The following is a 55,846-nucleotide window of genomic DNA, read 5'->3' as shown; positions in this document are numbered from 1 at the left end:
CAGCTTGGGCGCCTCGCCGCGGACGGCGGTGGCGGAGGTACGCAGGAAGTTGGAGACCGAGACACCGGGGATCTCGACCGGGTACTGCATCGCGAGGAACAGACCGGCGCGGGCGCGCTCGTCGACGGTCATCTCCAGGACGTCCTCACCGTCCAGGGTCACCGAACCACGGGTGATCGTGTACTTGGGGTGACCTGCGAGGGAGTACGCAAGGGTGGACTTGCCGGACCCGTTGGGGCCCATGATGGCGTGGGTCTCGCCCTGCTTCACGATCAGGTCGACGCCCTTGAGGATCTCCTTCGTGGCGTGGTCGGCCTCGACGGAGACGTGCAGGTCGCGGATTTCAAGCGTTGCCATGGGTGACTCAGGACTCCTGGGTGACGGAGACGAGCACATCGTCCCCTTCGATCTTGACGGGGTATACGGGGACGGGGCGCGTCGCGGGAAGGCCGGACGGCTTGCCGGTGCGGAGGTCGAAGCTGGAGCCGTGCAGCCAGCACTCGATCATGCAGTCCTCGACCTCACCCTCGGACAGTGAGACGTTCGCGTGCGAGCAGATGTCGTTGATCGCGAACACCTCGCCCTCGGTACGGACGACGGACACCGGGATGCCGTCGAGCTCCACCCGCTTCGGGGTGTCGTCCTCCAGCTCACTCAGCGCACAGGCTTTGACGAAGGCCATCAGACGGAAGCCTTCAGCTCGGTCTCGATCTTGTCGAGCAGCCGCGCCTCGACGTCCGGCAGACCGATCTGCTGGACGAGCTCGGCGAAGAAGCCGCGCACGACGAGCCGACGGGCCTCCTCGGCCGGGATGCCGCGGGACATCAGGTAGAAGAGCTGCTCGTCGTCGAAGCGGCCGGTCGCGGAGGCGTGACCGGCGCCGACGATCTCGCCGGTCTCGATCTCCAGGTTCGGCACCGAGTCGACCCGCGCGCCGTCCGTGAGGACGAGGTTGCGGTTCATCTCGTAGGTGTCGGTGCCCTCGGCCCTGGCCTGGATGAGTACGTCACCGATCCACACCGCGTGTGCGCCGTCGCCCTGGAGCGCGCCCTTGTAGGCGGCGTTGGACTTGCAGTGCGGGGTGTTGTGGTCGACCAGGAGGCGGTGCTCCTGGTGCTGGCCCTTGTCGGTGAAGTACAGGCCGAAGAGCTCGGCCTCGCCGCCGGTGCCCGCGTAGCTGACGCGCGGGTGGAGACGGACGAGGTCACCGCCGAAGGTGACGACGATCGACTTGAACGAGGCGTCCCGGCCGACCAGCGCATTGTGCTGGCCGACGTGGACGGCGGTCTCGTCCCAGTCCTGCACGGAGACGACGGTGAGCTTCGCGCCGTCACCGAGGACGTAGTCCACGTTGGCGGCGAGCACCGCGTCACCGGTGTGGTCGATGACGACGACGGCCTCGGCGAAGGCACCCAGCTCGACGACCTGGTGGCCGTAGGCCACGCCGCCCTCGCCGTGCACCGCGATGCGGATCGGCTCGGTGAGCACGGCCTCCTTGGCGACCGTGACGACGGAAGCCTGCTCGAAGGACGTGTACGCCTGGGCGGCGACGCGGTCCACCGGGGTGCCGGCCTTCCCGAGCCGGGCGTCGTCGCGGCCGACGGTCTCGACCGTGACGCCCTCGGGGGCCTCCACGGCGACCTTGACGGCGCCACCGGTGGCAACGGCCGTGCCGTCGTGCAGCCCGCGCAGCCGCTCCAGCGGCGTGAACCGCCACTCCTCCTCACGGCCGTGCGGGACCGGGAAGTCCGCGACGTCGAAGGACGGGGGCGCGCTCATGCGCGTGGCGACGGTCGACTCGGCGGCCACCGCGATGGACCCGGTGGTGGTGGACCCCGCCGGAATGTTCTGAGCCTCAGCCATGGCTGTCGTAGTGCTCGCTTTCTCTGTCAAAAGTCGGGGGATTCGGTCGTCAGGCTGTGCTAGGCCCTGTTAGCCGACCGAGCCCTCCATCTGCAGCTCGATCAACCGGTTGAGCTCGAGGGCGTACTCCATCGGCAGCTCCTTCGCGATCGGCTCGACGAAGCCGCGCACGATCATCGCCATCGCCTCGAACTCCGTCAGACCGCGGCTCATCAGGTAGAAGAGCTGGTCCTCGGAGACCTTGGAGACGGTCGCCTCGTGCCCCATCGACACGTCGTCCTCGCGGACGTCGACGTACGGGTAGGTGTCGGAGCGCGAGATCGTGTCGACCAGCAGTGCGTCACAGAGGACGTTGGACTTCGCACCCGGCGCGCCCTCACCGATCTCGATCAGGCCGCGGTAGGAGGTACGGCCGCCGCCTCGCGCCACCGACTTGGAGACGATGTTGGAGGAGGTGTTCGGCGCCATGTGGACCATCTTGGCGCCGGCGTCCTGGTGCTGGCCCTCGCCCGCGAAGGCGATGGACAGGGTCTCGCCCTTGGCGTGCTCGCCCATCAGGTAGACGGCCGGGTACTTCATGGTGACCTTGGAGCCGATGTTGCCGTCGACCCACTCCATGGTCGCGCCCTCGTAGGCCACAGCGCGCTTGGTGACCAGGTTGTAGACGTTGTTCGACCAGTTCTGGATCGTCGTGTAGCGGCAGCGGCCGCCCTTCTTCACGATGATCTCGACGACCGCGGAGTGCAGCGAGTCGGAGGAGTAGATCGGCGCGGTGCAGCCCTCGACGTAGTGGACGTAGGCGTCCTCGTCGACGATGATCAGCGTCCGCTCGAACTGGCCCATGTTCTCCGTGTTGATACGGAAGTAGGCCTGCAGCGGGATGTCGACGCGGACGCCCTTGGGCACGTAGATGAACGAGCCACCGGACCACACGGCCGAGTTCAGCGAGGCGAACTTGTTGTCGCCGACCGGGATGACGGTGCCGAAGTACTCCTTGAAGAGCTCCGGGTGCTCCTTCAGCGCGGTGTCGGTGTCGAGGAAGATGACGCCCTGCTCCTCCAGGTCCTCACGGATCTGGTGGTAGACGACCTCGGACTCGTACTGCGCGGCGACACCGGCGACCAGGCGCTGCTTCTCCGCCTCCGGGATGCCGAGCTTGTCGTAGGTGTTCTTGATGTCCTCGGGCAGGTCCTCCCAGGACTCCGCCTGCTTCTCCGTGGACCGCACGAAGTACTTGATGTTGTCGAAGTCGATGCCCGACAGGTCGGAGCCCCAGTTCGGCATGGGCTTCTTGTCGAACAGCCTGAGGCCCTTGAGGCGCAGCTTCAGCATCCACTCGGGCTCGTTCTTCTTCGCCGAGATGTCGCGGACGACATCCTCGGAGAGCCCGCGCTTGGCTGCGGCGCCTGCCGCGTCGGAGTCGGCCCAGCCGAATTCGTACGTACCCAGACCCTCGAGCTCAGGGTGGGCAGTCTCCGTAGGGAGCGTCATGCGGGGTTCCTCCCGGCCGTGCTTGCAGATGCTGAATTGGTGGTCTGTGGTGCTGAGTGGCCGCTGCGCGGAATGTACGTCGTACACACACCGTCGCCGTGGGCGATGGTGGCCAGACGCTGCACATGCGTCCCGAGGAGGCTGGAGAAGAACTCCGTCTCCGCCTCGCACAGCTGCGGATACTGCTCGGCGACATGAGCGACCGGGCAGTGGTGCTGGCACAGCTGCTCGCCCCGCTGCGGGCCGGGCGCGCTTCGCGCCGTAGCAGCGTACCCGTCGGCCGACAAGGCCTTGGCCAGCGCCTCGGTGCGCGCCGCGGGATCCGCGGCCTCGATCGCCGTGCGGTACGCCTCGGACTGGGCCGCGATCCTGGCCCGGGCGAAAGCGACGACCGCTTCGTCGCCCGAGGTCTCGGCGATCCAGCGCAGCGCGTCCGCGGCGAGCTTGTCGTAGGACTGGTCGAAGGCGTCCCGTCCGCAGTCGGTGAGGGCGAACGCCTTGGCCGGGCGGCCACGGGTCCGCGCCCCGTACACCCGCTGTTCGCGGGCTTCGACGACGCCGTCGGAGACGAGGGCGTCGAGATGGCGGCGGACCGCGGCCTGGGTGAGGCCCAAGCGCTTCGCGAGCTCGGCAACGGTGGACGGGCCGTGGTCCAGGATGGAGCGCGCGACCCGGTTGCGCGTCGAGCGCTCGCCGGTCGCGAGTTCCTCCTGCGGTGACTCCCGCTTGGCCTCGCCGTATTTCACAACGCCATTGTTGCGTAATTCATCGGGCCCTGACAACCGCGGTCCGAAACGATCTACGGTGCCGTCCATCACTTAGGGTTACCTAATTCGGCCCCGGGAGACGGGCCCTTCCCGCCCCTGCCTAGACTTACCGGCCATGAAGAGCGAGCCCGTCGTACAGGTCAGGAACCTGGTGAAGCGGTACGGCCCCAAGACCGCTGTGGACGGCCTCGACCTGTGTGTACGCACCGGTGCGGTCACCGCCGTCCTCGGCCCCAACGGCGCCGGCAAGACCACCACCATAGAAACCTGCGAGGGCTACCGCCGCCCGGATGACGGGACGGTACGGGTCCTCGGCCTCGACCCGGTCGCCGACGCCGCGAAGCTCCGCCCCCGGATCGGCGTGATGCTCCAGTCGGGCGGCGTCTACTCCGGTGCACGCGCCGACGAGATGCTCCGCCACATGGCGAAACTCCACGCCGATCCGCTGAATGTCGACGCCCTGATCGAACGCCTCGGCCTCGGCAGCTGCGGCCGTACTACCTACCGCCGGCTCTCCGGCGGCCAGCAGCAGCGGCTCGCCCTGGCGATGGCCGTCGTCGGCCGCCCCGAACTGGTCTTCCTGGACGAGCCGACCGCCGGCCTGGACCCACAGGCCCGCCGCTCCACCTGGGATCTCGTACGGGAGCTGCGGGCCGACGGCGTGTCGGTCATCCTCACCACGCACTTCATGGACGAGGCCGAAGAGCTCGCCGACGACGTCGCCGTCATCGACGCGGGCAAGGTCATCGCCCAGGGCAGCCCCGAGACGCTCTGCCGCGGCGGCGCCGAGAACACCCTGCGCTTCACCGGCCGCCCCGGTCTCGACCTCGGCTCCCTCCTGAAGGCACTGCCCGACGGCACGGAAGCGGCCGAGCTCACTTCCGGCACGTACCGCATCACCGGCGACGTCGGCCCGCAGCTGCTGGCCACCGTCACCTCCTGGTGCGCGCAGCACGGAGTGATGCCGTCCGGCATCTCCGTGGAGCGTCGCACCCTGGAGGACGTCTTCCTGGAACTGACCGGCAAGGAGCTGCGCGCATGAGCGCCGGTACGTACATCCCGCAGGCGGGCGCCGCTCCGCTGTCCCGCATGATCACCGCGCAGACCGCGCTGGAGACACGGATGCTGCTGCGCAACGGCGAGCAGCTGCTGCTGACCGTGATCATCCCGACGCTGCTGCTGGTGCTGTTCAGTGCGGTCGACATCGTGGACACGGGGGCGGGCAGGTCCGTCGATTTCCTGACGCCTGGCATTCTCGCGCTCGCCGTGATGTCCACGGCCTTCACGGGCCAGGCCATCGCCACCGGTTTCGAGCGGCGGTACGGGGTGCTCAAGCGGCTCGGTGCCTCGCCGCTGCCCCGCTGGGCGCTGATGACCGCCAAGACGCTTGCGGTACTGGTCACCGAGGTGCTGCAGGTGGTCCTGCTCACGGTGATCGCGTTCGCGCTCGGCTGGTCGCCGCACGGCAACCCCTTCGCCGTCCTGATGCTGCTCGTGCTCGGCACCGCGGCCTTCTCCGGGCTCGGGCTGCTGATGGCCGGGACGCTGAAGGCGGAGGCGACGCTCGCCGCGGCCAATCTGGTCTTTCTGCTGCTGCTGGTCGGCGGCGGGGTGATCGTGCCGCTGGACAAGTTCCCGGACGCGGTGCAGTCGGTGCTGGGGCTGCTGCCGATCGCGGCGCTGTCGGACGGACTGCGGGATGTGCTCCAGCACGGCGCGTCGATGCCGTGGAGCGACCTCGGCGTCCTCGTGGTGTGGGCGGTGCTCGGGCTGGGCGCGGCGGCGAAGTTCTTCCGCTGGGAGTGAGCCGTCGGACGCGCTCCGTCGACGATTCGAGGTAACTCGTCCCCCTCGTGAAAGCTTGCACAAGCCGCCGCCTACGATGGTGCGCGTGCCCAAGCTGACCCGAGCCGAAGTCGCTCAAGCCGCGCGGAACCCGCTCCTCTACATCGCCGAGCGATGGACTCCGTCCCCCCGCACGGTGCGCCGTGCCGCCATGTCGGCCGTCGTGATGGCCGTGGTGATCGTCATGACCGGCGGCGCGGTACGCCTGACCGGTTCCGGCCTCGGCTGCCCGACCTGGCCCAAATGCACCGACGAGAGCCTGACGGCGACGAGCGAGATGGGCTTGCACGGCGCCATCGAGTTCGGCAACCGGATGCTGACGTACGTCCTGTGCGCGGCGGTCGGGTGGGCGATCATCGCCGCCCGGTCCGCGAAACCCTGGCGGCACAGCCTCACCCGGCTCGGCTGGGTGCAGTTCTGGGTCGTTATGGGCAACGCGGTGCTCGGCGGCATCGTGGTGCTGGTCGGCCTCAACCCGTACACCGTCGCGGCGCACTTCCTGCTCACCACGGCGCTGCTCACCGTCGCGCTGGTGACCTGGCAGCGGGTCCGTGAGGGCGACGCGGCGCCCCGTCCGCTGGTGGGCAAGGCGGTGTCCCAGCTGACCTGGCTGCTCGTGGTCGTGGCGGGGCTACTGATCGCGGTCGGCACGGTCGTCACGGGCGCCGGACGGCACGCGGGTGACTCCAGCGACGTCCACCGCATTCCGATCGACTGGAAGATGATCACGCAGCTGCACGCCGATCTGGCCTGGGCCGTGGTGGCGCTGACCGTCGCTCTCTGGTTCGTGCTGAAGGCCGTGGACGCGCCGGTCGGTCCGCTCCACCGCGCCCGTGATCTCTTCCTGGTGCTGCTGGGGCAGGGCGTGATCGGTTACGTCCAGTACTTCACGGACACCCCGGAGATCCTCGTCGGCCTGCACATGTTCGGCTCGTGCCTGGTGTGGATCGCGGTCGTGCGGGTGCTGCTGTCGCTGCGTGAGCGCCCGATGGCCGGCGCCGCGGTGCCCGGTCCTGCTGCCGAGCAGCCGGAGCCCGCCGCGGCTCGCTGAGCGCGGGAGAGCCCCGGGCGCCCGATGGCCGCCCTCATACGTCGATCGCCGGACGGGCCTGAATTCCCAGGCCCGTCCGGCGATCGACGTATGAGGGTCCGTTCGGTCAGGCCTTGTTGGAGGGGCCGCCCAGCTGAATGCCGGCCATCCGCGTCCACTCGTACGGGCCGGTGTGGACCTTCGCGGCGAACTCCCCGTCGAAGGACTCGTGCATCGTGATGCCGGCCTTCTGAGTGGCGCTCTCGGCGATCGCGTACGACGGGGCGACCAGATCGCCCCAGCCGCCGTCCTCGCCCACGAGAACGATGCGAGTGCCCATCTGCCCGATGTAGGCGAGCTGTCCCTCCGCACCGCCGTGTGCCTTGGAGAAGGCGCCGATCTGCTTGGCGAGCTTCGCCGCCCTGCGCTCCGCGCGGGCCGCCTGCTTGCCGCTCTCAACCTGGGTCTCTGCCATGCTCAGGATGCTACCGATGGGTAGATCGACTGGCGACGGGCGGGGCACGTGGCATGGACCACGTACCCCGCCCGTCGGCAGGAATCGATGAAGCGGGACTACCTCAGAAAGGGGTCGACCGCCACGGCGACGAAGAGCAGCGAGACATAGGTGATCGACCAGTGGAACAGCCGCATCTCCTTGAGCTTCCCGCCGGTCACCCCGGCCTTGGCCCGGTTGAGCAGACCGTGCGCCTCCCAGAGCCAGAATCCGCCGGTCAGCAGCGCCACCGCCGTGTAGAACCAGCCGGTGTAGCCGAGCGGGGTCAGCAGCAGTGAGACGGCGACCATCACCCAGCTGTAGATGACGATCTGGCGGGCCACCACCCGGTTGGAGGCGATGACCGGGAGCATCGGGACGCCCACCCGGGCGTAGTCGTCCTTCACCTTCATGGACAGCGGCCAGTAGTGCGGCGGCGTCCAGAAGAACATCACGGCAAAGAGGATGACCGCTGCCCAGGACATCGAGTTGGTCACGGCGGACCAGCCGATGAGGACCGGCATGCAGCCCGCGATGCCACCCCAGACGATGTTCTGCGAGGTGCGGCGCTTCAGCAGCAGCGTGTATCCGACGACGTAGAACAGCAGCGCACCGAGTGCGAGCGCGGCCGACAGCCAGTTGACGAGCAGTCCGAACCAGAGCGTGGAGATCACCGCGAGGGCGAACCCGAAGGCCAGGCACTCACGCGGGCTCACCATGCCGGTGACCAGCGGACGCTGCGACGTACGGTCCATCAACGCGTCGATGTCGCGGTCGATGTACATGTTCAGTGCATTGGCACCGCCCGCGGAGAGATATCCCCCGATGGTGGTGGTGAGAACGAGCCACAGATCGGGTACACCCTGAGCGGCCAGGAACATCACCGGAACAGTGGTGATCAGCAACAGCTCGATGATCCGAGGCTTGGTCAACGCCACGAATGCCTTGACACGGGCCCCGAACGGGCGATGGCCCCCTGGGCTGGGAGTCAAGGCGACCCCTGCGGGTCGGGACTCGACGGCCGTCACGCACACCCCTGACAGAGAAATCCCAGCAAGCTCCGGGCGTGAAGGCCCGGTAAAGACTTGCGCGAACCAGACCACTGTAGACGTTGGGGACAGGCCGCCCTTCGCGGGGGTGGGTCGTGTTGAAGCGGCGCAGAAGTAAGGGGACACGCTCATTGGAGTGGCGTATGAGGGGCCTCGCTCACCGGGGTGGCACAGAGGTGGGGGGATGCGCTCGCCGGAGGGCCCGGGCGCAGCCGGAAGCGCTCATCGAAGGGCCCATAGGTGGGGGCACGCGCTCATCGGAGTAGCGCATAAGTGAGCCGTTGCGCTCATACGGGAGGCGAACTCCGCGGGCCGCCTGCACCCTGGAAAGCAGCCGGAAAATGCTCGTTCCGACGGGGGTAGGCTCGACAACGCCCGGTGCGGTCACAGTCACCGGTTTACAACAGTGGAGAGGAGCCCTGACTCAGGGTGAGCACCAAGCCGACCACCACAGACCTCCAGTGGACCGAATTGGACCAGCGGGCCGTGGACACTGTCCGCGTCCTTGCCGCCGACGCCGTACAGAAGGTCGGAAACGGCCACCCGGGCACGGCGATGAGCCTGGCTCCCGCCGCGTACACCCTCTTCCAGAAGGTGATGCGGCACGACCCCGCCGACGCGGAGTGGACCGGTCGCGACCGGTTCGTGCTCTCTGCGGGTCACAGCAGCCTGACCCTCTACATCCAGCTCTACCTGGCCGGCTACGGCCTGGAGCTCGATGACCTCAAGGCTTTCCGCACCTGGGGCTCGAAGACCCCCGGTCACCCGGAGTACGGCCACACCACCGGCGTCGAGACGACCACGGGGCCGCTGGGCCAGGGCGTCGCCAACGCGGTGGGCATGGCAATGGCCGCCCGCTACGAGCGTGGCCTGTTCGACCCGGAGGCGGCCCCCGGCACCTCCCCGTTCGACCACATGGTCTGGGTCATCGCCGGCGACGGCTGCCTCCAGGAGGGCATCTCCGCGGAGGCGTCCTCGCTGGCCGGGCACCAGAAGCTCGGCAACCTGGTCCTGCTGTGGGACGACAACCACATCTCCATCGAGGGCGACACGGAGACCGCGGTCTCCGAGGACACCCTGAAGCGGTACGAGGCGTACGGCTGGCACGTCCAGCGCGTCGACCAGCTGCCCAGCGGCGACCTGGACCCGGCGGGTCTGTACAAGGCGCTGCAGGCCGCCAAGGCCGAGACCGAGCGCCCGTCGTTCATCGCGGCCCGCTCGATCATCGCCTGGCCCGCCCCGAACGCCCAGAACACCGAGGCCTCGCACGGATCTGCGCTCGGTGACGAAGAGGTCGCCGCGACGAAGAAGGTCCTCGGCTTCGACCCGGAGAAGTCCTTCGAGGTTTCCGACGAGGTCATCTCCCACACCCGTGAGGCGCTGGACCGCGGCCGCGAGGCCAAGGCCGAATGGGAGAAGGCGTTCGCCGCCTGGCGCACCGCCAACCCTGAGCGCGCCGCCGAGTTCGACCGGATCTCCGCGGGCGAGCTGCCCACGGGCTGGGAGGACAAGCTTCCGGTCTTCGAGCCGGGCAAGAGCGTCGCCACCCGCGCCGCCTCCGGCAAGGTGCTCCAGCAGCTCGGCGAGGTCATCCCCGAGCTCTGGGGCGGCTCCGCCGACCTCGCGGGCTCGAACAACACCACGATCGACAAGACGTCGTCGTTCCTCCCGACGGGCAACCCGCTGCCCGGCGCGGACCCGTACGGCCGCACGATCCACTTCGGTATCCGCGAGCACGCCATGGCCGCGGCCATGAACGGCATCGCGCTGCACGGCAACACGCGCATCTACGGCGGCACTTTCCTGGTCTTCTCCGACTACATGCGCAACGCCGTGCGCCTGTCCGCGCTGATGCACCTGCCGGTGACCCACGTGTGGACGCACGACTCGATCGGTCTCGGCGAGGACGGCCCGACCCACCAGCCGGTGGAGCACCTGGCCTCGCTGCGCGCCATCCCGGGTCTGAACATCGTCCGCCCGGCCGACGCCAACGAGACCTCTATCGCCTGGCGCGAGATCCTGCGCCGCCACACCAAGGTGTTCGGCAAGGGAGCCCCGCACGGTCTGGCGCTGACCCGCCAGGGCGTGCCGACCTACGAGGCGAACGAGGACGCGGCCAAGGGCGGCTACGTGCTCTTCGAGGCCGAAGGGCCCGAAGGGCAGAACACGCCGCCCCAGGTCCTCCTGATCGGTACGGGCTCCGAGGTGCACCTCGCCGTCGAGGCGCGCGAGGAGCTGCAGGCCGCCGGTATCCCGACCCGTGTGGTCTCGATGCCGTCGGTCGAGTGGTTCGAGGAGCAGGACCAGGCTTACAAGGACAGTGTTCTGCCGCCGTCCGTGAAGGCCCGGGTCGCGGTCGAGGCCGGTATCGGTCTGACCTGGCACCGGTACGTCGGAGACGCCGGCCGGATCGTCTCGCTGGAGCACTTCGGTGCTTCCGCCGACGCCAAGGTCCTCTTCCGCGAGTTCGGCTTCACGGGCGAGCGCGTCGCCGCCGCCGCGCGGGAATCTCTCGCCGCCGCCACACGCTGACGCCGTTATACGACTAGTAGGAGATGCAATTCTCATGACAGACGCACTCAAGCGCCTCTCCGACGAGGGCGTGGCGATCTGGCTCGATGACCTGTCGCGCAAGCGGATCACCTCGGGCAACCTTGCCGAGCTGATCGACGAGCAGCACATCGTGGGCGTCACCACCAACCCGTCGATCTTCCAGAAGGCGATCTCGCACGGCGACGGTTACGAGCAGCAGCTCACCGACCTCGCCACCCGCAAGGTCACCGTCGACGAGGCCATCCGCATGATCACGACGGCCGATGTACGGGACGCCGCGGACATCCTGCGTCCTGTCTTCGACGCCACGGACGGCCAGGACGGCCGGGTCTCCATCGAGGTCGACCCGCGCCTGGCCCACCACACCGATGCCACGGTCGCCGAGGCCAAGCAGCTGGCCTGGCTGGTGGACCGGCCCAACACGCTCATCAAGATCCCGGCGACGAAGGCCGGTCTCCCGGCGATCACCGAGGTCATCGGCAAGGGCATCAGCGTCAATGTCACGCTGATCTTCTCGCTGGAGCGCTACCGCGAGGTCATGGACGCCTACCTGGCGGGCCTGGAGAAGGCGAAGGCCGCGGGCCTGGACCTCTCCAAGATCCACTCGGTGGCTTCGTTCTTCGTGTCCCGCGTGGACTCCGAGATCGACAAGCGGCTCGACGCGGTCGGCACCCCGGAGGCCAAGGCGCTCAAGGGCAAGGCAGCTCTCGCCAACGCCCGGCTCGCCTACCAGGCTTTCGAGGAGGTCTTCTCGTCGGACCGCTGGGCCGCCCTGGACAAGGCGCACGCCAACAAGCAGCGTCCGCTGTGGGCCTCGACCGGTGTCAAGGACCCCGCGTACAAGGACACCCTGTACGTCGACGACCTGGTCGCCCCCGGCACGGTGAACACCATGCCCGAGGCCACCCTGGACGCCACGGCGGACCACGGGCAGATCACGGGCAACACCATCGCCGGCACCTACGAGCAGGCACGTGCCGAGCTCGACGCCGTCGCGAAGCTCGGGATCTCCTACGACGATGTCGTCCAGCTTCTCGAGGACGAGGGCGTCGAGAAGTTCGAGGCGTCCTGGATCGACCTGCTCAACTCGACCGAGGCGGAGCTCAAGCGCCTCGCCCCTTCGGAGGGCTGACCACCTTGTCTGGTGTTCCCGGAGCCAACCCGCTTCGTGACCCCCAGGACCGACGGCTCCCGCGCATCGCGGGACCGTCGGGCCTGGTGATCTTTGGCGTCACGGGCGATTTGTCCCGTAAAAAGCTGATGCCCGCCGTCTACGACCTGGCCAATCGCGGCCTGCTGCCGCCGGGCTTCTCCCTCATCGGTTTCGCGCGCCGCGAGTGGCACGACGAGGACTTCGCACAGGAGGTCCACGACGCCGTCAAGCAGCACGCCCGTACGCCGTTCCGCGAAGAGGTCTGGCAGCAGCTCATCCAGGGGATGCGCTTCGTCCAGGGCAACTTCGACGACGACGAGGCCTTCGAGACACTGAAGGCCACGATCCAGGAACTCGACAAGGAACAGGGCACGGGAGGCAACTTCGCCTTCTACCTGTCCGTGCCGCCGAAGTTCTTCCCCAAGGTCGTCCAGCAGCTCAAGAAGCACGGGCTCGCCGACCAGAAGGAGGGCTCCTGGCGGCGTGCCGTCATCGAGAAGCCCTTCGGCCACGACCTGAAGAGCGCGCAGGAGCTCAACCAGATCGTGCACGACGTCTTCCCGCCCAACGAGGTCTTCCGGATCGACCACTACCTGGGCAAGGAGACGGTCCAGAACATCCTGGCGCTGCGGTTCGCCAACACGATGTTCGAACCGATCTGGAACCGGAGTTACGTCGACCACGTCCAGATCACGATGGCCGAGGACATCGGCATCGGCGGCCGGGCCGGCTACTACGACGGCATCGGCGCCGCTCGTGACGTCATCCAGAACCACCTGCTCCAGCTGCTGGCGCTGACCGCGATGGAGGAGCCCGGCTCCTTCCACCCGAAGGCCCTGGTCGCCGAGAAGCTCAAGGTGCTCACGGCGGTGGAGCTGCCGGAGGACCTCGGCAAGCACACCGTGCGCGGTCAGTACGCGCACGCCTGGCAGGGCGGCGAGGAAGTCCCCGGCTACCTCGAAGAGGACGGCATCGACCCCAAGTCGAAGACCGACACCTACGCCGCGATCAAGCTGACGATCAACAACCGCCGCTGGGCGGGCGTACCGTTCTACCTCCGTACCGGCAAGCGGCTCGGCCGCCGGGTCACGGAGATCGCGGTCGTGTTCAAGCGCGCCCCGTATCTCCCCTTCGAATCCGGCGCCACCAAGGAGCTGGGCGGCAACGCCCTGGTCATCCGGGTCCAGCCGGACGAGGGAGTGACCGTGCGGTTCGGCTCCAAGGTGCCGGGCACCTCGATGGAGGTCCGGGACGTCACGATGGACTTCGCGTACGGCGAGTCCTTCACGGAGTCCAGCCCGGAGGCGTACGAGCGGCTCATCCTCGATGTGCTGCTCGGTGACGCCAACCTCTTCCCGCGGCACCAGGAGGTCGAACTCTCCTGGAACATCCTCGACCCGATCGAGGAGTACTGGGACAAGCACGGCAAGCCCGCGCAGTACCAGGCGGGCACCTGGGGCCCGGCCGAGGCGGACGAGATGCTTGCACGAGACGGACGGAGCTGGCGCCGGCCATGAAGATCGATCTCACGGAAACCACTTCCAGCAAGATCAACCAGGCGCTGGTGTCGGCCCGCCGTGCCCTCGGCACCCCGGCCATCGGCATGGTGCTGACCCTGGTCATCGTCACCGACGAGGAGAACGCGTACGACGCCCTCAAGTCGGCCGGCGACGCCTCGCGCGAACACCCCTCTCGGATCATCGCGGTGATCAAGCGGGTCAGCCGCTCGCCGCGCAGCCGCCGGGACGCCCGGCTCGACGCCGAGGTGCGGGTCGGCTCCGACGCGGGCACCGGCGAGACCGTCGTCCTGCGTCTCCACGGCGAGCTGGCCAACCACGCCCAGTCGGTGGTCCTGCCGCTGCTGCTGCCGGACGCCCCGGTCGTGGTCTGGTGGCCCGAGGGCGCCCCCGACGATCCGGCGAAGGACCCGCTGGGCGCGCTCGCCCAGCGCCGGATCACGGATGCGTACTCGGCGGAGAACCCGGGTGACGAACTCGCGGTGCGCGCCCGGTCGTACTCCCCGGGCGACACCGATCTGTCCTGGACCCGCATCACGCCGTGGCGCTCGATGCTGGCGGCCGCGCTCGACCAGCAGCAGGTCGAGGTCGTCTCGGCGACGGTCGAGGGCGAGTCGGAGAACCCGAGCTGCGAGCTGCTCGCCATGTGGCTCGCTGACCGGCTCAAGGTTCCGGTGGAGCGCACCCAGTCCGCCGGCCCCGGTCTGACGGCCGTGCGGATGCAGACCAAGAACGGCGTCATCGTCCTGGACCGGCCGGACGGTTCGCTGGCCACGCTCTCGATGCAGGGCCAGCCGGACCGTGCGGTGGCGCTCAAGCGGCGGGACACCGCCGAGCTCCTCGCCGAGGAGCTGCGGCGCCTGGACCCGGACAACACCTACGAGGCGACGGTGAAGTTCGGCGTGGAGAAGCTCGGCGGACCGGCGGAGCCGAAGCCGGCCGCGCCCGCCCCCGCTGCCGCCCCTGCCACCGCGAAGAAGACCGCGGCCAGGAAGGCGGCGACGAAGTGAGTGCTCCTCAGCTTGTCGTGCACCGCGACAAGGAGCTGATGGCGCAGGCCGCCGCGGCCCGGCTGATCACGAAGATCGTGGACGCCCAGGCCGCGCGCGGTCACGCCTCGGTGGTGCTCACCGGCGGGCGCAACGGCAACGGCCTGCTGGCCGCACTCGCCGACGCGCCCGCCAGGGACGCGATCGACTGGTCGCGGCTCGACCTGTGGTGGGGCGACGAGCGGTTCCTGCCGGAGGGTGATCCGGAGCGCAATGTCACGCAGGCCCGCGAGGCCCTGCTGGCCTCGGTGCCGCTGACCCCGTCCCGGGTGCACGCGATGCCCGCTTCGGACGGCCCCTGCGGCAACGACGCCGACGCGGCAGCGGCCGCGTACGCCGGTGAACTGGCCGCGGCGGCCGGTCCGGAGGACCACGGTCCGGTGCCGACGTTCGATGTGCTGATGCTGGGCGTCGGCCCGGACACGCATGTCGCGTCGCTCTTCCCGGAGCTGCCCGCGGTACGGGAGACCGAGCGCACCGTCGTCGGCGTGCACGGCGCTCCCAAGCCGCCGCCCACCCGCATCTCGCTCACGCTGCCCGCGATCCGGGCGGCGCGCGAGGTGTGGCTGCTCGCCGCGGGCGAGGACAAGGCGGAGGCCGCGGAGATCGCGCTCTCGGGCGCCGGGGAGATCCAGGCCCCGGCAGCCGGTGCGTACGGACGCAGCCGCACCCTGTGGCTGCTGGACGCGGCGGCGGCCTCGCGGCTGCCGCGCACGCTGTATCCGCCGGCCTCTCCCTGAGTGGTCGTCAGTACCGTTGCACGCAGGCCCGGTTCGCTCCTCGGAGCGGCCGGGCCTGCGGTGTGAAAGGCTCGGCCCATGGTGCGTATCGGAACCGTGGTGATGGGTGCGTCGGACGTACGGCGCGCGGCGGCCTTCTGGAAGGCGGCGCTCGGCCATGTGGAGCGCGAGCCCTTGCAGGACGACTGGGTGGTGCTGGTCCCGGCCGATGGACACGGCGTCGGGCTGTCCCTGGGGCGGAGCGATACGCCGGTGCAGGAGATCCCCCGGGTCCATCTCGACCTGTACACCGAGGAGCAGGACGCCGAGGTGGACCGGCTGGTCGCACTCGGCGCGGCGCGGGTCGACCGGGAACTGTACCCGGACGACCCGGATTTCGTGGTGCTCGCCGGCACCGAGGGCAACAGGTTCTGCGTCATCGACACCACACACGGCTGACCGTCGCGGTCACCGGGCCGGCTGGGTGCGCTCCAGGAAGGGCTCCAGCAGGCCGGGGACGGCCTCGGACGCGAAGTCGAGGCCCTCGCTCGCATCCACGTCGTACGCCGTGTACGCGCCCGCTCCGGCGGCCGTCGTCGCGGTCAGGCTCAGCACCCCGGACCGCCGCTGGAAGTACGTCTGCCTGACCGTCCAGCCGATGACACCGGCCCGTTCCAGCGCGGCGGTCGAGCGCCGGACCGTGCCGGACCGGACCACCAGGTAGTCGCCGCTGATGGCGTGTCCCAGGCCGCGGTACGCGTCCCGGGCGAGGAACACCCCGACGGGCAGCCCCACGACGGCACAGGCGAACGCGATCCGGAGCAGGACGGGTGTCAGCAGCACACCCAGGAGGGCCAGGACGAGTACGGGCGCGGCGGTGGCCCAGAACGCCCGGCGCAGCCGGCGGCCGCGGGCCGCGAGGGGGTGCCCGGTCAGCGGGGCGCCGGTCGGGGACGTGGTCTCGCGCAGGACGTCGGCGGCGACCGTGTCGGCGACGGGCCGGGGCGCGGCGGGCAGCAGGGTGTTGTGGTCGCCGTGCTGCTCCTCGTCGTCCTTGGCCAGTCCGGTGGTGATCGCGTCGACCCGGGCTGCGCCGAACAGCCGGATGCCGAGCGGTTCGACGAGGTCGACGCCGCGCAGCCGCCGCTCCTCGATGGAGACGGACCGGGAGGTCAGCAGGCCGCGCCGGATGCGCAGCGTGCCGCCGGGTTCGCGCTCCAGCCGGTAGCTCCACCACATCTCGACCCACAGGCCGAGCGCGCCGACGACACCGGCGGCCACCGCGGCGACGGCGAGGATCACGATCATGGCGAGCAGTGAGGTGTCCCGGAACCGGTCGCCGATCCAGTCGATCACCTGTCCCTGGGCCCCGAACCAGTCGCTGACCTGCATCACCGCACCGGCCGCCGCACCGCCGAGCGCGGGGGCGACGAAGGAGACCGGTGCGTAGCGGATCCAGCGCGGGTCGAGGGCGGCGAGCTCGCCCTCGCGGTGAGTGCCCGGGGTGCCGGTGGCTGCACGTTCCAACAGCTCGAGGCGGAGCCGTTCGCCCTCGGACCTGGGGACCGGGTCGAGCTCCAGGGTGGATTCGTTGCCGGCGTGCTCGCCGGTTCCGATGCGGACGGTGACCAGGCCGAGGACCCGTTGCAGCAGATGGGCGGTGAGGTCGACGCTGCGGATGCGTGTCCGGGCCAGTGAGCGCTTCTTGACCAGCAGCAGTCCGGTGTGGAGCTCGACCCGTTCGGCGCCGATGCGGTAGCGGGTGCGGCGCCACCGTACGTAGTCGCCGGCCGCGGCACAGCCGATCAGCACGATCGCACCGGCCAGCACCCAGGCGACCGCGTGCCCGAACCCGAACCGTCCCGAGAGGCCGAGCGTGGTGGGCACGGCCGCACCGGCCGCCACCCCGGCCGTGACGAGTGCGCTGACGAGGACCGTACGCCGGTCCAGCCGCCGCCAGTCGGCAGCGTTGGCCGCCTCGGGACCGGTGACGCCGCCCTCGCCCTCGGCGCCCGGGGCAACGGCCGCCTCGGAGCTCATGTGGCGTCCCCGGGGGTTTCCTGGGTGATCCGAGTCAGCCGCTCGGCCAGCTCGGCCGCCAGTTCGTGGCCCAGTCCCTCGATCCGCACCGCGCCCTTGGACGATGCCGTGGTCACGGTGACCGTGGCGAGCCGGTAGAGCTGTTCGAGCGGGCCGCGCACGGTGTCCACGGTCTGGATCCGGGACATCGGGGCGATCCGCCACTCCTGCCTCAGGACGCCGGTTCTGACGTACACCGCTTCGTCGGTGACCTCCCAGCGATGGGTACGGAACCACCAGAGGGGGAAGAGGACGGCGCAGCCGATGCCGAGGACCGCGAGGATCGCGGCGGGCAGCAGCAGCCAGAACCGGGCGGGCTCGATGAACGCGCCCAGCACGGCCAGCACGACCACCGGCACCGCGGTCAGCAGCAGCCACTGGGCCCGCCACCAGCCGACGGCCCTCGGGTCCAGTGTGTTGTTCGGCGGCCTCAGCCGCACCGTCCGCTCCCCCGTGGTCATCGGCTCAGCGCCCCCTGCGGGCACGGTACGCCTGGACGAGCGCGGCGGTCGAGCTGTCCAGTTGCTCGCCCCCCTTCGCCGCGGCAGCGGCCGATGCCGACGTCTCGGTCAGCACCGGCTCGATCTTCTTGGCGAGGACCTTGCCGAGTTCGACGCCCCACTGGTCGAAGGAGTCGATGTTCCAGATGGCTCCCTGGACGAAGACCTTGTGCTCGTACAGCGCGATCAGCTGGCCGAGGACGGACGGCGTCAGCCTGTCGGCCAGGATCGTCGTCGTGGGGTGGTTGCCCCGGAAGGTCTTGTGCGGCACCAGCTCCTCCGCGACGCCCTCGGCGCGGACCTCGTCCGGCGTCTTGCCGAAGGCCAGCGCCTGGGTCTGGGCGAAGAAGTTGGCCATCAGCAGATCGTGCTGGGCGACCAGACCGGGCAGCAGGTCGGCAACCGGCTCGGCGAAGCCGATGAAGTCGGCCGGGATGACCTTGGTGCCCTGGTGGATCAGCTGGTAATAGGCGTGCTGCCCATTGGTGCCGGGGGTGCCCCAGACGACCGGTCCGGTCTGCCAGTCGACTGGATTGCCGTCTCGGTCCACGGACTTGCCGTTGGACTCCATGTCCAGCTGCTGCAAGTACGCGGTGAACTTGGACAGATAGTGGCTGTAGGGCAGTACGGCATGCGACTGCGCGTCGAAGAAAGCGCCGTACCAGACGCCCAACAGGCCCAGCAGCAGCGGGGCGTTGTCCTCGGCGGGGGCGGTGCGGAAGTGCTCGTCGACGAGGTGGAAGCCGTCGAGCATCTCGCGGAACCGGTCCGGGCCGATGGCGATCATCAGCGAGAGTCCGATGGCGGAGTCGTACGAGTATCGGCCGCCGACCCAGTCCCAGAACTCGAACATGTTGGTGGTGTCGATGCCGAAGTCCGCGACCTTCTCGGCGTTCGTGGACAGCGCCACGAAGTGCTTGGCGACGGCGTCCTGATCGGCCTTCAGACCGGTCAGCAGCCAGTTGCGGGCCGAGGTGGCGTTGGTGATGGTCTCGATCGTGGTGAAGGTCTTCGACGCGATGATGAAGAGCGTCTCGGCCGGGTCGAGATCGCGCACGGCCTCGTGGAGGTCGGCGCCGTCGACGTTCGACACGAAGCGGACGGTGATCGAGCGGTCCGTGAAGGAGCGCAGCACCTCGTACGCCATGGCGGGGCCGAGGTCGGAGCCGCCGATGCCGATGTTGACGATGTTCTTGATGCGCTTGCCGGTGTGACCGGTCCACTCCCCCGACCTGATGCGGTCGGAGAAGGCCGCCATCTTGTCGAGTACGGCGTGCACGGCGGGCACCACGTTCTCGCCGTCGACCTCGATGACCGCATCGCGCGGGGCACGCAGCGCAGTGTGCAGGACGGCGCGGTCCTCGGTGGTGTTGATCTTCTCGCCGCGGAACATCGCGTCCCGCAGCTCAGCCACGCCGGTGGCCGCGGCGAGCTCGCGCAGCAGCCGGAGCGTCTCGTCGGTGACCAGGTGCTTGGAGTAGTCGACATACAGATCGCCGACCCGGAGGGTGTATCCGGTGCCGCGCTCCGGGTCGGCAGCGAAGAGCTGCCGCAGATGTGTCGCCCCGAGCTGCTCGCGGTGCTTGCCCAGAGCCGTCCACTCGGGCGTCTGGTTGAGCCTGGTTCGGCTTGGTGTATTCATCCCGGATATCAGCCCACTTCTTCTCGTGCCTGCAGATGCCCCGCTGCCCTTCCAACTTAATTGATCAGAGGGGTTGACGAGGCAATGGCGAGCTGCGGCACGGCAAAAGCAGTCCGGCCGGACACCCCGTGAGGTGTCCGGCCGGTGAACAACAACTAGATCTCACCCCGGAGTTTTGCCAGGGCCTCGGCGAGGATGGCCTCGCCGTCCGCATCGCTGCGCCGCTCACGTACGTACGCGAGGTGCGTCTTGTACGGCTCGGTGCGCGGCGGGTCCGGCGGGCTGTCCCGGTCCTGGCCGGCCGGGAAACCACAGCGCGGGCAGTCCCAAGTCTCCGGTACCTGCGCGTCACTGGCGAAGCTCGGCTGCGTCTCGTGCCCGTTCGAGCACCAGAAGGAGATGCGGAGGCGCGGCGCGGACTCGCCCCGCTCGGCCTCCCCCATCGGCCCCGCTCCGACCCGGCTTCCCCGGATCGCGTTGCCACTTGCCACGGTCGTAACTCCCTGCGTGATGGTGCTCGAAGATGCCCCAGTCTACGTAAGGCCCAACGCGCGTCCAGTGAAAGGAGTTACACCCTCACCGGGAATCGCGTACGACGGGTCAGTTGTCCAGCTTGATCAGCAGACCAAGCACAACAATGCACGCGAACCAGGCCAGGCCGATGAAGACGGTGATCCGGTCGAGGTTCCGCTCGGCGACCGAGGAGCCGCCCACGGACGACTGCATACCGCCACCGAACATGTCGGAGAGGCCGCCGCCCTTGCCCTTGTGCATCAGCACCAGCAGCATCAGCAGCAGGCTGAAGACGATCAGGGCGATCTCGAACGCCAAAATCACGGCTGGTCCCTACTTTCCGGAATTCTCTGGACTGCATGTGCGAACAGCGGGGGCCGGGAGGCTACACCCTCCTCGGCCCCCGCAAGGGTACGACGGATCCGCGCTACCGCATACTCACTGGTCGCGGAAGCGGACGATCTTGACGAACTCGTCGGCGTCCAGTGCGGCCCCGCCGATCAGCGCGCCGTCCACATCGGGCTTCGACATGATCTCGGCGACGTTCCCGGACTTCACCGAGCCGCCGTACTGGATACGGACCGTGTCGGCCAGTTCCTGCGAGTACAGCTCGGCGAGGCGGCTGCGGATCGCCCCGCAGACCTCCTGGGCGTCGTCGGCGCCGCAGACCTTGCCGGTCCCGATGGCCCAGACCGGCTCGTACGCGATCACGATCGACTCGGCCTGCTCGGCGGGGATGTCCTTGAGACCACCGTCGACCTGCGCGAGCGTGTGCGCGACGTGGTTGCCCGCCTCACGGACCTCCAGTTCCTCGCCGACGCAGAGGATCGGGGTCAGGCCGTGCTTGAAAGCGGCCTTCACCTTGGTGTTGCAGATCTCGTCGGTCTCGCCGTGGTACTGGCGGCGCTCGCTGTGGCCGACGGCGACATAGGTGCACTTCAGCTTGGCGAGCATCGGGCCGGAGATCTCACCGGTGTATGCGCCGGAGTCGTGCGCCGAGATGTCCTGCGCGCCGTACTTGATCTTCAGCTTGTCGCCGTCCACCAGGGTCTGCACGGAGCGCAGGTCGGTGAAGGGCGGCAGGACGGCGACCTCGACGGCGTCGTAGTCCTTGTTGGCCAGGGCGAAGGCGAGCTTCTGGACGTGTGCGATGGCCTCGAGGTGGTTGAGGTTCATCTTCCAGTTGCCCGCCATCAGCGGGGTACGGGTGGTCATGAAAGGTCAGTCCTCCAGTGCGGCGAGGCCGGGAAGCGTCTTGCCCTCGAGGTATTCGAGGCTGGCACCGCCACCGGTCGAGATGTGTCCGAATGCGTTCTCGTCGAAGCCCAGGATGCGGACGGCCGCGGCGGAGTCGCCACCGCCGACGACACTGAAGCCCTCGGAGTCGACGAGGGCCTGGGCGACGGCCCGGGTGCCCTCGGCGTAATCAGGGTGCTCGAAGACGCCCATCGGGCCGTTCCAGAAGACGGTGACGGCGTCGGCGAGCTTCGAGGCGTACAGCTTGTTGGTCTCGGGGCCGTTGTCCAGGCCCATGAATCCGGCCGGGATGGCGTCCGCGGGCACGGTGCGGTGCTCGGTCGGAGCCTTGGCCTTGAGGTCCGGGAACTGCTCGGAGACCACGACGTCGACGGGAAGCACGAACTCCACGCCCTTGTCCTCGGCGCGCTTGAGATACTCCAGCACCGCCGGGATCTGGTCCTCCTGGAGGAGGGAGCTGCCGACCTCGTGGCCCTGGGCCTTGAGGAAGGTGTACGCCATGCCGCCGCCGATGAGGATGCGGTCGGCGCGCTCCAGCAGGTGGTCGATGACGCCGAGCTTGTCGGAGACCTTGGAGCCGCCGAGCACGACGGCGTACGGGCGCTCGACGTTCTCGGTGAGCTTCTTCAGGACGCCGACCTCGGTGGCGATCAGGTCGCCGGCGGCGTGCGGCAGCCGGGCCGGGAGGTCGAAGACCGAGGCGTGCTTGCGGTGGACGGCGCCGAAGCCGTCGCCCACGTACACATCGGCGAGCTCGGCGAGCTGGTCGGCGAACGCGCCGCGCTCGGCGTCGTCCTTCGACGTCTCACCGGGGTTGAAGCGGAGGTTCTCGATGACGGCGACCCGGCCGTCGGTGAGCGCGGCGACCATGGCGCGGGCGGACTCGCCGACCGTGTCGGTCGCGAAGGCCACGTCGGCGCCGATCAGCTCACCGAGACGGGCCGCGGCGGGCGCCAGGGAGAAGGCGGGGTCCGGGGCGCCCTTGGGGCGGCCCAGGTGCGAGGCGACGATGACCCGCGCTCCGGCCGCGGCGAGCTTCTCCACGGTCGGCTGGACGGCTCGGATGCGGCCGTCGTCGGTGATGGTGGTACCGCTCAGCGGCACGTTGAGGTCGGCGCGGACGAATACGCGCTTGCCGGTGACCCCTTCGGCGAGAAGTTCGTCGATGGTCTTCATCTTGCTGGACTCCTTGGAGGACGAGGAAGCATGCAACGGGGCTCGAACGGCGCTGCGTTGCGCTGTTCGAGCCCCGTGCTCACATCGAGGTGCCTGCCGATTCGACGGTCAGAGCTGGCTGCCGACGAACACGGTCAGGTCGACGAGACGGTTGGAGTAGCCCCACTCGTTGTCGTACCAGCCGATGACCTTGACCTGCGAGCCCTCTGCCATGGTCAGCAGGGAGTCGAAGGTGCAGGAGGCCGGGTCCGAGACGATGTCCGAGGACACGATCGGGTCCTCGGTGTAGAACAGCTTGCCCTTGAGCGGGCCTTCCTCGGCGGCCTTCTGGAAGGCGGCGTTGACCTCGTCGCGGGTGACCTCGCGCTCCAGCGTGATGACCAGGTCGGTGACCGAACCGGTCGGGACCGGAACGCGCATGGCCATGCCGTCGAGCTTGCCCTTGAGCTGCGGGAGCACCAGAGCAGTGGCCTTGGCGGCACCGGTCGTGGTCGGGATGATGTTCTCCGCGGCGGCGCGGGCGCGACGCAGGTCGGAGTGCGGGAAGTCCAGGATGCGCTGGTCGTTCGTGTACGCGTGGACCGTCGTCATGAGGCCCTTGACGATGCCGAAGTTCTCGTCCAGCACCTTGGCCATCGGCGCGACACAGTTGGTGGTGCAGGAGGCGTTGGAGATGACGTGGTGGTTGGCCGCGTCGTACTTCTCCTCGTTGACACCCATCACGATGGTGATGTCCTCGTTCTTGGCCGGGGCCGAGATGAGGACCTTCTTGGCGCCACCCGCGATGTGCTTCTCGGCGTCGGCCTTCTTGGTGAAGATGCCGGTCGACTCGATGACGATGTCGACGCCCAGCTCACCCCAGGGGATGTCGGCCGGGTTGCGCTCGGAGAGCACCTTGATGGTGTGGCCATCGACGGTGATGCTGTCGGCGGTGTGGCTGACCTCGGCCTTGAGACGGCCCAGGATCGTGTCGTACTTCAGCAGGTGCGCCGTGGTTGCGGTGTCACCCAGGTCGTTGACAGCCACGATCTCGATGTCCGCACCCTGCTCCAGCAGCGCGCGGAAGTAGTTACGACCGATGCGGCCAAAGCCGTTGATGCCTACGCGGATCGTCACGAACCGATCTCCTCGTTAGGTACGCGGGGTTTCCACCCCGGCGAGTTGTATGAGATGTCCCCGACCGCCTCCGACCCTACCTCTCCGACAGCCCCGGGGTGACATCGAGCGGGGCCGCAAGAACCGCCGAAGCCCGTACTCCACGGTTGGAGTACGGGCCTCCGGACACTCGGCCGTACTTGCAGCGATGGTTACGGAGTGTCAACTCCTGGGAATGCCGCGCGTTCTGTTTTCGGCCGACTTCATGGCCGTCGCGGGTCAGCCCACCAGGCCGTCGGCGAGCTCCTCGCTGAGGGTGGATTCCGTGCCCGGGATCCCCAGATCCTGGGCCCGCTTGTCGGCCATCGCCAGCAACCGGCGGATCCGTCCGGCGACCGCGTCCTTGGTCAGCGGCGGGTCGGCGAGCGCACCCAGCTCCTCCAGGGATGCCTGCTTGTGCTCCATGCGCAGCCGTCCGGCCGCCGCGAGGTGCTCGGGCACCTCCTCGCCCAGAATCTCCAGCGCGCGCCCCACCCGGGCCCCCGCGGCGACCGCGGCCCGCGCGGAACGGCGCAGGTTGGCATCGTCGAAGTTGGCGAGCCGGTTGGCGGTGGCGCGAACCTCGCGGCGCATCCGCCGCTCCTCCCAGGCCAGCACCGCCTCATGGGCGCCGAGCCGGGTGAGCAGGGCGCCGATCGCGTCGCCGTCACGGACGACGACCCGGTCCACCCCGCGCACCTCACGGGCCTTCGCCGCGATGGAGAGCCTGCGGGCCGCGCCGACCAGAGCGAGCGCCGCCTCCGGGCCCGGGCAGGTCACCTCCAGCGAGGAGGAGCGGCCCGGCTCGGTGAGCGAGCCATGTGCCAGGAAGGCCCCGCGCCAGGCGGCCTCGGCATCGCAGGTGGCCCCCGAGACCACCTGCGGGGGCAGGCCGCGGATGGGACGGCCGCGGCCGTCCACCAGGCCGGTCTGGCGGGCCAGCTGGTCGCCGCCCGCCACCACCCGTACGACAAAGCGGGAGCCGCGCCGCAGCCCGCCGGGGGCCATCACGATCAGCTCCGAGCTGTGCCCGAAGATTTCGAGAATGTCCCGCTTCAGCCGGCGCGCCGCCATTGCGGTGTCCAGCTCCGCCTCGATCACAATCCGACCGCTCACCAGGTGCAGCCCACCCGCGAACCGAAGAATCGCCGAGACTTCTGCCTTCCTGCAGCAGGTCCGGGTCACGGGAAGCCGAGAGATTTCGTCCTTCACCGCCGGCGTCATCGCCATGGGCCGATCCTTCCATGCATCCGAAAAATACGGTCGTACGCGGCGGCCAACAGCTCCGGATCATGGATCGGAACGCCGTCGGGTGAGGCCACCGGCGCCAGCTCGACCGCGGCGCCGAGCCGCTTGGCGGCGTCGGCGAGGGACTCGCGATCGGGCACGGCGGCTTCGTCGGCCAGCACCACGTCCATGGCGAGTTTAGGGGCGTGTCGTCCCAAAACCTCCAAATGACGCTGCGGAGAGAAGCCATCAGTTTCGCCGGGTTGCGGTGCGAGGTTGAGCGAGAGGACCTTGCGGGCCTTGGTCTCGATGAGCGCGTCGAGCAGTTCCGGCACGAGCAGATGCGGGATCACGGAGGAGAACCAGGACCCCGGGCCGAGCACCACCCAGTCCGCGTCGAGAACCGCCGCGACGGCCTCGGGAACGGCCGGCGGGTCGTTCGGGACGAGGTGGACGGACTGCACCTCGCCCGGGGTGAGCGCCACGGTGGCCTGGCCGCGCACCGTGTCCACGTCGTCCGGGCGGGCCGGGTCGTGTCCCCGTACGAGCGCCTGGAGCTCCAGTGGCACGGCGGACATGGGCAGCACCCGGCCGTGCGCCCCGAGGAGCTTGCCGACCAGGTCCAGGGCCTGGACATGGTCGCCGAGCTGCTCCCACAGGGCGACGATCAGCAGATTGCCGACCGCGTGCTCGTGCAGATCGCCCTTGGACTGGAAGCGGTGCTGGATGACCTGGGCCCAGGTCTGGCCCCAGTCGTCGTCACCGCACAGGGCGGCAAGCGCCTTGCGCAGGTCGCCGGGCGGCAGGACGCCGAGCTCCTCGCGGAGCCGGCCGCTGGAGCCGCCGTCGTCAGCGACGGTGACCACGGCCGTGAGATCGCCGGTGATCCGGCGGAGCGCCGCGAGCGACGCGGACAGGCCCATGCCGCCGCCGAGGGCGACGACCTTGGGCTGCGCGCCGCGCTTGCGGCCGGAGATCGCAGAGGTGGCTCTGCGCAGCCGCCGCAGGCGCAGATTACGGCTGGTCACTCGCGCCCCATGTCCCGGTGGACGAGCACGGTCTCGATGCCTTCGGTCGCGAGCCTGGCCGCGAGCTTCTCTGACATGGCGACCGAGCGGTGCTTGCCGCCCGTGCAGCCGACGGCGATCGTCACATAGCGCTTGCCCTCGCGGCGGTACCCGGCGGCGATGAGCTGGAGCAGCTCCGTGTACTGGTTGAGGAATTCCTTGGCGCCTGGTTGGTCGAAGACGTAGGCGGAGACCTCTTCGTTGAGCCCGGTGAACGGGCGCAGCTCGGGGACCCAGTGCGGGTTGGGCAGGAAGCGGCAGTCGACCACCAGGTCGGCGTCGACCGGCAGGCCGTACTTGAAGCCGAACGACATCACCGTGGCGCGCAGCTCCGGCTCCTCGTCGCCGGCGAACTGGGCATCCATCTTGGCGCGCAGTTCGTGCACATTGAGGCTGGACGTGTCGATCACCAGGTCGGCGTCGCCGCGCAGCTCACGCAGCAGGTCGCGCTCGGCGGCGATGCCGTCGACGATCCGGCCGTCGCCCTGGAGGGGGTGCGGGCGGCGGACCGACTCGAAGCGCCGGACCAGTGCGTCGTCGGAGGACTCCAGGAAGACGATGCGCCGGGTGACGTGCTTTGCCTCGAGGTCCGCGAGGGACTCGCGGAGGTTGTCGAAGAAGCGGCGGCCCCGCACGTCGACGACGACGGCGATCCGGGCCACGTTGCCCTGCGAGCGGGCGCCGAGCTCGACCATGGTGGGGATCAGTGCGGGCGGCAGGTTGTCGACGACGAACCAGCCGAGGTCCTCCAGGCACTTGGCCGCGGTGCTGCGCCCGGCGCCCGACATCCCCGAGATGATCACCAGCTCGGGGATGGCCGCATTCCCGTCACCCGTCTCGATCGTGGTGCCCGTACTCACGTGTCCTGCTCCGTCTGCTCGGTCGGTGCTGTTGTGCTCGACTTCGTGTTCGTGCTCAGTCATGTCGTGCTGCCCCCGTCGTCATCTTCAATGATCTCTCCTGTCGCCGTGTTCACGGCGGGCGTGGCCGGGGCAGCCGAGGCCAGGGCGACAGCCACCGATTCCGCAGTCCTGCGGCCTATCCCCGGAACCTCGCAGATCTCGTCGATTGTCGCCTGCTTCAGCTTCTTCACGGAGCCGAAATGCTTGATCAACGCCTGTTTCCGGGTCTCGCCGAGGCCGGCGACGGCATCCAGGGGGCTGGAACGGATGCGCTTGGCCCGCTTGGCGCGCTGATAGGTGATCGCGAAGCGGTGGGCCTCGTCACGGACACGCTGGAGGAGATAGAGGCCCTCGCTGGAGCGGGGCAGGACGACGGGGTCGTCGTCCTCGGGCAGCCAGACCTCTTCGAGGCGCTTGGCGAGGCCGCAGACAGCGATGTCGTCGATCCCGAGCTCGTCGAGGGCCCGCTTGGCGGCGGCGACCTGCGGCTGGCCGCCGTCGACCACGACGAGTTGCGGCGGATAGGCGAACCGCTTGGGACGGCCGTCGTCCTCGCGGGGCTCGGCGTCCGGATCGGGGGTGGTGTCGGGGTCGGGGGTGGTGCCTGCGCCGGGGATGGTGTCCATGCCGACGACCGGGGCGGCCGGGCCGGTCAGGGCTGCCGGGGCGGTTTCCGGGGCCGGGACGGGGCCGGTCGGCGCGGGGGTCTCCTCCCACTCCCCCGTCCGCTCCTTCTCCTGGAGATACCGCTTGAAGCGACGGCCGATCACCTCGTGCATCGAACGGACGTCGTCCTGGCCCTCGAAGCCCTTGATCTGGAAGCGGCGGTACTCGCTCTTGCGGGCGAGACCGTCCTCGAAGACGACCATGGAGGCGACCACGTCGTCGCCCTGGAGATGCGAGATGTCGAAGCACTCGATGCGCAGCGGAGCCGTGTCGAGGCCGAGCGCCCCGGCGATCTCCTCCAGGGCGCGGGAGCGGGTCGTCAGGTCGGAGGCGCGCTTGGTCTTGTGCAGCCCCAGGGCCTGCTGGGCGTTGCGCTGAACCGTCGCCATCAGGTCCTTCTTGTCGCCGCGCTGCGGGATACGCAGGCTGACGTGGGAGCCCCTGCGGTCGGCGAGCCACTGGGAGACCGCGTCGGGGTCCTCGGGGAGGGCCGGGACGAGGACCTCCTTGGGGACGGAGTCGCCCGTCTCCTCGCCGTACAGCTGCTGCAGGGCGTGCTCGACCAGGCCCGAGGTGTCGACGTTCTCGACCTTGTCGGTGACCCAGCCGCGCTGGCCGCGCACCCGGCCGCCGCGCACATGGAAGATCTGGACGGCGGCTTCGAGCTCGTCCTCGGCGACCGCGATCAGGTCGGCGTCGGTGGCGTCGGCAAGGACGACGGCGCTCTTCTCCATGGCCCGCTTGAGGGCCTCCACATCGTCGCGGAGCCGGGCCGCCCGCTCGTACTCCATCTCTTCGGCCGCCGCCATCATGTCCTTCTCCAGGCGGCGGATGTACGTGCCGGTGCGGCCGGCCATGAAGTCGCAGAAGTCGCCCGCCAGTTCGCGGTGTTCCTCGGGGGTGACCCGGCCGACGCAGGGGGCCGAGCACTTGCCGATGTACCCGAGGAGGCACGGGCGGCCGGTCCTGGCGGCGTTCTTGAAGACTCCGGCGGAGCACGTACGCACCGGAAAGACCCGGAGCATCAGGTCGACCGTCTCGCGGATCGCCCAGGCGTGCCCGTACGGACCGAAGTAGCGCACGCCCTTCTTCTTGGCTCCGCGCATGACCTGGACGCGCGGGAATTCCTCGTTGAGCGTGACCGCGAGATACGGATAGCTCTTGTCGTCGCGGTACTTGACGTTGAACCGGGGGTCGAACTCCTTGATCCAGGAGTACTCCAGCTGGAGCGCCTCGACCTCCGTGGAGACGACGGTCCACTCCACCGAGGCGGCCGTGGTGACCATCGTGCGCGTACGCGGGTGGAGCGCGGCCAGGTCCTGGAAGTAATTGGCCAGGCGCTGGCGCAGGTTCTTGGCCTTTCCGACGTAGATCACCCGGCGGTGTTCGTCGCGGAATTTGTAGACCCCCGGGGAGTCGGGGATCTGTCCCGGCTTGGGGCGGTAGCTGGAGGGGTCTGCCATGCGTCCCACCCTACTTGCGGGCAGTGACAGTGCGGTCTGCTCGGCAGTGGTGCCGTGCTCCGGGGCGCGGGTTGAGGGAGCGCGCCCCGGAGCACGGGGTCAGCGGCTGCCGTTGCCGGTCACGGGGTTTCCCGGTGGCGGCGGCGGTTGCGCAGTGCCGTGATGCCACCGAGGGCGAGCACGGCGAGGGCACCCGCTCCGGCGGCGGCCGACGTGGCGGTCGGGGCCGGGTCGGAAGCCGTGCTCGCGGCAGCCGCCCGGTGGGTTGCGCCGGCGCCTTCCCTGGGGCCGGAAGCGGTGGCGGACGGTGCGTAGCCCCCCGCCTTGCCGGAGCGGTCGTAACCGGAGCCGGGGAGCTTGTTGCCGTAGGCCTCCCGTACCCGGGCGCGGTAGGCGGCGAGTGTGGTTCCGCGGGCGCCGACCGCGCGGACCGCGTCCTGGTCCAGCGGGAGCACCTCGGCCCCCCTCCGGACGTACCAGGCGTCGATCTGCGGCTCGCGGAAGACCGTCCCGCCGGGGAGCTTGTGCGCGCCCGCGGCGGCGTACCGCGTCTCGTCGTCGCCGGTGGCGATGTTCACCACCTGCCAGCCGCCGTCCTTCCCTTCCTTCGGAAGGGTCCACAGGGACGCCTTCTGGCCGTCCGAGGAGACGGCCGTGGTGGCGAGGTAGTCCAGTCTGGCGACGGGCGCCCCCGGTTTCCCGGCGACGAAGTCCGGATCGAGGGTGCGTACGGGGACGGCGGCACCCTCGATCCGCGGCGCGGCCGCCGACCTTGTGATCTTGCCTTCGCGGGCGAAGAACCTGGACAGGGTGTCCAGGGTCGCGGGGTCGGTGGCCGCTCGACGGGCGGCGGTCAGGGCGGCCGGATCGGCTGCGGGGCCGGTGGCGGCGGCCGCCTGCGGGGCCGTGACGGTGAGCAGGGCGGCGCCTGCAAGAACGCCCGTGGCGGCCAGGGCGGCAGCTGCGGACTGTGCGGTGCGTGCGGTCCTGGAGATCATCCCGTCACGCTCCGATCCGGTACAGCGAGTGGGTCCAGGAGAACTCGTTGTTGCTCACGTACCAGGCGTGCGAGGCCCAGTTGTAACGGTTGCTGGAGGGCCATGGATCGCCCCAGTAGACCCAGCTGTTCGCGTCGTCGTACCCGTACAGGACATGCATGTGGCCACCGCCGGCCGACCACTGGATGCGGGTCTCGACGGGGCGTCCTGTGGCGATCTCGGCCTGGACCGTGGCGTAGCGCAGCCAGCCGGTGACGTACGAACCGGGGTTGATGCCGGCCCAGTCGAGACCGTCCTGGACATTGCCGAGCGAGGCCTGCGAGTTGGGGCACTCGTAGCCCTGGGAGCGGCCGAAAGCGGCGTTGCAGAACTGGTTCTGCGAGTAGTTGCGGCCGAACCAGGTGGCGATGGTGTTGCCGGCTGCCGCCCAGCACCAGTTGGTCTTCTGCTGGGCCTGCATGGTGATGTCCAGGCGCTGGGTGGCGGCGATGCCGCCGTCGGCGGCAGCGGTGCCTTGTACTGCCGTGGCAGTCGTGGTGGGGGTCTGCGCTGCTGAGGCGGTCGCCGTCGGTACGGCGAGCAGGACGGCGGCGAGGACGGCCGTGATCGGGAGTCGTCCCGGTCGGATACTTCGGTTGCGCATCGCGTTCCTCCCAATGCAGGGGGTGTGGTGTGTGATCGGAGGAGCGCGTCCGGACGCTGTCCGAGGAGCATCAACCGTTGTCGGGGACGGGTCAACACGCTTCAATGCGGGGGAACATCGCGGTGTGAACGACGTGGCGGATACGTGAACGGACCTCCCCCGGCCACCTGCGGCACCGCCCCCGCAGATGCGGTCTCCCCGCCCCGCGTCGTGAACGTTCACCTGGAGGACCTCATGCAGCACACCGAGGCCGAGCTGGCGCAGGTGCTGCACACCGGCCCGTTCCATCTGGCGTTGCGCACCGCACTCTCGGTGCGCGGGCTGCCGCTCCAGCGGGTGCAGCACCATCTCGCACACCGCGGGGTCAAGGTCGGTGTGACCAGCCTGAGTTACTGGCAGCAGGGGGCCAGGCGCCCGCAGCGCACCGAGTCCCTGCGGGCCGTGAAGGCTCTGGAGGAGGTCCTGGAGCTGCCGGGGAACTCGCTGCTCCGCCTGCTGGAGACCAGGAACGGCCGTGTGGACGCCGACCGTCCGGCCGCGCGCTCGTACCGTTCCCTGATGGAGGCGTCCGGCGCGGTGGAGCGGTTGCTCGCCACGATGGGGTCACCGATGGACGGTGGGCTGCACACCGTGGGGCATCACGAGCGGATACGGATCGGGCCCGGCCGGGAACTGCGGCAACGGGAGTCGCAGCATGTGGTGCGCGCGCACCAGGACGACGTCGACCGCTATCTCGCCGTCTACCGGGGCGATCCGGGTTGCGATCCGGCGCGGGTGGAGGTGGCGGCCCGGGAGCACTGCCGGACGGGGCGGGTCCGCTGGGACCGGGAGACGGGAGTGCTCGTCGCGGAGCTGCTCTTCGACACCCGGCTGAGGGCGGGTGACACGTACCTCTTCGGCTACGGCTTCGACGACGCCACGGGAGGGCCGTGCGGCGAGTACGTGCGCGGATTCAGCTTCGGCGGCGGACAGTACGTGCTGCAGGTGGGCTTCGACGAGGCCGCGCTGCCGGTACGGTGCCGGAGCTTCGCCCAGGTCTCGGCGGAGGCGCCGCGCGGCGCCCGTGCCGACCTCACACTCACCGGCCGGCACCGGACCGTTCACCTGGTGGAGCAGGGGGTACGGCCCGGCCTGGTCGGCATCGACTGGGACTGGGAGTGAGTCCGTCCCCGGCAGCGCGTCAGGCGTCGGGGCCCGCGACGAGCTTTCCGCCCTCGATCCGGACCGGGACCGAGGGCAGCGGCGCGGTCGCCGGGCCGCGCATCGCCTTACCGGTCGTCGTATCGAAGCGGCTGCCGTGGCAGGGGCAGTTCCCCACGTTGTCCTCGACCTTGTCCAGCAGGCAGCCCGCGTGGGTGCACTGGGCGCTGAACGCCTTGTACTGGCCCTTGGCCGGGCACGTGACGATGACCCGCTGGTCGCGGTAGAGCTTGGATCCGCCGACCGGAACCTCTTCCGCCGCGCCGAGCTGAACGGGGGCGGTCGGCGTCGGCGTCTCGGCATGACCGAGCTTCGATTCGGTCGAGCAGGCGGCCACTCCCAGCCCGGCAGCGCCGGCGAGAGCGGCACCCTTCAGCACGGTACGGCGGGCGGCGGGCTGGCCGGGCATGCGGACTCCACTGGTCAGGGGGGCAGGGTGCAGAGGGGTTACCAGGGGCAGCTGAGCACAAGGAGCACCAGGGGTACCCGCGGGCATCAGTGCCGTCGGTGACAGAACCGACGATACCGGCGGAGATCGGGGGGTCGATGGCCGGGCCACCCAATTCCGGTTGTCCCTGGTCAGAGGGCCAGGGGCGGTGGGACAGGAGGCACGGGGGCCTGCGGCGAGGGGCGCGCGGGCGGACCGGGGGACCTGGGGACGTGCGGGTGCGGGGTGGGGCGGCGCAGACCTCACCGAGCCCCGGTGGGCGCGCAGCCGTACCGGGGCCTGCGGCGAGGGGCGCGCCGTACCGACAGAAGCGGCGGCCTTCGATTTCCGGGGGCCGCCGCTTCGTCGCGGTGCCGTCAGACCTTGCGCGCGCGGGTCGTCTTCTTCGCCGCGGGCTTCTTCGCCTCAGCCGCCTTGGCGGTCTTGGCCGTAGCGGACTTGGCGGCCTGGCCCGCGCTCGTCCTGGCCGTGGCCGTCTTCCTGACCGGGGCCGACTTCGCAGCGACCGCCTTCTTCGTGGTCACCTTCCGCACGGGCTTACGTGCCGCGGGCACCGAGGCTTCACTCACCCGGTCCGGGTCCAGAATGCCCTGGAGGAACTTGCCGGTGTGGCTGGCCGGAACCCCGGCGACCTGCTCCGGGGTTCCCTCGGCGACGACCAGACCGCCCCCGTTGCCCCCTTCGGGGCCCATGTCGATGACCCAGTCCGCGGTCTTGACCACATCGAGGTTGTGCTCGATGACGATCACCGAGTTGCCCTTGTCGACCAGCCCGGAGAGCACCTTGATGAGTTTGCTGATGTCCTCGAAGTGCAGACCCGTGGTCGGCTCGTCCAGGACGTAGACCGTGCGGCCGGTGGAGCGCTTCTGCAGCTCGCTCGCGAGCTTCACACGCTGTGCCTCGCCGCCGGAGAGCGTCGGCGCGGACTGGCCGAGCCTGACGTATCCGAGACCGACCTCGTGGAGCGTGCGGAGGTGACGGGCGATCGTCGGGACGGCCTCGAAGAACTCCAGGCCCTCCTCGATCGGCATGTCCAGCACCTCGGCGATGGACTTGCCCTTGTAGTGGACCTCCAGGGTCTCCCGGTTGTAGCGCGCTCCGTGGCAGACCTCGCACGGGACGTACACATCCGGCAGGAAGTTCATCTCGATCTTGATGGTGCCGTCGCCGGAGCAGTTCTCGCAGCGGCCGCCCTTGACGTTGAAGGAGAAGCGGCCCGGCAGATAGCCGCGCACCTTCGCCTCCATCGTCTCCGCGAACAGCTTGCGGACATGGTCGAAGACGCCGGTGTACGTGGCCGGGTTGGACCGGGGCGTACGGCCGATGGGCGACTGGTCGACGTGCACCACCTTGTCGACCTGGTCGTCCCCGTCGACCCGGGTGTGGCGGCCGGGCACCGACTTGGCGCCGTTCAGCTCGCGTGCCAGGTGGGTGTAGAGGATGTCGTTGACCAGCGTCGACTTTCCGGAGCCCGAGACACCCGTGACGGCCGTGAGCACGCCGAGCGGGAAGGAGACGTCGATGTCCTGGAGGTTGTTCTCCCGGGCACCGTGCACCGTGAGCCTGCGTGACGGGTCGACGGGGCGCCGGATGTCGGGCATCGCGATCGACTTCCTGCCGGTCAGATACTGACCGGTGATCGACTCACCGTTGCCCAGCAGTTCCTTGAGCGATCCGGAGTGGACCACCTTGCCGCCGTGCTCACCGGCGCCGGGGCCGATGTCGACGACCCAGTCGGCGACCTTGATGGTGTCCTCGTCGTGCTCGACGACGATGAGCGTGTTGCCCATGTCGCGGAGCCGGACCAGGGTCTCGATCAGCCGGTGGTTGTCCCGCTGGTGCAGACCGATGGACGGCTCGTCCAGCACGTACAGCACGCCGACCAGACCGGAGCCGATCTGTGTGGCCAGCCGGATGCGCTGGGCCTCGCCGCCGGACAGAGTGCCTGCCGCGCGGTTCAGCGAGAGGTAGTCGAGGCCGACGTCGACCAGGAACCTCAGCCGCTCGTTGACCTCCTTCAGCACCCGTTCGGCGATCTTCTTGTCGCGGGCGTTCAGCTTCATCCGGCCGAGGAATTCGGCGCACTCGCTGATCGACATCGCGGAGACCTCGGCAATGGACTTCTCCATCACCGTGACCGCGAGGACGATCGGCTTGAGCCTGGTGCCCTCACAGGTCGGGCAGGGCACCTCTCGCATATAGCCCTCGAAACGCTCCCGGCTGGAGTCGCTCTCGGCCTCGGAGTGCCGCCGCTTGACGAACTGCACCGCGCCCTCGAAGGCGGGGGTGGTGTAGGCGCGCTCGCGGCCGTAGCGGTTGCGGTAGCGGACCTCGGTCTGGATCTTGTGGCCGTGGAGCAGGGCCTTCTTGGCGCGCTGCGGCAGCCCGGCCCACGGGATGTCCGTACGGAATCCGAGGGCTGTGGCGAGCGCGCCGATCAGCCGCCCGAAGTACTCCTTGGTGTGGCCGTGCGACCAGGGGTGGATCGCGCCCTCGTCGAGCGACTTCTCCTCGTCGGGGACGATCAGCTCGGGGTCGACCTCCATCCGCGTACCGATACCCGTGCAGTCGGGGCAGGCGCCGAAGGGCGAGTTGAAGGAGAAGGAGCGCGGCTCCAGCTCCTCGAAAGAGAGGTCGTCGTACGGACAGTAGAGGTGCTCGGAGTACATACGCTCACGCTCGGGGTCGTCCTCGGGGAGGTCGACGAAGTCGAGCACGACCATGCCGCCGGAGAGCCCGAGCGCGGTCTCGACCGAGTCGGTCAGCCGGCGCTTGGCGCTGTCCTTCACCGTGAGGCGGTCGATGACCACCTCGATGGTGTGCTTCTCCTGCTTCTTCAGCTTGGGCGGCTCGGAGAGCTGGATGGTCTCGCCGTCGACCCGGGCCCTGCTGTAGCCCTTGGTCTGCAGATCGGCGAAGAGGTCGACGAACTCGCCCTTGCGCTCACGCACCAGCGGCGAAAGCACCTGGAAACGGCTGCCCTCGGGAAGACCGAGCACCTTGTCGACGATGGCCTGCGGCGACTGGCGCGAGATGGGGCGGCCGCACTCGGGGCAGTGCGGCTTGCCGATCCGGGCGAAGAGCAGCCGGAGGTAGTCGTAGACCTCCGTGATGGTGCCGACCGTCGAGCGCGGATTGCGCGAGGTCGACTTCTGGTCGATGGAGACGGCGGGCGAGAGGCCCTCGATGAAGTCGACGTCCGGCTTGTCCATCTGGCCGAGGAACTGGCGGGCGTACGAAGAGAGCGACTCCACGTAGCGCCGCTGCCCCTCGGCGAAAATCGTGTCGAACGCGAGAGACGACTTGCCCGACCCGGAAAGCCCGGTGAAGACGATGAGGGAGTCGCGGGGGAGGTCGAGCGAGACGTTCTTGAGGTTGTGCTCGCGAGCGCCACGGACGATGAGACGGTCGGCCACGCCGGTCCGCACCTTTCTAGAGAGAAGTGGGGGAACTGAGCCCCTGTCCCAGGGTATGGGGGGCGCCACAGCGATGTACGAAGCTTTCGACTCCGAGCGTATAGCACGCGCATTCGATTTACGGACGGCCATAGACTCCTTCACCCGAATGAGTGGCGAGGCTAGGCTCAGCCTCATGATTGATCATGCGCACGACCTGGACGCCGTACGTGAAGCGACCGATCGGTTGCTCAGCGCCACCGGGAAATTGGACGACGCTGCACTTGCCGAGCCGTCGCGATTGCCGGACTGGAGCCGCGGCCATGTCGTTGCGCACCTCTCTCGTAACGCCGACGCGCTCGTAAACGTTCTCCAGGGCCGGCCGATGTACGCAGACAGCGAAACCCGCGACCGCGACATCGAGCGCGACGCACCCCGGCCGAAGGCCGAGCAGCTGGCCGACCTGGCCGAGAGCGCGGCCCGCTTCGTGGACGCCGCCTCGGCCCCGGCCGACTGGTCCCGCACGGTCACGATGCGCAACGGCGTGACCGACTCGGCCTCCCGGATCCCCTTCCGCCGCCGCATCGAGGTCGAGCTGCACCATGTCGACCTGGGCATCGGCTACGAGCTGGAGGATCTCCCGGACGAGTTCGTCACCCGGGAGATCGACTTCCTCGCCGAGCGGTTCGGCGGGCACCCCGATGTCGTGTCCACGGGTGTGGCCGACGACAAGGGCCGGACCTGGACGACGGGCGGCGGCGCGGAAGGCGGTCCTGTCACGGTCCGCGGTACGGCCCCCGAGCTGCTCGGCTGGCTCTGTGGACGCCGTGACGGCTCGGCACTGACCGTCGAAGGCGGCCCCCTCCCCGCGCTGCCCCCGCTATAGGCTGAGACGTATGACGTACAGCGGAACGGTCAAGGTCGGCGGGCGTGCGGATGTACACGAGTTGACGGATCTGATGATCTCCAAGGTCGCCGTCGGCCCGATGAACAACAACGCCTATCTGCTGCGCTGCCGGGCCACCGGCGAGCAGCTCCTGATCGACGCGGCCAACGAGGCCGGGACCCTGCTGCGGCTGATCGGTGACGACGGCATCGCCTCCGTCGTCACCACCCATCGGCACGGCGACCACTGGCAGGCGCTCGGCGAGGTGGTGGCGGCCACCAGCGCGCGTACGTATGCCGGGCGGTACGACGCCGAGGGCATCCCGGTCCCGACCGATGTCCTGGTCGACGACAACGGCACGATCCGGGTGGGCCGGGTCCCCCTGACCGCCCGTCACCTTGTCGGTCACACCCCGGGCTCCATCGCGCTGATCTACGACGACCCGCACGGCGCCCCGCATCTGTTCACGGGGGACTGCCTCTTCCCGGGCGGGGTCGGCAATACGCACAAGGATCCCGAGGCCTTCGCGAGCCTGCTCCACGACGTGGAGACCAAGCTCTTCGACCAGTTGCCCGACGAGACCTGGGTCTATCCGGGCCACGGTCACGACACCACGCTCGGCGACGAGCGTCCGCAGCTGCCGCAGTGGCGCGCCCGCGGCTGGTGACGGCAGCCACAGGGGCGCTCTCCACCCGCACAGACACCGGCCGGGGCGGGCAACGGACAGTTGCTCGCCCCGGCCGGTGCCGGTTCCTGCCCGCCGGGCCGTCCGCCGCGGTCAGGCGTCGATGCTGGAACCCTTTTCCGCGGCCCTGCCCTCTTCCGCAGCCGTCTCCGCGGCCGTCTCGGCCTGCTCCTGCTTCTTGTTGGCGATGAGACTGGTGATCGTGGTGATCACCAGCACGCCGCAGATGACGCCGAGCGAGACCGGGATGGAGATCTCGGGGACGTGCACTCCGGACTCGTGCAGTGCGTGCAGCACCAGCTTCACGCCGATGAAGCCGAGGATGACCGAGAGGCCGTAGCTGAGGTGGACCAGCTTCTTCAGCAGCCCGCCGATCAGGAAGTACAGCTGCCGCAGCCCCATCAGGGCGAAGGCGTTGGCGGTGAAGACGATGTACGGGTCCTGGGTCAGGCCGAAGATCGCGGGGATGGAGTCCAGGGCGAACAGCACATCGGTGGTGCCGATGGCGAGCATGACGACCATCAGCGGCGTCAGGACGCGCTTGCCGTTGTTACGGATGAAGAGCTTGGTGCCGTGGTACCGGTCGGCGACCCCGAAGCGGCGCTCGATCGTCTTGAGGAATCGGTTCTCCTCGAACTCCTCCTCTTCCTCGTCGGCCCGCGCCTCCTGGATGAGCTTCCAGGCGGTGTAGATCAGGAACGCGCCGAAGATGTAGAAGACCCACGAGAAGTTGGCGATGACGGCGGCACCGGCAGCGATGAAGATCGCTCGCAGCACCAGCGCGATCAGCACACCGACGAGCAGCACCCGTTGCTGGAGGTGGGAGGGGACCGAGAACTTCGCCATGATCAGGACGAAGACGAAGAGGTTGTCGACGCTGAGCGACTTCTCGGTGATGAAGCCGGCGAAGAACTCGCCCGACGCCTGGCTCTCGCCGAAGACCAGCAGGCCGAGTCCGAAGAGTGCGGCCAGCGCGATCCAGATGATCGTCCAGATTCCGGCTTCCTTGGTCGTCACATCATGGGGTTTGCGCCCGATGAAGAAGTCGACGGCAATAAGGGCTGACAGACCAAGAATGGTCAGCACCCAGAGGGTCCATGAAACGTCCACTGCGCCTCCGGCAGTTCGCTACGGCTACTGATCAGCGTCGTCGCTGCCGGAGGTCTCTTCCACCCGGGCGCACGGGCTGCGCACCACGGGCCGGCGCCCCGGGACCGGTCACAGTCCGTACTGACGGGCACGCCGCGTATGGGAGTACTCCCCTCCGCCCAAAGAACAGTACAGGGAACACCAAGGAAAGGTAAAGGGGAGGGTAAAGATCTTTCAAAAGATCAGGTCAGGAGTGCTGATACGTACTCGCTTCCGCTCCAGGGCTCAGGGGCGCCGGGGGCGGCGGGCCGCGGCCACCCTGGCGAGCACCTGCTCAAGGACCCGGCTGCCGGGCGGCATTCTCAACGGCTCGTACGTCCAGGCGTGGCCCACCCAGGGATCGGCCAGGTGGTCGTCGGCGACCGGCGTGATCCGGAGCAGCGAGCGCCACAACGGGTCGAGCACCGGCCCGTACGCGCCGGCGTCCTCGCGGTCCGCGACCATCAGCAGATGGACGCCGACCGAGGGCCCCTCGTCTGCGAGGTAGCGCAGCTGGGTGACCGCCCGATCGTCGAAGCCGTGCGGGAAGTCGTTGACGATCAGCAGCTGTTCACCCGTGTCGAGGTCCGGCGGAAGCGAATCGGCGGCGCCGGCCTTGATCGCCATCTGCACCAGGTCGACGCGCCGGGTGAGGTGCGCGAGGACCGAGGCCACTCCCCCGGCTCCGGCGGCGGGCGGCCCGGCGAGGGCCCCGGATTCGACCAGAGGGGCGAGCGTTCCGGCCGCCGAGCCCGCGGGGTCGATGACATGGACGGAGAACTCGTCGGCCGGGTAGACGGCCAGCAGCCGGGCCGCGTGCGCGACCGCGTTCTCCATGGCCAGGCGGCGCAGTTGGGCGGTGTCCATCAGGGCTGCGGCCTCGGAGGCCGTACGTCCGCTGTCGACCCAGATTCCTCGCTCCAGAGGGAGCCGGACCAGTAGCGGGATTCGCAGGTCGGGACCCTCGGGCAGATGGAGGTCGCCGATGCGCAGCGCCATGGGGATCTCCATCGGGACGCGGTAGGCGTGCCAGACGGGGTTGTCCCATCCCGCGTACGCGGCGGGGAGTGCGGGTTCCACGACGGCGGACTCGGCAGCGAGCTGGGCGAGGTCGCGATCGAGGACCTCGCGGGCCCGGGCGGTCAGCTCGTCGCGCTTGGCACGGGCCTGTTCGCGAGCCCGGTCGCCGGCGCCGCCGATCCGGTTGCGCGGGTCGGAGAGGGTCCGGTCGAGCTCCTGGTCCATGCGGGACTCTGCGAAGTCGACGGCGCTGCGGTATGCGGCGGTGGTGCGGGCCAGGTCCTCGAACATGCCCCATATCTGGTTGTAGAGGCGCTCCTCCATGGACCAGCCGGTCGCGTCCCCGGCGACGGGCCGGGCGGCGTGGCCCGGCCCGGCGGGCGGGGCGGCGGGAGGGGGCGGCGGGGGTGCGGATGCCTGGCGGCGCGGGTGCGCGTAGCTGATGGGGCCGCCCGTCGTGACCGCGGACGGCGGGGTAGTGGGCTCGGCGAGCGGCTCGGGGGGCTGGGTGGCCGTCGGCGGTGCGACGGGAGGCCGGCGGCCGTCCGAGGGCAGTACGGGGCCCGTGCCGTGACCGACCCGGTCACCGTCCGGGGTGCGCGGCGGGGGCGGTGCGACCGAGCGGGCCATCGCGCGGGCGACGGCGTCCTGGATCGCGTGGGCCAGCTCGGCCGCCTGCGTCAGACCCTGGTCGGCGAGCATGGCGGCGAGGCCGCCCGCGTAGCCCTGACCGACGGCACGGACCTTCCAGGCGCCCTGACGGCGGTAGAGCTCCAGGGCGGTGACGGCGGACTCGATGTCCAGGCCGGTGAGGGTGAAGGTGGCGATCTCGCTGCCTTCGAGCCCGGTGACGGCGACGAACGGTGAGGCGACCGCGCCGAACCGGACCGGTCCGCCGACGCCCGTGGGCAGGGCCAGCAGCACGGTGACCCGGTGCACCGAAGCCGGCAGGGCATCGAGGTCCACGGCGAGCCGGTGTTCGGCGGCGGCCTGTCCGGACACCTCGAGCCCGGGCAGCTGTGGCGACCCCGGGTGGGCGACCCACTCGGTGCCGTGCACGGTGCCGTCCTCGTCGCCGAGCGTGGCACCGGCCACGACGGGCGTGCCGGCCGATACCCGGATCTCCAGACGGGTCTGGGGCAAAGTGTGGTTCTGCCCCCGGACCAGCTCGGCCGTCATTGCCCTGTCCCCTCGATGAGTTGCTGCTGCGTGGTGCGGTGTCGTGCGGTGCGATGTGGCGCAGCTCCCGGCGGCCGATGCCTCCGGGAGCTGCGCGTACCGATGTCGACCGACCGGTCCGGCCGTGCCTACAGGTGCGGCAGGATCGCCGGCATCAGGTCCTGGAAGGTGCGGCCGTTGGCCGGGTTGCCGAGGGCGGTCATCTGCCACCCGTTCCCCGAACGGTGCACCTTCGCCATGATCTGGGCCGTGTACTGCCCGCCGCCGTCCAGCGTGTAGCGGGCGAGCTCCTGGCCGTTGGTCTCGTCGACGATGCGACAGAAGGCGTTCTGCACCTCCTGGAACGTCTGGCCGGTGAAGGAGTTCACCGTGAAGACGATCTGGTCGATGTGGACCGGCACCCGCTGCAGATCGACAAGGATCGCCTCGTCGTCGCCGCCCGAGCCGGCGCCGCCGACCAGGTTGTCCCCGGTGTGCCTGACCGAGCCGTCGTCACTGACGAGGTGACGGAAGAAGACCACGTCGACCGGCTGCTTGTCGGCGAACAGCACCGCCGAAGCGTCGAGGTCGATCTCCCTCGTACGTGAACCGAACAGACCGCGGCGCGGCGCCGCCTGCCAGCCGAGCCCCATCCGTACCGCGGTCAGGGTCCCCCCGTCGCTCTTCTGCAGGCTGATGGCCTGACCCTTGGTCATATTGACCGTCACGCGCTGTCCCCTCTCCGCTTGCCCCGCAACCGTCCGTGCGCGGTTTTCCAGCACCCTACGCAGTCACACCGCACGCGTGGCCGCTTGGGGCGTTTTTGTGTCGGTCCTGCAACACACCAGGCGTGACGGGGTCAGGCGAGGCCCGCCTCCCGCATCTGACGCAACTCCTTCTTCAACTCACCGACCTCGTCACGCAGTCGGGCCGCCACTTCGAACTGCAGGTCAGCGGCGGCTGCCCGCATCCGGTCGGTCATCTCCTCGATGATTCCCGCGAGTTCGGTGGCGGGCCGGTCGGTGACCACCGCGCCGTTGCCCCCGGCCTTCTTGGAGCCTGCCGCCTTGACGCCCAGCGTGGGAACGGGAGCCTTGGCACCCTTCGTCTGGCGGTAGCCGGTGCCCAGCAGCTGCTCGGTGTCGACCTCCTCGCGGGCGATCGTCGCAACGATGTCGTTGATCTTCTTGCGCAGCGGCTGCGGGTCGAGGCCGCGCTCGGTGTTGTAGGCGATCTGCTTCTCACGACGGCGATTGGTCTCGTCGATGGCCTGCGCCATCGCCGGAGTGATCTTGTCCGCGTACATATGGACCTGCCCCGACACGTTACGGGCGGCGCGCCCGATGGTCTGGATCAGGGACGTCCCGGAGCGCAGGAAGCCCTGCTTGTCCGCGTCGAGGATGGCGACCAGCGACACCTCGGGCAGGTCGAGGCCCTCGCGCAGAAGGTTGATGCCGACCAATACGTCGTATTCACCGGAGCGCAGCTCGCGCAGCAGCTCGATGCGGCGCAGGGTGTCGACGTCGCTGTGCAGATAGCGCACCTGGATGCCGAGCTCCAGGAAGTAGTCGGTGAGGTCCTCGGCCATCTTCTTGGTGAGGGTGGTGACCAGGACGCGCTCGTCCTTCTCGGCGCGCGTGCGGATCTCGTGCACCAGGTCGTCGATCTGGCCCTCGGTGGGCTTGACGACGACCTCCGGGTCGACGAGGCCGGTGGGGCGGATGATCTGCTCCACGAAGCCGTCGCCCCTGGAGAGCTCGTACTTCCCGGGTGTGGCGGAGAGATAGACGGTCTGGTTGATCCGGCTCAGGAACTCCTCCCACTTCAGCGGGCGGTTGTCGAGCGCGGAGGGGAGCCGGAATCCGTGGTCGACGAGGGTCCGCTTGCGGGAGGCGTCACCCTCGTACATGGCGCCGATCTGCGGCACGGTGACATGCGACTCGTCGAGGACGAGGAGGAAGTCCTCGGGGAAGTAGTCGAGGAGGGTGTTGGGGGCGGTGCCGGGTGAGCGGCCGTCGAAGTGCATCGAGTAGTTCTCGACGCCGGAGCAGGTGCCGATCTGCCGGAGCATCTCGATGTCGTACGTGGTGCGCATCCGCAGCCGCTGGGCCTCCAGCATCTTGCCCTGCTTCTCCAGCTCGGCGAGGCGCTGTTCCAGCTCCTGCTCGATGCCGTTGACCGCCTTCTCCATGCGCTCGGGGCCTGCGACGTAGTGGCTGGCCGGGAAGACGTGGAGGGAGTGGTCCTCGCTGATGACCTCGCCGGTGAGCGGGTGGAGGGTGGAGAGCGCCTCGATCTCGTCGCCGAACATCTCGATCCGGACAGCGAGCTCCTCGTAGACCGGGAAGATCTCGATGGTGTCGCCGCGGACGCGGAAGGTGCCGCGGGTGAACGCCAGGTCGTTGCGGCTGTACTGGATCTCGACGAAGCGGCGCAGCAGCTGGTCCCGGTCGACCTCGTCGCCGACCTTGAGCTGGACCATCCGGTCCACGTACTCCTGGGGCGTACCGAGGCCGTAGATGCAGGAGACGGAGGCGACCACGACGACATCGCGCCGGGTGAGCAGCGAATTCGTCGCGGAGTGGCGCAGCCGCTCGACCTCCTCGTTGATCGAGGAGTCCTTCTCGATGTAGGTGTCCGACTGCGGGACGTACGCCTCGGGCTGGTAGTAGTCGTAGTACGAGACGAAGTACTCGACGGCGTTGTTGGGCAGCAGCTCGCGGAACTCGTTCGCCAGCTGGGCCGCGAGCGTTTTGTTCGGCGCCATCACGAGGGTGGGGCGCTGCAGTTTCTCGATCATCCAGGCGGTGGTCGCCGACTTGCCGGTGCCGGTCGCGCCGAGCAGGACGACATCCTTCTCATTCGCACGGATGCGCCGCTCCAGCTCGGCGATGGCCGCGGGCTGGTCGCCGCTGGGCTGGTAGGGACTGACGACCTCGAAAGGCGCCACCGAACGTTCGATCTTCGAAACGGGCCGCATGGAACCACCGTACGACCCACCACTGACAACCGGGCCGGGTCAGCCGCGGTGCCGGGCCGGGGTCACCATTCTTCCGGCGGCGCGGGATCGCGCGGCCGGGAGTGGAACGACGCCGGGTCGGCATGTGTCCCGAACCGCGGGACCTGCCGCTGGGCCGGGATTCCGGGGGGCCGTCCGGCCCCGTTCGTGGCCCTGGGGTCGTCCCAGTCCGGGGTGCCCATCACCATCAGGGGGTCGAACATCACGACCACCGCGGCAAGGAGCAGGAAGCAGCCGGGGCCGATCATCAGTGGCAGGAGGAGGGCGGCCCGCCCGTCGGCCGAAGCCGGGCCGGCGAGGGCGCCGGGGTGCAGATGGACGCTCAGCGCGGCCATGCCCGTGTAGTGCATGCCGCTCACCGCGACGCCCATCACGACGCTGGCGCCGAGACTCGGCAGGAAGCCGTGGATGGAGACGGCCGCCCAGAGTGCGGTCGTGGCGGCCACCACGGCTATGACGACAGAGAGGGCCACGGTGAACGTTTCGTACTCGAACTGTCCCTCAAGACGCATTCCGGCCATGCCCAGGTAGTGCATGGTGGCCACGCCCAGCCCGGTGATGGTGCCGCCCGTCACCATTGCCATACGCGTGGCGCCCCGGTACCCGACGATGAAGATGCCGATGGCGACCATGCCGATCGCGACGGCGAGGCTGGCGAAGGTGATCGGCTTGTCGTAGCTGATGGTCACCCCTTCGACGGAGAAGCCGATCATCGCGATGAAGTGCATCGTCCAGATGCCGGAGCCAATGGACGTCGCGCCGAGGGCCAGCCAGCCGGCCTTGAAGGAACGCTCGGTGCGCAGCGAACGGGTCGTACATCGCAGCCCGAGGGCCGCACCGAGGCAGGCCATGAGGAAGGCCGCGACGGGCGTCACCGCTCCGTAGCTGAAACCATCGATCGTGCCCTGCATGCTCGTACGCCCTTCGCGGAAGCCCGGGTTCGGGGGTGACCCCAAGACGCGAGGCCCGGCAGACAAACAGAAGAGCTGCATTTTATCGACGTGGAAATCGGCCCGTGACCCGGTCTCAAGAGCGGCGTTCACGTTGTGGCCATCCTTCGCCTGTCCCTCGTTGGGGGGCGGCTGTCACTCTCGGCCCGTCCGTAACTCTGATGCAAGGAGTACACGTGTACGCACGCACCGCAACCGCTGCCGTCGCTGCCGCCGCCCTCGTGGGTGCTGGCGCGTTGCTGATGTCGACCGCCGATACGCAGACCACGGGCAGGGGCACAGCCACGGCCGGGCACACGAGCACGGGCACGGGCATCCGGACCATGAGCGCCCGGACCGCTGACGCGAAGCCGGTCGCCCCGGTCGTCTTCGCTCACCGGGGCGCTTCGGCCTATGCGCCGGAGAACACCCTGGCCGCCGTCGACAAGGCCGACGCCCTCGGCTTCGACTGGGTGGAGAACGATGTCCAGTTCACCAAGGACGGTGTGCTGGTGGTCGTGCACGACACCGATCTGAAGCGGACCACCGACGTCGAGGAGGTCTTCCCGGACCGGGCCCCGTGGGCGGTCAAGGACTTCACTGCCGCCGAGATCGCCCGGCTGGACGCGGGCGGCTGGTTCGGTCCGCAGTTCGCCGGAACCCGGGTGCCCACCCTCAAGCAGTATCTGGACCGGATCGAGCGAAACCGCCAGAAGCTGCTGCTGGAGATCAAGAGCCCGGAGATCTACCCGGGGATCGAGAAGGAGACCCTGCGGGTGCTGAGCCAGAAGGGGTGGCTCGACCGCGACCACGTCAAGAACAGGCTCGTCATCCAGAGCTTCGGCGCGGACAGCGTGAAGAAGGTGCACCAGCAGCGTCCGGACGTCACGACCGGCTTCCTCGGCACCCCCGCAGTGGCCGATCTGCCCTCGTACGCAGCGTTCACCGACCAGATCAACCCCTCGTACACGTCGATCTCCGCCGACTACGTGAAGGCGGTGCATGAGCTGAAGGGCGCACACGGCAAGAAGCTCCGGGTCAACACCTGGACGGTCAACGACGCGGCGACCGCGGCGAAGGTGGCGGGCTTCGGCGTCGACGGGATCATCACCAACACCCCCGATGTGGTGCGCGAGGCCACGGGCTGACAGCTCGGGCGCCCCGTCGCCGCGGCCCGTTGTCAGTGGCCGGTCGTACGGTGGTTCCCATGAACAGCAACGGAGTTGTCGAGTGGGCCGTCGTCGAGAGCGACATCGGCCCGCTGCTGCTCGCCGCGACCGACGCGGGACTGGTGAGCGTGATCTTCCACGCCCGTCCCGAAGTGCGGGAGAAGGCGGTCGGGCAGTTGCGGTCGCGACTCGGTGCGGAGCCGGTGGAGAGCCCCGGCTCCGCACGGCTCGCCGAGCCGATACGCCAGATCGCGGCGTATTTCGCGGGCTCGTTGCGGGAGTTCTCGCTCGACCTGGACTGGTCGCTGACCTCCGGCTTCAATCGCCAGGTGCTCCGCGAGCTGGCGGCCGGGGTGCCGTACGGGGCGGTCGTCGGATACGGGGACCTCGCCGAGCGCGCGGGGCAGCCGGGGGCGGCTCAGGCGGTCGGCGCTGCCATGGGGTCCAATCCGCTGCCGGTGGTGGTGCCGTGCCATCGGGTGGTGGAGAGCGACGGCGGACTCGGCGGGTTCGGCGGTGGCCTCGAAACCAAGCGGAAGCTGCTGGCTCTGGAGGGCGTGCTGCCCCAGCCGCTGTTCTGAGTCCGTCGTGGAGACCCGACTCCCCGCACCGGGGCACCGGGTCCGCGCGCAGTCCGTACCCTGACGGAACCCGGTTTCGTACCTTGTGTACGGGCTGGCACACTGCGCCAGTGACCAACACCCTTGATGCACCTGACACCCCCACCGGGCCCGGCCACCCCGCAGGCCGGGTGACTGCGGCCGAGCTGCCCGGATTGCGGCGCAGAACGTCCGCAGTGCTCATAGCCAGCCAGATACTCGGCGGCCTCGGCGTGCCCATCGGTATCGCCCTGGCCCCAGTCCTGGCCACGGAGGTGAGCGGCTCCGAGGCGCTGTCCGGTCTGGCCCCGACCGCGTCGGTGACGGGTACCGCGCTGCTCTCGCTGCCGCTGGCCGCGCTGATGACCTCGCGCGGCCGACGCCCCGGTCTCGTCCTGGCGTATCTGATCGGTGCACTCGGCGCGGGGCTCGTGGTGCTGGCCACCGTCGTGGAGAGCTTCCCGCTGCTGCTGCTCGGCATGGCCGGGTTCGGTGCCGGTTCCTCGGCCAATCTGCAGGCCCGGTTCGCCGCCGCGGATCTGGTCGAGCCCGACCGGCGCGGCCGTGCGATCTCCACTGTCATCTGGGCCACGACGATCGGTTCGGTTCTGGGGCCGAACATCGCGGCCCCGGTGGGGCAGGTCTTCCGCGGCACCGCGATATCGGAGAAGGCGGGCCCGTTCCTCTTCGCGGCCGGGATCTTCCTGCTGGCCGCCGTGGTGGTCGGGGTGCTGTTGCGGCCGGACCCGCTGCTCACCGCGCGGGCGCTGGCGCCGCAGGACAACGAGTCCCCCGCAGGCCGTTCACTGCGTGCCGGTGTCGCAGCGGTCCGGGCGTCCCCGATGGCACGGCTGGCACTGGTGACGGTGGCCGTCTCGCACACCGCGATGGTCTCGATCATGGTGATGACCCCGGTCGATCTGGGTCATCACGGCGCCGGACTCCAGCTGATCGGCCTGGTCATCAGCGGCCACATCGCGGGTATGTACGCGTTCTCCCCGGTGATGGGCTGGCTGTCGGACCGGTTCGGCCGGCTCGCCGTGATCGGTCTGGCGGTCGGGCTGCTCTCCTGCGCCGCACTGCTGGCCGGCACCGCGGGCCCCAGCCACGGTCAGACGGCGGCAGGCCTGTTCCTGCTCGGGCTCGGCTGGTCGGCCGGGCTGGTCGCCGGTTCGGCACTGCTCACCGACTCCGTACCGCAGCCCACCCGCGCCGCCGTGCAAGGTCTGTCGGACCTGACCATGAACACGGCGGCGGGCATCGGCGGCGCGATCGCCGGAGTGATCGTCGCCCGGGCGAGCTACGGCTGGCTGAACGCGGTCGGAGCATGTCTGCTGCTGCCGATGGCGGCGCTGGCACTGCGCCGGGCGCTCGTCCGGCCGGCCGCTCCCGTTGCGCCCGCCTCACCCGACGCAGCCGGCACACCTGCACCCACGGCACCCGCCTCCGACCTCTGAGGTTTCAGAGGCTGATGTGGTACGCCTTGCGCAGCGTCTCGTGCACGGTCCACGTCGTTCGGTCGCCCTCGCGCAGCACGCAGGCGTCACCCGGCCCGACCTCCAGCGTCGCCCCGCCCTCGACCGCCACGGTCGCGCGCCCGCTGACGACCACGAACAGCTCGTTGGCCTCCGTGTCGGTGACCACGCCCGGCGTGATCTGCCAGATCCCGCGCAGCTGCTTGCCGTCGGGCGATTCCCAGAGCACCTTGCCGGTCACCGCGGGCTCGCCCGAGACGATCTGTGCGGGGGCGAGCGGTTCCGGTTCGAGCTCGGCGTCCGGAATGTGTACGGCGAACGAGGCGGGAGTTTGATCAAGTGTGGTCATGGCCGGTCACCCTAGCGACCGCTTCGGGGCGACTCGACACCAGGACCGGGAGAACATGCGGAGGGGACGGGTGATTCGGCCGGTGTCCCGGCCGCACGTTTGAGGTCGATGCGCCCGCGACAGGGATGTGCACATGTCACTGAATGCGTCGCACAGCGCACACTTTTACACCCCCGCCTTCTCCACCGAGGTACAGGCGGCCCTCGCCACGCACCACCCCGTCGTGGCTCTGGAGTCGACGATCATCGCCCACGGTCTGCCACGCCCCCGCAATCTGCAGGTCGCCGAGGAACTCGAAGGGCTCGTACGTTCCGCGGGTGCCGTGCCCGCCACGATCGCCGTGCTGGACGGACGGGCCCACATCGGTCTGGACAAGGCCCAGTTGGAGCGGGTCGCTGCGGACCCGGCGATGCGGAAGCTGGGAAACCGGGACCTCGCACCGGCCCTGGCGACGGGCGCGAGCGGGGCGACGACCGTGTCCGCTACGGCGTTCCTGGCCGCACGCGCGGGCCTGCGCGTCTTCGCGACCGGCGGCCTCGGCGGCGTACACCGGGAGTGGACCCGGACCCAGGACGAGTCCGCGGACCTCCGGCTCCTCGCGCGGACCGGTATCACCGTGGTGTGCGCGGGGGTGAAGTCGATCCTGGACGTCCCCGCCACGCTGCAGCGCCTGGAGACGCTCGGCGTCGGAGTGCTCGGCTACGGCACCGACCGCTTCCCCGGCTTCTACCTGAACAGCTCGGGCGAACCGGTCCACTGGACGGTGCGGACGCCCGAGGAGGTCGCGGAGGTGATGCGGGCCCAGGACGCGCTCGGCGGTCCCGGTGCCGCGCTGATCGTCGCCAACCCCGTGTCCGTGGAGGACCAGTTGGATCCCGCACTCCACGACCGTGTGCTGGCCGAGGCCCTTGCCGCATGCCAGGAGCGCGGCATCGTGGGCCAGGCCGTCACACCGTTCCTGCTGGACCGGCTGATGCGGGGAACCGGGGGCGCTTCACTGGAGGCCAATCTGGCGGCCGTACGCGGAAACGTATCGCTTGCCGCGCGGATCTCCGGCGCATGGGCCGCCGCCGCACAGGACACAGCAGCGCACCCGAACGCGCAGGACACGACATCGCACCGGAACCCGGCGGTCGGCCGATGACCGACGGCGGCCTTCTCGTCGTCGGTGACGTGGTCACGGATGTCGTGGCCCGGCACGGAACGGCGCTGATCCACGGCACGGACACCTCGGCCCGGATCCGCACCGTCCCCGGCGGAGCGGGCGCCAACGTCGCCTGCTGGGCGGCGCGTTCGGGCTGTCGCGGCGTACGGCTGCTGGCCCGGGTCGGCGCCGACAGCGCGGCCTGGCACCGGGACGCGCTGCAGCGGGCAGGGGTACATTGCCTGCTGGCCGTGGACGACGACGTACCGACCGCCACCGTCGTCGCCCTCGTCGATTCCGCCGCCGAGCGCACCTTCCTCACCGACAGCGGTGCCGTGCTCCGCCTCTCCCCCGACGACTGGTCACCGTCCATGCTCGACGGGATCGCCCATCTCCATCTCTCCGGGTACCTTCTCTTCGCCGCGACGAGCCGGGCGACGGCCCTGCTCGCTCTGCAGGAGGCCCGGCGACGGCAGATCCCGGTGAGCGTCGACCCGGCTTCGGCCGGCTTTCTCGCCGAGCTGGGCGTCGACCGGTTCCTGGCAGCCGTGGAGGGCACGGATCTGCTGCTGCCCAATGCGGACGAAGCCCGGCTGCTGGCCGGACTCCCCGAACCGGCGGACGCTGCAGCCAAGTTGAGCCTTCAGGTACCCCGGGTGGTCGTCACGCTCGGCGAGGGCGGAGCTCTGCTGGCCGTCGCGGGCGCGGTGACCCGGCACATCCCGGCCGTCCAGGTACGGGGTGCCGTGGACTCGACGGGCGCAGGCGATGCGTTCACCGGCGGCTTTCTCGCGGCGCACCTGTCGGGGGCGAACGACGCCTCGGCCGTGGAAGCAGGCTGCCGGTCGGCGGCGGAAGCGGTCACCACCGTGGGGGGCCGCCCCGGTCCATGACACACCCGGCGCCCCAGATCGCGTCACGCACATTGTGCACACCCCGTCGGGCACACCTACAGACCGGAGCACCGTTCACTCAATAGTGCCCATGTTAGCCAAAACGAGGTACTGGACCAGTAGTTGCGAACCCCTCGGTGGACACCACCAGCACCGCACGCCCCCGGACCCGCAGCGCCTGTGCGACCAGCCCGTCGAGGGGACGGACCGCAATCAGATCGGCGGCCGCGTGAACGAGGTGCTGATCTTCCGCGACGGCCGGTGCCGACGGCGGACGAGACGCTCGCCGGCCGACGGCCGGTCCCGGCGGTCGGCGAGTCGTTCGCTACTTCTTCGCGTCGCAGTCCACCGCGTCGGCGTCGTCGGAGAGCGCACTGCCCTCCGGCAGCAGATAGGTCACCCAGAGCACCACGGGTTCGGTCCCCAGGTTGCGTCCGATGTGGCGGTGAGCGGATCCGGACGGCTCGATGAAGGACGAGCCCGCGGGCGTCACCTCGACCGAGCAGTCGTCCAGAGTGCGCGTCAGCGTCCCGGACTTGACGACGGCGATCAACTGACCGCTATGCGTGTGCCAGCCGGTGGAGCCGCCCGGCTCGACGGTGATGGTCCGGAAGGTCACGTCGGTGCGGCCGTTCGGGGTCTTCACCTTCAGCTTTCCCACCGATGTGCCCTTCGCGACCACCGTGCCGCTCACACCGCTGCCGGGTGTGGCGACGGCCGCCGACGGTACGAAGCCGAGCGCGGCCACGCAGCCGCCCACGACCAGGGCCTTGGCGAGTCGCCCCTGCCGCACCCACCGCCCCCGGCTCCCCTGCTGTCTGCCGACCTTCACGTACGACTCCTCTGCCTCGGCGTCCCGGAAGCGTCCTGGACATCCCGAACCGGACATCCCGAACGCCCCCACGCTACCCGTGACTTGAGCCGTGGAACCCTCCCGGACCGGCGGTCACTCGCCGCGAAGTTCGGCGGCGAGCGGCCCGTCGCCCGATACCTCGATACGTCCGTCCTTGACGGCCTCGGCGAACGTCAGCTCACCCCGCCCGAGCGCCAGGCAGACCTCGACGTCGAGCGCGATGCGGGCGTCGGCCCGGGCCGCAGGACCATCCCCGTACACCGCCGCACCGGCCGTCGCACCACCGGCGCACACATGGAACTCACCCTCGTCCAGATGGACTTCGACGACTCCCGCATGTGACAGCCCGTCCAGCGAGCGCAGCAGCGGAAGTGCGAACCAGTGTGCCCGTACCGCATCGGTGGGCCGCCGCTCGGTGAGCGCGGGCGCACCCCACTCGGCGAGCGCGGCAAGTACGGGCAGCAGCCCGTGGCCGCGCTCCGTCAGTTCGTACACCGAGGCCGCGGCGGGCGGCGGAAGCCGACGGCGGGTGACCAGGCCGCTCTGTTCCATGTCCTTGAGCCGGGAGGCGAGGACGTCCGTACTGACGCCCGGCAGGTCGGCGTGGAGGTCGGTGTAGCGGCGGGGGCCCGCCAGCAGTTCACGGACGATCAGCAGGGTCCACCGGTCGCCCACGGAATCGAGGGAGCGCGCGGTGGCACAGAACTGGTCGTAACTCCGGCGGCGAGCCGAGCGTGTTGCGGACTGTTGCTGACGTGGCATGCGACGCAGTCTAGACATGTTGTTGGACTTTCCAAGCCCGAGCTTGGTAAAACCAAGTATCGCAATCAGGTCGGGGAGGCCACCGCATGGAATTCCGGCAGTCCAGCAAGCTCGACGAGGTCTGTTACGAGATCCGGGGCCCGGTCATCGAGCACGCCAACGCCTTGGAAGAGGCGGGTCACAGCGTGCTCCGCCTCAACACGGGCAATCCCGCGCTCTTCGGTTTCGAGGCGCCGGAGGAGATCGTCCAGGACATGATCCGGATGCTTCCGCAGGCCCACGGCTACAGCGATTCGCGCGGCATCCTGTCCGCCCGCCGGGCGGTGGCGCAGCGCTACCAGGCCATGGGTCTGACGGATGTCGGGGTGGACGACATCTTCCTCGGCAACGGCGTCTCCGAGCTGATCTCCATGGCCGTCCAGGCATTGCTGGAGGACGGCGACGAGGTGCTGATCCCGTCCCCCGACTATCCGCTGTGGACCGCGGTGGTGACGCTCGCGGGCGGCAAGGCCGTGCACTACACCTGCGACGAGGCCTCGGACTGGAACCCGGACCTCGCGGACATGGCATCGAAGATCACCGACCGGACCAAGGCCGTCGTGATCATCAACCCGAACAACCCGACCGGCGCCGTCTATCCGCGCGAGGTCCTCGAAGGCATCCTCGATCTGGCGCGCAGGCACGGGCTGATGGTCCTCGCCGACGAGATCTACGACCAGATCCTCTACGACGGAGCCGAGCACCACAGCGTGGCGGTCCTCGCCCCCGACCTGGTCTGCCTCACCTTCAGCGGTCTGTCGAAGACGTACCGGGTGGCGGGGTTCCGCTCCGGCTGGATGGTGGTCTCCGGCCCGCAGCAGCACGCCCGCAACTATCTGGAGGGGCTGACCACTCTCGCCTCGATGCGCCTGTGCCCCAACGCGCCCGCGCAGTACGCCATTCAGGCGGCGCTCGGCGGCCGGCAGTCCATCCGGGAACTGGTCGCGCCCGGCGGCAGGCTGTACGAGCAGCGCAACCGGGCCTGGGAGAAGCTGAACGAGATTCCCGGCGTGTCGTGCGTGAAGCCGAAGGGCGCTCTGTACGCGTTCCCGCGCATCGACCCGAAGGTGCATCGAATCGTCGACGACGAGAAGTTCGTCCTGGATCTGCTGCTGCGGGAGAAGATCCAGGTTGTGCAGGGCACCGGCTTCAACTGGCCGCGGCCCGACCACTTCCGGATCCTGACACTCCCGTACGCTGACGATCTCGACGCGGCAATCAGCCGCATCGGCCGCTTTCTGACCGGATACCGCCAGTGATCGGATGCCCCTGGTGACCTGCCCCGCCTGCCGCGTTCCCGTCCTCACCCAGTTCGCCTCGTCCGAGCTTGTCGGCCCGATCGTGGAGGGCGGACTCGATCCGGCCACCGACCCTGCCTGGGCGGAGTCGGGCGCGGCGTCACCGGCCGAGTATGCGCGCTGGGCAGGCCATCTGTGCGGTATGACCTGCCTGCGCATGGCGCTCGGCGCCGGGGCCCCGTCCCTGTTCGCGCTGCGCGACGGTGCACTCAAGTACGGCGCGTACACGGAGGATGCGGAGGGGGTGATCCGGGGCCTGATCTACGCCCCCTTCGCAGAGTACGTACAGCAGGCGCACGGCCTCGACGCCACGGTCCACCGCCATCTCTCGTCGCAGGAGATCCTCGGCCTGCTCGACGGCGGCCGGACGGTCATGGCCTCGGTGCACTACGGCATCCGCCATCCGCAGCGGCCCGCTCCGGGGCGGGGCGGGCATCTGGTGCTGCTGACGTCCCGTACGGCCGACGGCACCGGCGTCCACTTCCACAACCCGTCCGGCACGACGGCCACAACGCGTGCCGCGGAGCTTCCGCTGCCCGACTTCGAGCGCTTCTTCGCGGGGCGCGGGGTGTCACTGCCCGCGGGCGTGTGACGGGACGTCCCGGGAAACGGGAGCGGGCCCGGGGGCGTAGCCGGCCCCCGAGCCCTGAAGATGCCACCCATTCGGCACGCCGACACTTTTAAGGACCCGTGTCAGGTTTATGTCGCCGCGTCCTGCCTTTAGACGACCGCAGATCGAAGCTCTGCGGGCCGGAGTCGAACCGGCATCTCGACGCCCATGGGCACGGGCCCGTTTGATTCGGCGATCGGTGGCGAATGCTGAGTCTGGAGCAAGAGTCTGAGATTGATCGCGGTCTGCCTCTGCCATTTGGGCTACCCCGGCCCGTTCATGTGCGGGAACGCACAGAATGCCGGGGGGAGGACTCGAACCTCCACTGGAACCGCGTCGTCACGACAAGCTTCAGTTTCAGCTTGCGCTCCTCGCGCACCCCGGCCGAAATGAGTCGGCCGGGGAATCAATGGTCGGTCACCCGAAGAGGTAACCGAATACCGCATCACCTACCCGCTGGTCGGTGACGTCCACGCCGTTGGCTTCCTCGCGGGCGTACTTCACGGCCTGCTGGAGCTTCTCCACCCGGTCCAGCAGTTCGTTGACCCGTCGCGCGGGCAGGGCTCCGGAGAACTTCACGGTCGTCCAGTACCCGATCGGTATGTCCTCGTAATACACCTCGACCTGCGCCGGGTGCTTCTCGGTGGCCTCCGCCTTCACATGGTTGCGGGGCACCTTCTTCGTACGAAGAGTCCTCACCGGCTCGGTCTTCCAGGAATCCGTCGACGGGTCCTGTGTCCAGGCCTCGGAGGCGTCGAGCACCGGAAGCTTGCGAACAAAGGTGTTGATGTCCGTCAACTGCTTCTCCAGGAAGAGCAGATACGACACCGGCACCTCGCTCACGAGCACCCGTCCGTCGACCTTCACATCCGCGCGGGCCGAACAGTTCGCCCAGTCCTTCGTGGCGGTCACATCGAAGAGCCGGGTCAGGGTCGTCGCGGTCTCCCGCAGCACGTCCTCGGCCTTGATCTGCACCAGGGTCGACTCGGGCGGCAGCTGCTCGCCCTCCTCGTCCTTCGGCTGATACGTCCGGGAGATCCCGGCCAGCAGACCGGTCTTCTGAAGGCCGTGATGTGCCGCCGTCAGGTCCTGGTGAGCCTTGGACTTGACGCCCTTCTCCACTGCGATGATCTGATTGAGTTTCGCCACATCGAGGAAGCTAGCAGCGCCGAGCCGCACGGAACCAGAGGTTTTCGCTGTGCCGGCCGTTTCAACCGGCCACCGGGGGTCCGGGCGCGCGGGGTGCGCGTTCAGCCGGGCAGTGCCGCGGTGAGGTCGACCTCGATCAGCTGCCCGGGGAAGCCGAGCCGCACGACGCCGAGCAGCGTGCTCGCGGTGGTGAACGCGGGCCCGATGACCGAGGCGGTGAGCCGGCGCCAGGCGGCTCCCAGGTCCGTGCCGTCGTCGCTGACCACGTAGATGACCGACCGGACGACCCGGGAGGGCTCGGCGCCCACGGCCGCCAGGGCAAGGAGGGCATTGGCCGCCACCTGATCGATCTGGGCATCGAGGTCGCCCGGACCCACCAGCGCGCCGCAGCGATCGAGCGGACACTGCCCGGCCAGGAACGCGGTCCGGCCCGCCTCCACCACAGTGATGTGGTGATAGCCGGGGGTGGGGTGCAGCTGGTCCGGATTGATCCGGCTGATCTCCGCAGTCATGCGGATGAGTCTGACGGCCCGAGCCACGGGGCGCAGCGGGGTTTCGGCGGGCCCACGTGCCGCCCCGTACGGGTGGTTTCCGGCGGATGCCCATGTCCTGCCGCCGTCCGGCGGGGGCCGCTTGCCACAGTGAGCCGCGCGCACCCGCGCCGCAGGCCCACGCAGACTCCGCCCTCGCAGGCTCCGAACGAAGGTCCCCGCCGTGCCTCGCTTCCCTCATCTCGCCAGCGCGAAGGGTCTCACCGGCCCGAAGCAGCACACCGCACTCACCGCGGCCGCCGCCGCCCTGGCCGTACTGGCCGTGGGCACACCCGTCGCGTACGCCACACT

At 69.4% G+C, this 55,846-nt stretch carries 53 protein-coding genes and 1 pseudogene (2 of these 54 cut by a window edge); 20 read left to right on the top strand and 34 right to left on the bottom strand.

Annotated features, from left to right (window positions below):
* From sufC to NRF20_RS33700, 5 genes are all read right to left on the bottom strand, one after another.
* Positions 1 to 357: the start of a Fe-S cluster assembly ATPase SufC gene (gene sufC, locus NRF20_RS33720; RefSeq protein WP_398632230.1), read on the bottom strand. The gene continues 408 nt to the left of window position 1, outside the view; 357 of the gene's 765 nt are visible here — the first part of the coding sequence; the start codon lies at positions 355 to 357; its stop codon lies off the left edge, out of view.
* Positions 358 to 364: 7 nt separating this feature from the next.
* On the bottom strand, positions 365 to 682 hold the full coding sequence (locus tag NRF20_RS33715; RefSeq protein ID WP_093899509.1) for a bifunctional 3-phenylpropionate/cinnamic acid dioxygenase ferredoxin subunit: 318 nt from the start codon (positions 680 to 682) through the stop codon (positions 365 to 367).
* Positions 682 to 1,863 (bottom strand): Fe-S cluster assembly protein SufD, encoded by a 1,182-nt coding sequence (gene sufD / locus NRF20_RS33710; RefSeq protein WP_398632229.1) that lies wholly within the window; start codon positions 1,861 to 1,863, stop codon positions 682 to 684. The genes NRF20_RS33715 and sufD overlap by 1 nt, the downstream gene beginning before the upstream one ends.
* 69 nt (positions 1,864 to 1,932) lie before the next feature.
* Positions 1,933 to 3,354 (bottom strand): Fe-S cluster assembly protein SufB, encoded by a 1,422-nt coding sequence (gene sufB, locus NRF20_RS33705; protein WP_093899511.1) that lies wholly within the window; start codon positions 3,352 to 3,354, stop codon positions 1,933 to 1,935.
* The gene (locus NRF20_RS33700; protein ID WP_398632327.1) at positions 3,351 to 4,136 is read right to left on the bottom strand and encodes a helix-turn-helix transcriptional regulator; all 786 of its coding nucleotides are present in this window, start codon (positions 4,134 to 4,136) and stop codon (positions 3,351 to 3,353) included. Before NRF20_RS33700 ends, sufB begins: the two co-directional genes overlap by 4 nt.
* Before the next feature lie 100 nt (positions 4,137 to 4,236).
* On the opposite strand from NRF20_RS33700, the gene NRF20_RS33695 reads away from it, so the two are divergent.
* The 3 genes from NRF20_RS33695 to NRF20_RS33685 all read left to right on the top strand — a co-directional run bounded on the left by NRF20_RS33695 (position 4,237) and on the right by NRF20_RS33685 (position 7,017).
* Positions 4,237 to 5,163: an ABC transporter ATP-binding protein gene (locus NRF20_RS33695; protein WP_413753840.1), complete on the top strand. Its 927-nt coding sequence runs from the start codon at positions 4,237 to 4,239 to the stop codon at positions 5,161 to 5,163.
* Positions 5,160 to 5,927, top strand: a complete 768-nt coding sequence (locus tag NRF20_RS33690) for an ABC transporter permease (RefSeq protein ID WP_398632227.1) — start codon at positions 5,160 to 5,162, stop codon at positions 5,925 to 5,927. Before NRF20_RS33695 ends, NRF20_RS33690 begins: the two co-directional genes overlap by 4 nt.
* Positions 5,928 to 6,003: 76 nt before the next feature.
* Positions 6,004 to 7,017 carry a heme A synthase gene (locus NRF20_RS33685; RefSeq protein WP_398632226.1) on the top strand — a complete coding sequence of 338 codons (1,014 nt, stop codon included), beginning with the start codon at positions 6,004 to 6,006 and terminating at the stop codon, positions 7,015 to 7,017.
* A 106-nt stretch (positions 7,018 to 7,123) separates the two neighbouring features.
* On the opposite strand, the gene NRF20_RS33680 is transcribed toward NRF20_RS33685, so the two are convergent.
* Together NRF20_RS33680 and NRF20_RS33675 are read right to left on the bottom strand one after the other, a co-directional pair.
* Entirely contained in the window at positions 7,124 to 7,471 is a 348-nt protein-coding gene (locus NRF20_RS33680) for a hypothetical protein (RefSeq protein WP_398632225.1), read from the bottom strand.
* Between the two features lie 98 nt (positions 7,472 to 7,569).
* Entirely contained in the window at positions 7,570 to 8,523 is a 954-nt protein-coding gene (locus NRF20_RS33675; protein WP_266362278.1) for a heme o synthase, read from the bottom strand.
* Between the two features lie 444 nt (positions 8,524 to 8,967).
* Here NRF20_RS33675 and tkt point away from each other — a divergent pair, with 444 nt between their 5' ends.
* From tkt to NRF20_RS33645, 6 genes are all read left to right on the top strand, one after another.
* On the top strand, positions 8,968 to 11,070 hold the full coding sequence (tkt, locus tag NRF20_RS33670) for a transketolase (protein WP_398632224.1): 2,103 nt from the start codon (positions 8,968 to 8,970) through the stop codon (positions 11,068 to 11,070).
* A gap of 34 nt (positions 11,071 to 11,104) precedes the next feature.
* Positions 11,105 to 12,223, top strand: coding sequence for a transaldolase (gene tal, locus NRF20_RS33665; RefSeq protein WP_398632223.1), 1,119 nt, complete (start codon positions 11,105 to 11,107; stop codon positions 12,221 to 12,223).
* 5 nt (positions 12,224 to 12,228) lie between these two features.
* Positions 12,229 to 13,761: a glucose-6-phosphate dehydrogenase gene (zwf, locus tag NRF20_RS33660; protein ID WP_266362272.1), complete on the top strand. Its 1,533-nt coding sequence runs from the start codon at positions 12,229 to 12,231 to the stop codon at positions 13,759 to 13,761.
* A complete protein-coding gene (gene opcA, locus NRF20_RS33655) occupies positions 13,758 to 14,771 on the top strand; it encodes a glucose-6-phosphate dehydrogenase assembly protein OpcA (protein ID WP_398632222.1) in 1,014 nt (337 codons plus the stop codon). Before zwf ends, opcA begins: the two co-directional genes overlap by 4 nt.
* Entirely contained in the window at positions 14,768 to 15,550 is a 783-nt protein-coding gene (gene pgl, locus NRF20_RS33650) for a 6-phosphogluconolactonase (RefSeq protein ID WP_413753839.1), read from the top strand. Before opcA ends, pgl begins: the two co-directional genes overlap by 4 nt.
* Before the next feature lie 78 nt (positions 15,551 to 15,628).
* Entirely contained in the window at positions 15,629 to 15,988 is a 360-nt protein-coding gene (locus NRF20_RS33645) for a VOC family protein (RefSeq protein ID WP_413753838.1), read from the top strand.
* 9 nt (positions 15,989 to 15,997) lie between these two features.
* Here the strand turns inward: NRF20_RS33645 and NRF20_RS33640 are convergent, their stop codons facing one another.
* From NRF20_RS33640 to NRF20_RS33575, 14 genes are all read right to left on the bottom strand, one after another.
* Complete coding sequence (locus NRF20_RS33640; RefSeq protein ID WP_398632221.1) at positions 15,998 to 17,569, bottom strand: PH domain-containing protein; 1,572 nt, start codon at positions 17,567 to 17,569, stop codon at positions 15,998 to 16,000.
* Entirely contained in the window at positions 17,566 to 18,069 is a 504-nt protein-coding gene (locus tag NRF20_RS33635) for a PH domain-containing protein (RefSeq protein ID WP_382947434.1), read from the bottom strand. The genes NRF20_RS33640 and NRF20_RS33635 overlap by 4 nt, the downstream gene beginning before the upstream one ends.
* A gap of 4 nt (positions 18,070 to 18,073) precedes the next feature.
* Positions 18,074 to 19,750 (bottom strand): glucose-6-phosphate isomerase, encoded by a 1,677-nt coding sequence (gene pgi / locus NRF20_RS33630; RefSeq protein WP_398632220.1) that lies wholly within the window; start codon positions 19,748 to 19,750, stop codon positions 18,074 to 18,076.
* Positions 19,751 to 19,905: 155 nt separating this feature from the next.
* Positions 19,906 to 20,241, bottom strand: coding sequence for an RNA polymerase-binding protein RbpA (locus tag NRF20_RS33625; protein ID WP_072483070.1), 336 nt, complete (start codon positions 20,239 to 20,241; stop codon positions 19,906 to 19,908).
* Between the two features lie 109 nt (positions 20,242 to 20,350).
* The gene (secG, locus tag NRF20_RS33620) at positions 20,351 to 20,587 is read right to left on the bottom strand and encodes a preprotein translocase subunit SecG (protein WP_114243929.1); all 237 of its coding nucleotides are present in this window, start codon (positions 20,585 to 20,587) and stop codon (positions 20,351 to 20,353) included.
* A gap of 114 nt (positions 20,588 to 20,701) precedes the next feature.
* Entirely contained in the window at positions 20,702 to 21,478 is a 777-nt protein-coding gene (tpiA, locus tag NRF20_RS33615; protein WP_398632219.1) for a triose-phosphate isomerase, read from the bottom strand.
* Between the two features lie 6 nt (positions 21,479 to 21,484).
* Positions 21,485 to 22,696, bottom strand: a complete 1,212-nt coding sequence (locus NRF20_RS33610) for a phosphoglycerate kinase (protein ID WP_398632218.1) — start codon at positions 22,694 to 22,696, stop codon at positions 21,485 to 21,487.
* Between the two features lie 108 nt (positions 22,697 to 22,804).
* On the bottom strand, positions 22,805 to 23,812 hold the full coding sequence (gene gap, locus NRF20_RS33605; RefSeq protein WP_114243932.1) for a type I glyceraldehyde-3-phosphate dehydrogenase: 1,008 nt from the start codon (positions 23,810 to 23,812) through the stop codon (positions 22,805 to 22,807).
* 258 nt (positions 23,813 to 24,070) lie between these two features.
* On the bottom strand, positions 24,071 to 25,060 hold the full coding sequence (whiA, locus tag NRF20_RS33600) for a DNA-binding protein WhiA (protein ID WP_266362253.1): 990 nt from the start codon (positions 25,058 to 25,060) through the stop codon (positions 24,071 to 24,073).
* Entirely contained in the window at positions 25,051 to 26,085 is a 1,035-nt protein-coding gene (locus tag NRF20_RS33595) for a gluconeogenesis factor YvcK family protein (protein ID WP_114243933.1), read from the bottom strand. The genes whiA and NRF20_RS33595 overlap by 10 nt, the downstream gene beginning before the upstream one ends.
* Complete coding sequence (gene rapZ / locus NRF20_RS33590) at positions 26,082 to 27,047, bottom strand: RNase adapter RapZ (RefSeq protein WP_266362251.1); 966 nt, start codon at positions 27,045 to 27,047, stop codon at positions 26,082 to 26,084. The genes NRF20_RS33595 and rapZ overlap by 4 nt, the downstream gene beginning before the upstream one ends.
* Positions 27,044 to 29,155, bottom strand: coding sequence for an excinuclease ABC subunit UvrC (gene uvrC / locus NRF20_RS33585; protein WP_398632217.1), 2,112 nt, complete (start codon positions 29,153 to 29,155; stop codon positions 27,044 to 27,046). Before uvrC ends, rapZ begins: the two co-directional genes overlap by 4 nt.
* Positions 29,156 to 29,274: 119 nt before the next feature.
* Complete coding sequence (locus NRF20_RS33580) at positions 29,275 to 30,153, bottom strand: hypothetical protein (protein WP_413753837.1); 879 nt, start codon at positions 30,151 to 30,153, stop codon at positions 29,275 to 29,277.
* Between the two features lie 4 nt (positions 30,154 to 30,157).
* Positions 30,158 to 30,796: a papain-like cysteine protease family protein gene (locus NRF20_RS33575; RefSeq protein WP_398632215.1), complete on the bottom strand. Its 639-nt coding sequence runs from the start codon at positions 30,794 to 30,796 to the stop codon at positions 30,158 to 30,160.
* Positions 30,797 to 31,030: 234 nt separating this feature from the next.
* Here NRF20_RS33575 and NRF20_RS33570 point away from each other — a divergent pair, with 234 nt between their 5' ends.
* Positions 31,031 to 31,957, top strand: coding sequence for a hypothetical protein (locus tag NRF20_RS33570; RefSeq protein WP_398632326.1), 927 nt, complete (start codon positions 31,031 to 31,033; stop codon positions 31,955 to 31,957).
* 19 nt (positions 31,958 to 31,976) lie between these two features.
* Here NRF20_RS33570 and NRF20_RS33565 read toward each other — a convergent pair whose 3' ends face one another.
* Positions 31,977 to 32,405, bottom strand: a complete 429-nt coding sequence (locus NRF20_RS33565) for a Rieske (2Fe-2S) protein (RefSeq protein ID WP_266362243.1) — start codon at positions 32,403 to 32,405, stop codon at positions 31,977 to 31,979.
* Positions 32,406 to 32,800: 395 nt separating this feature from the next.
* Entirely contained in the window at positions 32,801 to 35,860 is a 3,060-nt protein-coding gene (uvrA, locus tag NRF20_RS33560; protein WP_413753836.1) for an excinuclease ABC subunit UvrA, read from the bottom strand.
* 175 nt (positions 35,861 to 36,035) lie between these two features.
* Between uvrA and NRF20_RS33555 the strand changes: the two genes are divergently transcribed.
* Positions 36,036 to 36,725, top strand: a complete 690-nt coding sequence (locus NRF20_RS33555; RefSeq protein WP_266362239.1) for a maleylpyruvate isomerase family mycothiol-dependent enzyme — start codon at positions 36,036 to 36,038, stop codon at positions 36,723 to 36,725.
* A 10-nt stretch (positions 36,726 to 36,735) separates the two neighbouring features.
* Positions 36,736 to 37,392, top strand: coding sequence for an MBL fold metallo-hydrolase (locus NRF20_RS33550; protein ID WP_413753835.1), 657 nt, complete (start codon positions 36,736 to 36,738; stop codon positions 37,390 to 37,392).
* 111 nt (positions 37,393 to 37,503) lie between these two features.
* On the opposite strand, the gene NRF20_RS33545 is transcribed toward NRF20_RS33550, so the two are convergent.
* The 5 genes from NRF20_RS33545 to NRF20_RS33525 all read right to left on the bottom strand — a co-directional run bounded on the left by NRF20_RS33545 (position 37,504) and on the right by NRF20_RS33525 (position 44,646).
* Complete coding sequence (locus NRF20_RS33545; RefSeq protein WP_398629516.1) at positions 37,504 to 38,520, bottom strand: TerC family protein; 1,017 nt, start codon at positions 38,518 to 38,520, stop codon at positions 37,504 to 37,506.
* A gap of 264 nt (positions 38,521 to 38,784) precedes the next feature.
* Positions 38,785 to 40,737, bottom strand: coding sequence for a TerD family protein (locus NRF20_RS33540; RefSeq protein WP_398629517.1), 1,953 nt, complete (start codon positions 40,735 to 40,737; stop codon positions 38,785 to 38,787).
* A 128-nt stretch (positions 40,738 to 40,865) separates the two neighbouring features.
* The gene (locus tag NRF20_RS33535) at positions 40,866 to 41,444 is read right to left on the bottom strand and encodes a TerD family protein (RefSeq protein ID WP_266362231.1); all 579 of its coding nucleotides are present in this window, start codon (positions 41,442 to 41,444) and stop codon (positions 40,866 to 40,868) included.
* 131 nt (positions 41,445 to 41,575) lie between these two features.
* Entirely contained in the window at positions 41,576 to 43,696 is a 2,121-nt protein-coding gene (uvrB, locus tag NRF20_RS33530; protein WP_413753834.1) for an excinuclease ABC subunit UvrB, read from the bottom strand.
* Positions 43,697 to 43,758: 62 nt separating this feature from the next.
* Positions 43,759 to 44,646 (bottom strand): MHYT domain-containing protein, encoded by an 888-nt coding sequence (locus tag NRF20_RS33525; RefSeq protein WP_398629519.1) that lies wholly within the window; start codon positions 44,644 to 44,646, stop codon positions 43,759 to 43,761.
* 215 nt (positions 44,647 to 44,861) lie between these two features.
* Between NRF20_RS33525 and NRF20_RS33520 the strand changes: the two genes are divergently transcribed.
* From NRF20_RS33520 to NRF20_RS33510, 3 genes are all read left to right on the top strand, one after another.
* A complete protein-coding gene (locus NRF20_RS33520) occupies positions 44,862 to 45,812 on the top strand; it encodes a glycerophosphodiester phosphodiesterase (RefSeq protein WP_413753833.1) in 951 nt (316 codons plus the stop codon).
* Positions 45,813 to 45,871: 59 nt separating this feature from the next.
* Positions 45,872 to 46,414, top strand: a complete 543-nt coding sequence (locus NRF20_RS33515) for a methylated-DNA--[protein]-cysteine S-methyltransferase (protein WP_398629521.1) — start codon at positions 45,872 to 45,874, stop codon at positions 46,412 to 46,414.
* 110 nt (positions 46,415 to 46,524) lie between these two features.
* The gene (locus NRF20_RS33510) at positions 46,525 to 47,889 is read left to right on the top strand and encodes an MFS transporter (RefSeq protein ID WP_398629522.1); all 1,365 of its coding nucleotides are present in this window, start codon (positions 46,525 to 46,527) and stop codon (positions 47,887 to 47,889) included.
* A 4-nt stretch (positions 47,890 to 47,893) separates the two neighbouring features.
* On the opposite strand, the gene NRF20_RS33505 is transcribed toward NRF20_RS33510, so the two are convergent.
* On the bottom strand, positions 47,894 to 48,256 hold the full coding sequence (locus tag NRF20_RS33505; protein WP_398629523.1) for a cupin domain-containing protein: 363 nt from the start codon (positions 48,254 to 48,256) through the stop codon (positions 47,894 to 47,896).
* A 133-nt stretch (positions 48,257 to 48,389) separates the two neighbouring features.
* Between NRF20_RS33505 and NRF20_RS33500 the strand changes: the two genes are divergently transcribed.
* Together NRF20_RS33500 and NRF20_RS33495 are read left to right on the top strand one after the other, a co-directional pair.
* On the top strand, positions 48,390 to 49,400 hold the full coding sequence (locus NRF20_RS33500) for a pseudouridine-5'-phosphate glycosidase (RefSeq protein ID WP_398629524.1): 1,011 nt from the start codon (positions 48,390 to 48,392) through the stop codon (positions 49,398 to 49,400).
* The gene (locus NRF20_RS33495) at positions 49,397 to 50,293 is read left to right on the top strand and encodes a carbohydrate kinase family protein (protein WP_413753832.1); all 897 of its coding nucleotides are present in this window, start codon (positions 49,397 to 49,399) and stop codon (positions 50,291 to 50,293) included. Before NRF20_RS33500 ends, NRF20_RS33495 begins: the two co-directional genes overlap by 4 nt.
* 325 nt (positions 50,294 to 50,618) lie before the next feature.
* On the opposite strand, the gene NRF20_RS33490 is transcribed toward NRF20_RS33495, so the two are convergent.
* Both NRF20_RS33490 and NRF20_RS33485 read right to left on the bottom strand, forming a co-directional pair.
* The gene (locus tag NRF20_RS33490; RefSeq protein ID WP_398629526.1) at positions 50,619 to 51,125 is read right to left on the bottom strand and encodes a cupin domain-containing protein; all 507 of its coding nucleotides are present in this window, start codon (positions 51,123 to 51,125) and stop codon (positions 50,619 to 50,621) included.
* A gap of 114 nt (positions 51,126 to 51,239) precedes the next feature.
* On the bottom strand, positions 51,240 to 51,908 hold the full coding sequence (locus NRF20_RS33485) for a winged helix-turn-helix transcriptional regulator (RefSeq protein WP_398629527.1): 669 nt from the start codon (positions 51,906 to 51,908) through the stop codon (positions 51,240 to 51,242).
* Between the two features lie 86 nt (positions 51,909 to 51,994).
* On the opposite strand from NRF20_RS33485, the gene NRF20_RS33480 reads away from it, so the two are divergent.
* Entirely contained in the window at positions 51,995 to 53,206 is a 1,212-nt protein-coding gene (locus NRF20_RS33480) for a pyridoxal phosphate-dependent aminotransferase (protein ID WP_398629528.1), read from the top strand.
* 13 nt (positions 53,207 to 53,219) lie between these two features.
* Complete coding sequence (locus tag NRF20_RS33475) at positions 53,220 to 53,837, top strand: peptidase (RefSeq protein WP_398629737.1); 618 nt, start codon at positions 53,220 to 53,222, stop codon at positions 53,835 to 53,837.
* A 317-nt stretch (positions 53,838 to 54,154) separates the two neighbouring features.
* Here NRF20_RS33475 and NRF20_RS33470 read toward each other — a convergent pair.
* The 3 genes and pseudogenes from NRF20_RS33470 to NRF20_RS33460 all read right to left on the bottom strand — a co-directional run bounded on the left by NRF20_RS33470 (position 54,155) and on the right by NRF20_RS33460 (position 55,516).
* Positions 54,155 to 54,240, bottom strand: a pseudogene (locus NRF20_RS33470).
* Between the two features lie 32 nt (positions 54,241 to 54,272).
* Positions 54,273 to 55,004, bottom strand: a complete 732-nt coding sequence (locus NRF20_RS33465) for a hypothetical protein (protein WP_266362209.1) — start codon at positions 55,002 to 55,004, stop codon at positions 54,273 to 54,275.
* A gap of 101 nt (positions 55,005 to 55,105) precedes the next feature.
* Positions 55,106 to 55,516, bottom strand: a complete 411-nt coding sequence (locus tag NRF20_RS33460; RefSeq protein ID WP_413753831.1) for a RidA family protein — start codon at positions 55,514 to 55,516, stop codon at positions 55,106 to 55,108.
* Positions 55,517 to 55,718: 202 nt separating this feature from the next.
* Between NRF20_RS33460 and NRF20_RS33455 the strand changes: the two genes are divergently transcribed.
* Positions 55,719 to 55,846: the 5' end (the start) of a DUF3574 domain-containing protein gene (locus NRF20_RS33455; RefSeq protein ID WP_398629530.1), read on the top strand. The gene runs 388 nt beyond the window's last position; only the first 128 of its 516 coding nucleotides appear in the window; it begins with the start codon at positions 55,719 to 55,721; its stop codon lies off the right edge, out of view.

Origin of the sequence: Streptomyces sp. R-74717 (assembly GCF_047305335.1) — a bacterium.
GTDB classification, from domain to species: Bacteria; Actinomycetota; Actinomycetes; order Streptomycetales; family Streptomycetaceae; genus Streptomyces; species Streptomyces atratus.
Note: the sequence above shows the minus strand (reverse complement) of the source record. Positions and strands in the feature narration are given on the sequence as shown.

What these genes read in the sequence shown, in the direction of transcription:
- NRF20_RS33715 (WP_093899509.1), bottom strand. Translation starts at nt 682, where the DNA reads ATGGCCTTCGTCAAAGCCTGTGCGCTGAGTGAGCTGGAGGACGACACC.
- sufD (WP_398632229.1), bottom strand. Translation starts at nt 1,863, where the DNA reads ATGGCTGAGGCTCAGAACATTCCGGCGGGGTCCACCACCACCGGGTCC.
- sufB (WP_093899511.1), bottom strand. Translation starts at nt 3,354, where the DNA reads ATGACGCTCCCTACGGAGACTGCCCACCCTGAGCTCGAGGGTCTGGGT.
- NRF20_RS33695 (WP_413753840.1), top strand. Translation starts at nt 4,237, where the DNA reads ATGAAGAGCGAGCCCGTCGTACAGGTCAGGAACCTGGTGAAGCGGTAC.
- NRF20_RS33690 (WP_398632227.1), top strand. Translation starts at nt 5,160, where the DNA reads ATGAGCGCCGGTACGTACATCCCGCAGGCGGGCGCCGCTCCGCTGTCC.
- NRF20_RS33685 (WP_398632226.1), top strand. Translation starts at nt 6,004, where the DNA reads ATGGTGCGCGTGCCCAAGCTGACCCGAGCCGAAGTCGCTCAAGCCGCG.
- NRF20_RS33680 (WP_398632225.1), bottom strand. Translation starts at nt 7,471, where the DNA reads ATGGCAGAGACCCAGGTTGAGAGCGGCAAGCAGGCGGCCCGCGCGGAG.
- tal (WP_398632223.1), top strand. Translation starts at nt 11,105, where the DNA reads ATGACAGACGCACTCAAGCGCCTCTCCGACGAGGGCGTGGCGATCTGG.
- opcA (WP_398632222.1), top strand. Translation starts at nt 13,758, where the DNA reads ATGAAGATCGATCTCACGGAAACCACTTCCAGCAAGATCAACCAGGCG.
- NRF20_RS33645 (WP_413753838.1), top strand. Translation starts at nt 15,629, where the DNA reads ATGGTGCGTATCGGAACCGTGGTGATGGGTGCGTCGGACGTACGGCGC.
- NRF20_RS33640 (WP_398632221.1), bottom strand. Translation starts at nt 17,569, where the DNA reads ATGAGCTCCGAGGCGGCCGTTGCCCCGGGCGCCGAGGGCGAGGGCGGC.
- NRF20_RS33635 (WP_382947434.1), bottom strand. Translation starts at nt 18,069, where the DNA reads ATGACCACGGGGGAGCGGACGGTGCGGCTGAGGCCGCCGAACAACACA.
- pgi (WP_398632220.1), bottom strand. Translation starts at nt 19,750, where the DNA reads ATGAATACACCAAGCCGAACCAGGCTCAACCAGACGCCCGAGTGGACG.
- tpiA (WP_398632219.1), bottom strand. Translation starts at nt 21,478, where the DNA reads ATGACCACCCGTACCCCGCTGATGGCGGGCAACTGGAAGATGAACCTC.
- NRF20_RS33610 (WP_398632218.1), bottom strand. Translation starts at nt 22,696, where the DNA reads ATGAAGACCATCGACGAACTTCTCGCCGAAGGGGTCACCGGCAAGCGC.
- whiA (WP_266362253.1), bottom strand. Translation starts at nt 25,060, where the DNA reads ATGGCGATGACGCCGGCGGTGAAGGACGAAATCTCTCGGCTTCCCGTG.
- rapZ (WP_266362251.1), bottom strand. Translation starts at nt 27,047, where the DNA reads ATGACTGAGCACGAACACGAAGTCGAGCACAACAGCACCGACCGAGCA.
- uvrC (WP_398632217.1), bottom strand. Translation starts at nt 29,155, where the DNA reads ATGGCAGACCCCTCCAGCTACCGCCCCAAGCCGGGACAGATCCCCGAC.
- NRF20_RS33580 (WP_413753837.1), bottom strand. Translation starts at nt 30,153, where the DNA reads ATGATCTCCAGGACCGCACGCACCGCACAGTCCGCAGCTGCCGCCCTG.
- NRF20_RS33575 (WP_398632215.1), bottom strand. Translation starts at nt 30,796, where the DNA reads ATGCGCAACCGAAGTATCCGACCGGGACGACTCCCGATCACGGCCGTC.
- NRF20_RS33570 (WP_398632326.1), top strand. Translation starts at nt 31,031, where the DNA reads ATGCAGCACACCGAGGCCGAGCTGGCGCAGGTGCTGCACACCGGCCCG.
- NRF20_RS33565 (WP_266362243.1), bottom strand. Translation starts at nt 32,405, where the DNA reads ATGCCCGGCCAGCCCGCCGCCCGCCGTACCGTGCTGAAGGGTGCCGCT.
- NRF20_RS33555 (WP_266362239.1), top strand. Translation starts at nt 36,036, where the DNA reads ATGATTGATCATGCGCACGACCTGGACGCCGTACGTGAAGCGACCGAT.
- NRF20_RS33550 (WP_413753835.1), top strand. Translation starts at nt 36,736, where the DNA reads ATGACGTACAGCGGAACGGTCAAGGTCGGCGGGCGTGCGGATGTACAC.
- NRF20_RS33540 (WP_398629517.1), bottom strand. Translation starts at nt 40,737, where the DNA reads ATGACGGCCGAGCTGGTCCGGGGGCAGAACCACACTTTGCCCCAGACC.
- uvrB (WP_413753834.1), bottom strand. Translation starts at nt 43,696, where the DNA reads ATGCGGCCCGTTTCGAAGATCGAACGTTCGGTGGCGCCTTTCGAGGTC.
- NRF20_RS33525 (WP_398629519.1), bottom strand. Translation starts at nt 44,646, where the DNA reads ATGCAGGGCACGATCGATGGTTTCAGCTACGGAGCGGTGACGCCCGTC.
- NRF20_RS33515 (WP_398629521.1), top strand. Translation starts at nt 45,872, where the DNA reads ATGAACAGCAACGGAGTTGTCGAGTGGGCCGTCGTCGAGAGCGACATC.
- NRF20_RS33505 (WP_398629523.1), bottom strand. Translation starts at nt 48,256, where the DNA reads ATGACCACACTTGATCAAACTCCCGCCTCGTTCGCCGTACACATTCCG.
- NRF20_RS33500 (WP_398629524.1), top strand. Translation starts at nt 48,390, where the DNA reads ATGTCACTGAATGCGTCGCACAGCGCACACTTTTACACCCCCGCCTTC.
- NRF20_RS33495 (WP_413753832.1), top strand. Translation starts at nt 49,397, where the DNA reads ATGACCGACGGCGGCCTTCTCGTCGTCGGTGACGTGGTCACGGATGTC.
- NRF20_RS33485 (WP_398629527.1), bottom strand. Translation starts at nt 51,908, where the DNA reads ATGCCACGTCAGCAACAGTCCGCAACACGCTCGGCTCGCCGCCGGAGT.
- NRF20_RS33480 (WP_398629528.1), top strand. Translation starts at nt 51,995, where the DNA reads ATGGAATTCCGGCAGTCCAGCAAGCTCGACGAGGTCTGTTACGAGATC.
- NRF20_RS33460 (WP_413753831.1), bottom strand. Translation starts at nt 55,516, where the DNA reads ATGACTGCGGAGATCAGCCGGATCAATCCGGACCAGCTGCACCCCACC.